This window comes from Alcanivorax sp. NBRC 102024, from assembly GCF_001602235.1.
In the GTDB taxonomy this organism is placed as follows: domain Bacteria; phylum Pseudomonadota; class Gammaproteobacteria; order Pseudomonadales; family Alcanivoracaceae; genus Alcanivorax.
The window spans coordinates 111,468-154,959 of sequence record NZ_BDAS01000009.1 but is presented as its reverse complement, the minus strand read 5'-3'; the positions used below and the strand labels follow the sequence as shown (position 1 = coordinate 154,959).

At 60.2% G+C, this 43,492-nt stretch carries 42 protein-coding genes (1 of these 42 running past the window's edge); 16 read left to right on the top strand and 26 right to left on the bottom strand.

All coding sequences use genetic code 11. The features are described 5' to 3' along the window. Positions 1-436: 436 nt before the first annotated feature. From holA to leuS, 3 genes are read right to left on the bottom strand one after another with little or no spacing between them, the layout of a single operon-like run. Complete coding sequence (gene holA / locus A0251_RS14085) at positions 437-1,438, bottom strand: DNA polymerase III subunit delta (protein WP_062817476.1); 1,002 nt, start codon at positions 1,436-1,438, stop codon at positions 437-439. After that, on the bottom strand, positions 1,438-1,947 hold the full coding sequence (gene lptE, locus A0251_RS14080) for an LPS assembly lipoprotein LptE (RefSeq protein ID WP_062817475.1): 510 nt from the start codon (positions 1,945-1,947) through the stop codon (positions 1,438-1,440). Before lptE ends, holA begins: the two co-directional genes overlap by 1 nt. 9 nt (positions 1,948-1,956) lie before the next feature. Further along, entirely contained in the window at positions 1,957-4,392 is a 2,436-nt protein-coding gene (leuS, locus tag A0251_RS14075) for a leucine--tRNA ligase (RefSeq protein ID WP_062817474.1), read from the bottom strand. A 138-nt stretch (positions 4,393-4,530) separates the two neighbouring features. On the opposite strand from leuS, the gene A0251_RS14070 reads away from it, so the two are divergent. Further along, positions 4,531-5,145, top strand: coding sequence for a YdcF family protein (locus tag A0251_RS14070; protein ID WP_062817473.1), 615 nt, complete (start codon positions 4,531-4,533; stop codon positions 5,143-5,145). Between the two features lie 126 nt (positions 5,146-5,271). Here the strand turns inward: A0251_RS14070 and A0251_RS14065 are convergent, their stop codons facing one another. From A0251_RS14065 to lnt, 6 genes are all read right to left on the bottom strand, one after another. Next, the gene (locus A0251_RS14065; protein ID WP_062817472.1) at positions 5,272-7,023 is read right to left on the bottom strand and encodes a SulP family inorganic anion transporter; all 1,752 of its coding nucleotides are present in this window, start codon (positions 7,021-7,023) and stop codon (positions 5,272-5,274) included. A gap of 2 nt (positions 7,024-7,025) precedes the next feature. Beyond that, positions 7,026-7,454, bottom strand: coding sequence for a TIGR01244 family sulfur transferase (locus A0251_RS14060; RefSeq protein WP_062817471.1), 429 nt, complete (start codon positions 7,452-7,454; stop codon positions 7,026-7,028). A 37-nt stretch (positions 7,455-7,491) separates the two neighbouring features. Beyond that, positions 7,492-9,240 (bottom strand): SulP family inorganic anion transporter, encoded by a 1,749-nt coding sequence (locus A0251_RS14055; protein ID WP_062817470.1) that lies wholly within the window; start codon positions 9,238-9,240, stop codon positions 7,492-7,494. Between the two features lie 26 nt (positions 9,241-9,266). Then, complete coding sequence (locus A0251_RS14050; RefSeq protein WP_231874244.1) at positions 9,267-10,490, bottom strand: FAD/NAD(P)-binding oxidoreductase; 1,224 nt, start codon at positions 10,488-10,490, stop codon at positions 9,267-9,269. A gap of 12 nt (positions 10,491-10,502) precedes the next feature. Further along, positions 10,503-11,369 (bottom strand): MBL fold metallo-hydrolase, encoded by an 867-nt coding sequence (locus A0251_RS14045; protein ID WP_062817468.1) that lies wholly within the window; start codon positions 11,367-11,369, stop codon positions 10,503-10,505. A 93-nt stretch (positions 11,370-11,462) separates the two neighbouring features. Beyond that, positions 11,463-12,950: an apolipoprotein N-acyltransferase gene (gene lnt / locus A0251_RS14040; protein ID WP_062817467.1), complete on the bottom strand. Its 1,488-nt coding sequence runs from the start codon at positions 12,948-12,950 to the stop codon at positions 11,463-11,465. A gap of 256 nt (positions 12,951-13,206) precedes the next feature. On the opposite strand from lnt, the gene A0251_RS14035 reads away from it, so the two are divergent. Further along, positions 13,207-14,514 (top strand): hypothetical protein, encoded by a 1,308-nt coding sequence (locus tag A0251_RS14035; protein ID WP_231874243.1) that lies wholly within the window; start codon positions 13,207-13,209, stop codon positions 14,512-14,514. Positions 14,515-14,931: 417 nt separating this feature from the next. Here A0251_RS14035 and A0251_RS14030 read toward each other — a convergent pair whose 3' ends face one another. The 4 genes from A0251_RS14030 to A0251_RS14015 are packed head-to-tail and all read right to left on the bottom strand — an operon-like array spanning position 14,932 to position 18,643. Further along, the gene (locus tag A0251_RS14030; RefSeq protein ID WP_062817466.1) at positions 14,932-16,311 is read right to left on the bottom strand and encodes a rhomboid family intramembrane serine protease; all 1,380 of its coding nucleotides are present in this window, start codon (positions 16,309-16,311) and stop codon (positions 14,932-14,934) included. Continuing rightward, positions 16,283-17,164, bottom strand: coding sequence for an HlyC/CorC family transporter (locus A0251_RS14025; RefSeq protein WP_062817465.1), 882 nt, complete (start codon positions 17,162-17,164; stop codon positions 16,283-16,285). The genes A0251_RS14030 and A0251_RS14025 overlap by 29 nt, the downstream gene beginning before the upstream one ends. Beyond that, complete coding sequence (gene ybeY, locus A0251_RS14020; protein ID WP_062817464.1) at positions 17,164-17,667, bottom strand: rRNA maturation RNase YbeY; 504 nt, start codon at positions 17,665-17,667, stop codon at positions 17,164-17,166. The genes A0251_RS14025 and ybeY overlap by 1 nt, the downstream gene beginning before the upstream one ends. Then, positions 17,639-18,643, bottom strand: coding sequence for a PhoH family protein (locus A0251_RS14015; protein WP_062817463.1), 1,005 nt, complete (start codon positions 18,641-18,643; stop codon positions 17,639-17,641). Before A0251_RS14015 ends, ybeY begins: the two co-directional genes overlap by 29 nt. Before the next feature lie 295 nt (positions 18,644-18,938). Here A0251_RS14015 and A0251_RS14010 point away from each other — a divergent pair, with 295 nt between their 5' ends. The 3 genes from A0251_RS14010 (at position 18,939) to A0251_RS14000 (ending at position 22,307) form a co-directional block, all read left to right on the top strand. Continuing rightward, entirely contained in the window at positions 18,939-20,939 is a 2,001-nt protein-coding gene (locus A0251_RS14010) for a hypothetical protein (RefSeq protein WP_062817462.1), read from the top strand. 127 nt (positions 20,940-21,066) lie between these two features. Then, on the top strand, positions 21,067-21,621 hold the full coding sequence (locus tag A0251_RS14005; protein WP_062817461.1) for an RNA polymerase sigma factor: 555 nt from the start codon (positions 21,067-21,069) through the stop codon (positions 21,619-21,621). Continuing rightward, the gene (locus tag A0251_RS14000) at positions 21,606-22,307 is read left to right on the top strand and encodes an anti-sigma factor domain-containing protein (RefSeq protein ID WP_197461941.1); all 702 of its coding nucleotides are present in this window, start codon (positions 21,606-21,608) and stop codon (positions 22,305-22,307) included. The genes A0251_RS14005 and A0251_RS14000 overlap by 16 nt, the downstream gene beginning before the upstream one ends. A gap of 24 nt (positions 22,308-22,331) precedes the next feature. Here A0251_RS14000 and miaB read toward each other — a convergent pair whose 3' ends face one another. After that, entirely contained in the window at positions 22,332-23,669 is a 1,338-nt protein-coding gene (gene miaB, locus A0251_RS13995; protein ID WP_062817459.1) for a tRNA (N6-isopentenyl adenosine(37)-C2)-methylthiotransferase MiaB, read from the bottom strand. 94 nt (positions 23,670-23,763) lie between these two features. On the opposite strand from miaB, the gene A0251_RS13990 reads away from it, so the two are divergent. The 5 genes from A0251_RS13990 (at position 23,764) to A0251_RS13970 (ending at position 27,708) form a co-directional block, all read left to right on the top strand. Beyond that, entirely contained in the window at positions 23,764-24,342 is a 579-nt protein-coding gene (locus tag A0251_RS13990) for an SCO family protein (protein ID WP_062817458.1), read from the top strand. After that, entirely contained in the window at positions 24,323-24,769 is a 447-nt protein-coding gene (locus A0251_RS13985) for a copper chaperone PCu(A)C (protein ID WP_062817457.1), read from the top strand. Before A0251_RS13990 ends, A0251_RS13985 begins: the two co-directional genes overlap by 20 nt. A gap of 83 nt (positions 24,770-24,852) precedes the next feature. Next, positions 24,853-26,085: a hypothetical protein gene (locus tag A0251_RS13980; RefSeq protein ID WP_062817456.1), complete on the top strand. Its 1,233-nt coding sequence runs from the start codon at positions 24,853-24,855 to the stop codon at positions 26,083-26,085. 12 nt (positions 26,086-26,097) lie between these two features. Further along, the gene (locus A0251_RS13975; RefSeq protein ID WP_231874242.1) at positions 26,098-26,505 is read left to right on the top strand and encodes a hypothetical protein; all 408 of its coding nucleotides are present in this window, start codon (positions 26,098-26,100) and stop codon (positions 26,503-26,505) included. A gap of 264 nt (positions 26,506-26,769) precedes the next feature. Beyond that, the gene (locus A0251_RS13970; RefSeq protein WP_062817454.1) at positions 26,770-27,708 is read left to right on the top strand and encodes an endonuclease/exonuclease/phosphatase family protein; all 939 of its coding nucleotides are present in this window, start codon (positions 26,770-26,772) and stop codon (positions 27,706-27,708) included. A gap of 150 nt (positions 27,709-27,858) precedes the next feature. On the opposite strand, the gene A0251_RS13965 is transcribed toward A0251_RS13970, so the two are convergent. The 3 genes from A0251_RS13965 to A0251_RS13955 all read right to left on the bottom strand — a co-directional run bounded on the left by A0251_RS13965 (position 27,859) and on the right by A0251_RS13955 (position 30,398). Continuing rightward, positions 27,859-28,533 carry a TorF family putative porin gene (locus A0251_RS13965; protein WP_062817453.1) on the bottom strand — a complete coding sequence of 225 codons (675 nt, stop codon included), beginning with the start codon at positions 28,531-28,533 and terminating at the stop codon, positions 27,859-27,861. Positions 28,534-28,750: 217 nt separating this feature from the next. Beyond that, positions 28,751-29,221 (bottom strand): hypothetical protein, encoded by a 471-nt coding sequence (locus A0251_RS13960; protein ID WP_062817452.1) that lies wholly within the window; start codon positions 29,219-29,221, stop codon positions 28,751-28,753. Between the two features lie 130 nt (positions 29,222-29,351). Then, positions 29,352-30,398, bottom strand: a complete 1,047-nt coding sequence (locus A0251_RS13955) for a M14 family zinc carboxypeptidase (RefSeq protein ID WP_082810903.1) — start codon at positions 30,396-30,398, stop codon at positions 29,352-29,354. A gap of 468 nt (positions 30,399-30,866) precedes the next feature. On the opposite strand from A0251_RS13955, the gene A0251_RS17260 reads away from it, so the two are divergent. Continuing rightward, complete coding sequence (locus A0251_RS17260) at positions 30,867-31,583, top strand: YiiX/YebB-like N1pC/P60 family cysteine hydrolase (protein WP_082810902.1); 717 nt, start codon at positions 30,867-30,869, stop codon at positions 31,581-31,583. Here A0251_RS17260 and A0251_RS13950 read toward each other — a convergent pair. Then, positions 31,483-31,944 (bottom strand): isoprenylcysteine carboxylmethyltransferase family protein, encoded by a 462-nt coding sequence (locus A0251_RS13950; RefSeq protein ID WP_062817451.1) that lies wholly within the window; start codon positions 31,942-31,944, stop codon positions 31,483-31,485. The genes A0251_RS17260 and A0251_RS13950 overlap by 101 nt on opposite strands. Before the next feature lie 320 nt (positions 31,945-32,264). On the opposite strand from A0251_RS13950, the gene A0251_RS13945 reads away from it, so the two are divergent. Beyond that, a complete protein-coding gene (locus A0251_RS13945) occupies positions 32,265-33,728 on the top strand; it encodes a PhoH family protein (protein WP_082810901.1) in 1,464 nt (487 codons plus the stop codon). A 133-nt stretch (positions 33,729-33,861) separates the two neighbouring features. Here A0251_RS13945 and A0251_RS13940 read toward each other — a convergent pair whose 3' ends face one another. After that, positions 33,862-34,872 carry a hypothetical protein gene (locus A0251_RS13940; protein ID WP_062817450.1) on the bottom strand — a complete coding sequence of 337 codons (1,011 nt, stop codon included), beginning with the start codon at positions 34,870-34,872 and terminating at the stop codon, positions 33,862-33,864. 142 nt (positions 34,873-35,014) lie between these two features. Between A0251_RS13940 and A0251_RS13935 the strand changes: the two genes are divergently transcribed. Then, positions 35,015-35,698 carry an OmpW family protein gene (locus A0251_RS13935; RefSeq protein ID WP_062817449.1) on the top strand — a complete coding sequence of 228 codons (684 nt, stop codon included), beginning with the start codon at positions 35,015-35,017 and terminating at the stop codon, positions 35,696-35,698. 118 nt (positions 35,699-35,816) lie between these two features. Here A0251_RS13935 and glpE read toward each other — a convergent pair whose 3' ends face one another. Beyond that, positions 35,817-36,137 carry a thiosulfate sulfurtransferase GlpE gene (glpE, locus tag A0251_RS13930; RefSeq protein WP_062817448.1) on the bottom strand — a complete coding sequence of 107 codons (321 nt, stop codon included), beginning with the start codon at positions 36,135-36,137 and terminating at the stop codon, positions 35,817-35,819. Continuing rightward, positions 36,112-37,368 carry an ATP-dependent RNA helicase RhlB gene (gene rhlB, locus A0251_RS13925; protein WP_062817447.1) on the bottom strand — a complete coding sequence of 419 codons (1,257 nt, stop codon included), beginning with the start codon at positions 37,366-37,368 and terminating at the stop codon, positions 36,112-36,114. The genes glpE and rhlB overlap by 26 nt, the downstream gene beginning before the upstream one ends. Before the next feature lie 144 nt (positions 37,369-37,512). Here rhlB and A0251_RS17535 point away from each other — a divergent pair, with 144 nt between their 5' ends. Then, the gene (locus A0251_RS17535; RefSeq protein WP_062817446.1) at positions 37,513-37,773 is read left to right on the top strand and encodes a DUF1145 domain-containing protein; all 261 of its coding nucleotides are present in this window, start codon (positions 37,513-37,515) and stop codon (positions 37,771-37,773) included. On the opposite strand, the gene A0251_RS13915 is transcribed toward A0251_RS17535, so the two are convergent. From A0251_RS13915 to A0251_RS13900, 4 genes are all read right to left on the bottom strand, one after another. Then, positions 37,770-38,354, bottom strand: coding sequence for a DUF938 domain-containing protein (locus tag A0251_RS13915; protein ID WP_062817445.1), 585 nt, complete (start codon positions 38,352-38,354; stop codon positions 37,770-37,772). The two genes, A0251_RS17535 and A0251_RS13915, sit on opposite strands and share 4 nt — an antisense overlap. Beyond that, positions 38,354-39,193, bottom strand: coding sequence for an SDR family oxidoreductase (locus A0251_RS13910; RefSeq protein ID WP_062817444.1), 840 nt, complete (start codon positions 39,191-39,193; stop codon positions 38,354-38,356). Before A0251_RS13910 ends, A0251_RS13915 begins: the two co-directional genes overlap by 1 nt. 318 nt (positions 39,194-39,511) lie before the next feature. Then, positions 39,512-40,252 (bottom strand): lysophospholipid acyltransferase family protein, encoded by a 741-nt coding sequence (locus A0251_RS13905; protein WP_062817443.1) that lies wholly within the window; start codon positions 40,250-40,252, stop codon positions 39,512-39,514. Positions 40,253-40,327: 75 nt separating this feature from the next. Then, the gene (locus tag A0251_RS13900; protein ID WP_062817442.1) at positions 40,328-41,053 is read right to left on the bottom strand and encodes an START domain-containing protein; all 726 of its coding nucleotides are present in this window, start codon (positions 41,051-41,053) and stop codon (positions 40,328-40,330) included. Positions 41,054-41,416: 363 nt separating this feature from the next. Here A0251_RS13900 and A0251_RS13895 point away from each other — a divergent pair, with 363 nt between their 5' ends. Together A0251_RS13895 and A0251_RS13890 are read left to right on the top strand one after the other, a co-directional pair. After that, positions 41,417-42,601, top strand: a complete 1,185-nt coding sequence (locus A0251_RS13895) for an exo-alpha-sialidase (RefSeq protein WP_231874241.1) — start codon at positions 41,417-41,419, stop codon at positions 42,599-42,601. A gap of 4 nt (positions 42,602-42,605) precedes the next feature. Beyond that, positions 42,606-43,253, top strand: a complete 648-nt coding sequence (locus tag A0251_RS13890; RefSeq protein WP_062817440.1) for a hypothetical protein — start codon at positions 42,606-42,608, stop codon at positions 43,251-43,253. Here A0251_RS13890 and A0251_RS13885 read toward each other — a convergent pair. Next, positions 43,205-43,492 carry the end of a sodium:solute symporter gene (locus A0251_RS13885; protein WP_062817439.1) on the bottom strand. Its footprint extends 1,257 nt past the window's final position, so 288 of the gene's 1,545 nt are visible here — the last part of the coding sequence; its start codon lies off the right edge, out of view; the stop codon is at positions 43,205-43,207. The two genes, A0251_RS13890 and A0251_RS13885, sit on opposite strands and share 49 nt — an antisense overlap.

Below are 43,492 nucleotides of genomic sequence, written 5' to 3'. Positions count from 1 at the left end.
AAGCTACAAGCTACAAGCTACAAGCTACAAGCTACAAGCTACAAGCTACAAGCTACAAGCTACAAGCTACAAGCTACAAGCTACAAGCTACAAGCTACAAGCTACAAGCTACAAGCTACAAGCTACAAGCTACACTGGTGGGATAAGGAAAGACTGGAAAGTTCCTCGTAGTCCGCAATTTCTACGAAGCCGCTGTAGGAGTACCTCTTGAGGTGCGAACCGCGCTTGCGCGGAAATCGCCCGCAGGGCGATCAGGAATCTCAGAGCTCGACAGGTTTCAGAAAGAACGGCGGACGACAATCCTTTCTTGCCTCGCTGCGCTCGGTTCGTCCCTCAAGAGGAACTCCTACCGACAGGCCCATAGCCTGGCTGCGCGAGAGACTATGGAAATTCATGAGGCACAGGGCCTTCTTCGCGTTGCAGCTTGCAGCGGCTGTTACCGTTCCATGCTACGCGGGAGAGGATGCCCTGCAAGTCGCAGCGCCAGGGAGGTGATGTACTGCCAGGGATCGCCTTTGGCCATGCCTTTCACGCACTGGTCGGCGCGAATGGCGCTGGACTGGGCGGCCTTCAGGTGTTGCGGGTTGAGGCGCTGGGCCTGGGCCTGCATGGCACGTACCCGCTGGGGGGGCAGGCGCGGTGGCGGGCCGCCGCTGAGCATGCCGTCGAGGATGCGGATGTCACGGCTCAGTGCCCATAGCAACACCGGCGGCTCCACGCCTTCGGCGCGAAGGGTCTGGATGATGTGCAACACGCGCTGGGCGTTGCCCTGGGCGGTGGCTTCGGTGAGATCGAAGGGCGAGTAACGGCTGGAATCGCCTACCGCCTGTTGTACGTCTTCCGGGCCTACCTGGCCGTCTTCCACCAGCAGAGTCAGTTTGTCCACTTCCTGGGCGGCGGCCAGCAGGTTGCCTTCGCTGCGTTCGATCAACAGGGCCAGGGCATCCTCCGTTGCGCTGAGTCCGCGGCTGGCCAAGCGGTCCTGCAGCCAGTTGCGCAGGCCGGCACCTTCCACCGGCCAGACTTCAATCACTGCGCCCACTTCGTCCAGGGCTTTCACCCAGGCGCTGTTCCAGTCCTTGCGGCGATCCAGTTTTGAGCAGCGGATCAGCAGCAGGGTGTCATCGCCGGGGCTGGCCAGAACATCGCGGAGAATCTGGCTGCCGGCCTTGTCCGGTCGCTTGTCGTTGAGCACCAGTTCCAGAATCCGGCGGCCACCGAACAGGCTCATGCTCTGGGATTCGTTGAGCAGGGCATTCCAGTCGATGCCGGTGTCGGAAGAGAAACGGTGACGCTCGTCAAAACCCTGATCCCGGGCGGCGCGGCGCAGGTCGTCAAGCAGCTCGCCCTGTTGCAGCGGCTCATCGCCGGCCACCAGGTAGGCGGGCAGTAACCGGTCGGCCAGATGTTTGCCAAGCTGCTCCGGGCGCAGGCGCATCAGTAGGTCTCCCAGCCCTCGGAGGCGGCGGCAATCTGGTTGATCAGCCGATAAGCCATATCCAGAAACAGGTCGTCACGGACCAGTTGCTCCTCGTCGGAGGAGGCGGTGGCGTTTTCCGGATACCAGGGGAGGTTACGCAGGGTCATCATGCGCGTTGGCGTGGTTAGCAGGGCACCACTCTTGCGGTCCTTGATATGCCAGCGCAGGGTGTAGCGAAGTTCGATTTCCGCCTGACGGCCCTGGGCATCCACCGCGGAAGTACGACGCATCCAGTCCTCATCATCAATGACCAGGATGTAAGGGGCTTCGCTATGTACCAGCACGCCCTGGTCTTCCAGTTCATCTTCCAGGGTGTAGCGCAGTTCCGTGGAGGCACCGCTTACCGTCAGGGTTTCCATGGAGGGTGTGCTGGTGGTGCCGCGCAGTTGCCAGCCGCAGGCACTGAGGGCAAGCCCCAGCACCATCAGCAGGATCACACGCGTTGTGGCGCGCAGGGTGGATGTCATAACCGCCTCTCAGTTGGCAACGATGTTGACCAGTTTACCCGGTACCACGATCACCTTGCGGATGGTTTTGCCGTCGGTGAATTTCTGCACATTGGGCTCGGCCTTGGCCAGGTTTTCCACGGTGTCCTTGTCGGCGCTGGCGGGCACCTCGAGCTTGGCGCGGACCTTGCCGTTCACCTGTACCACCAGTTCGATGCTGTCTTTCACCAGCGCGCTTTCGTCCACGTCCGGCCAGGCGGCATTGAGTACCGCTTCATCATGGCCCAGGGCCTGCCACAATGCATGACTGGCGTGGGGGGTGATGGGCGCCAGCACCAGTACGGCGGCTTCCAGGGCTTCGTGCTTCACGGCGGCGTCGCCATCGAATTTGCTGACGTCGTTGATCAGCTCCATCACTGCCGCAATGGCGGTGTTGAAGGTGTGACGCCGGCCAAAGTCGTCGCTGACTTTCTGAATGGTTTCGTGGGTCTTGCGACGTAGTGCCTTGGCATTGTCGTCCAGGCTGTCCACGTTCAGTGCACCCGGCAGGCCGGCTTCCACGTGTTCTGCCACCAGACGCCACAGGCGTTTGAGAAAGCGGAAAGCGCCTTCCACGCCAGAGTCGTTCCACTCCAGAGACTGCTCCGGGGGTGCCGCGAACATCATGAACAGGCGCACGGTGTCGGCACCGTATTCCTCGATCATTTCCTGCGGGTCCACGGTGTTGCCCTTGGACTTGGACATCTTGGCGCCGTCTTTGAGCACCATGCCCTGACAGAGCAGTTGCTTGAAGGGCTCGTCGGATTCCACCAGGCCGGTGTCGCGCAGCAGTTTGTGGAAGAAGCGCGAATAGAGCAGGTGCAGGATGGCGTGTTCAATGCCGCCCACGTATTGATCCACGGGCAGCCAGTAGTTGGCGGCCGCCGGGTCCAGCATGGCCTGGTCGTTCTGCGGGCAACAGTAACGGGCGTAGTACCAGCTGGACTCCATGAAGGTGTCGAAGGTGTCGGTTTCGCGCAGGGCGGGTTGACCGCCAAACGTGGTCTTGGCCCACTCCGGGTCAGCCTTGATGGGGCTCTTCACGCCGTCCATCTCCACCTCGGTGGGCAGCACCACCGGCAACTGGTCTTCCGGGGTGGGGTGCAGTTCGCCGTCTTCGGTTTCCACCATGGGGATGGGGGCACCCCAGTAGCGCTGACGGGAGACACCCCAGTCGCGCAGGCGATAATTCACTTTTTTCTCGCCCAGGTTGCGCTCGCTCAGCCAGGTGGCGATGGCGTCGAAGGCCTCGGCGGAGGTCTTGCCGGTGAATTCCCCGGAGTTCACCAGTTTGCCTTTTTCGGTGAAGGCTTCGCTGTCCAGATCGATGGACTCACCCTTGGCCGGTTCAATCACCTGCTTGATGGGCAGGCCGTATTTTTTGGCAAATTCGTAATCCCGCTGGTCGTGGGCGGGCACGGCCATGACCGCACCGGTGCCGTAGCTCATCAGCACGAAGTTGGCTACCCAGACCGGGACCTGTTCGCCGCTGATCGGGTGAGTCGCGGTGAGGCCGGTGTAGATGCCTTTCTTTTCCATGGTGGCCATATCGGCTTCGGCCACCTTGTTGTGCAGGCACTCTTCCACAAAGTCTGCCACTTCATGGTTGGCGGCAGCCGCTTTCTTCGCCAGCGGGTGCGCCGCCGCCACGGCCACGTAGCTCACCCCCATCAGGGTGTCCGGGCGGGTGGTGTAGACGCGCAGCGGCGCTTCGCCCTGAATGGCGAATTCCATTTCCACGCCTTCCGAGCGGCCGATCCAGTTGCGCTGCATGGTCTTGACCTGTTCCGGCCAGCCATCCAGCTGGTCCAGGTCTTTCAGCAATTCATCGGCGTAGTCGGTGATCTTGATGAACCACTGGGGAATCTCTTTCTGTTCCACCAGGGCGCCGGAGCGCCAGCCGCGGCCGTCGATCACCTGCTCGTTGGCCAGTACGGTCTGATCGATCGGGTCCCAGTTCACGGTGGACATCTTGCGATACACCAGCCCCTTCTCGTAGAGCCTGGTGAAGAACCACTGTTCCCAGCGATAGTATTCCGGCGTGCAGGTGGCCAGCTCACGATCCCAGTCGTAACCGAAGCCCAGGCGCTGCAGTTGGCCGCGCATGTAGTCGATGTTCTCGAAGGTCCACTTGGCCGGCGCCACCTTGTTCTTGATGGCGGCGTTCTCGGCGGGCAGGCCGAAGGCGTCCCAGCCCATGGGCTGCAGTACATTCTTGCCCAGCATGCGCTGGTAACGGCTGATCACATCGCCGATGCTGTAATTGCGCACGTGGCCCATGTGCAGTCGCCCGGACGGGTAGGGGAACATGCTCAGGCAATAGAACTTTTCCTTGCCGGCCTCTTCGGTGACCTTGAAGCTTTGGTTATCCTCCCAGTACTGCTGGGCTTGGGCTTCGACTTGATCGGGGCGATACTGTGCGTCCATCGGCTCTCTACTGATCAAAAAAATACGGGAACATCGCGGTTGCGAAGGGGACATAGGATACATGAGCTTAGCCCGGATTTCTCACCGGTCTGCACCCGAAACGTGTCGGCTGGGTAATCATCGCGAGCGGGAGTGCCCATGGCGCTGACCTACCTGGTACTGCTGGTGCTGGTGGGGGGTACCTTGCCGGCCGTGGTCCGCAGTCTGCTGCCCCCGCTGCCACGACGCATTACGGGTATTACTCCCCAGGCGGTGGTGGTGCTGGGTGCCGGGCGGCGCCAGCGCAATGGCCAGTTTTCCCTGACCACCCGTGGTCTGAGACGGTTACAGTTGGCGGCGGAACTGGCCCACGAGCATGGCTTGCCGCTGCTGGTCAGCGGTGGCATCAGCGGCACGCCCCATGCGGATGATGAACCCACTGAGGCCCAGCTGATGGCCGAGCTGGTGCGCCGGCGCTGGCCAACCATGACAGTGCTGGAGGAAGGGGAAAGCCGTAATACCTGGGAAAATGCCGTGCACTGCGGCGAGTTACTGGGGCAGCGCGGCATCGACGAGATCATCCTGGTCAGTGACCGGTCCCATCTGCCCAGGGCATTGCTGTGTTTCCAGAGCCAGGGGGTGATGGCTCAGGCCGCCTGGCGCAAGCGGCTGCCAAAACAGGAATGGGTGCCTTCCGCCGGGGCCTTATCCATGGTGCCGGAGATCTGGTACGAGTGGCTGGCGCTGGTGTGGTATCACCTGCGGTATCTTTAGGGGGACGCAGGCGATTGGCGGCAAGCTGCGGAGGTAGTTGCGAGGTACGAGTTGCGAGGAGCGAAAGGCGATACGGGTTTGCATTTCGCAACTCGCAACTCGCTGAATGTCTGTTGTCAGTGTGTCCTAGGGTGAGGTGTCGGGCTCCTCCTCCCGCAAACTCTCCGGCGCCAGCACTTCCATGGCCTGATAGTGACTCAGATATACCCTGCCGGTAAGCACCTTCTGAAAGTCAGTTTTTATCAGCATGTCCATCACAGGACCCTTTACGTTGGAGAGGTTCAGGGTCACGCCGGCGTCCTTCAATCGTTCGTTCAGTCTTTCCAGACTTTCCACGGCGCTGGCATCCAGATGGTTGATGCCGGAGCAATGCAGCACCACATGCTGAATCTGCGGGTGGGCCTGGGCCTCGTCGTAGATACGGTCTTCCAGGGTGCGGGCATTGCCAAAATAGAGGGATTCATCCACCCGGATGGAGAGCACGGCCTCGGTGAGCTGGACGCTGTGCCGATCCATGTTGCGAAAATGATGGGTGCCGGGAATCCGGCCCAGTTCGGCCACGTGGGGCTGACTGGTACGCCACATGAACAGCGCCACGGACAGCACCACTCCCAGCAATAATCCGCTTTGCACATTGATCAGCAGCACCCCGACCAGGGTGGCGGCCATGGCCAGGGCATCCGGTCGGCTGAAGGCCCACAGGTGTCTCAGCTCCGACAGATTGATCAGTGGCAGAATGCCAACCACGATGATGGCCGCCAGGGAGGCCAGTGGCAGCAGCTGGAACCATCCGGTAAAGAACAGCGCCACCAGGGCAATGCCGATACCGGTGAGCAGGCCGGCCATGGGTGTGCGGGCGCCGGCCTGGTAATTCACCGTGGTGCGAGAAAAACTGCCGGTCACAGCAAAGGCACCGGAGAGGCCGCTGCCGATGTTGGCCAGTCCCAGCCCCATCAATTCCCGGTTGGCATCGACCCGTTCGCGACGTTTGGCGGCCAGGGCCTGGGCCAGGGAAATGGATTCCACAAAGCCGATCAACGCCAGCAATGCGGCCGGGGTTATCAGGTCCTGCCAGTGCATGGGGTCCAGCCCGGGCAGGGAAAAATGGGGGAGCCCTGCAGGGATGGAGCCGACCACGGCAAGACCATGGCTATCCAGCGACAGGGATGCGGTGAGCAGCATGGTGACCAGCACGGCCACAATCGGTCCGCACTTGCTGATAAAGGCCACCAGCCAGCCGGGCAGCCGGGTGCCCTCGAGGGGGGCGGCCAGGTATTTCGGGATCAGCAGGCAGGCAATGGCGATCAGGCTGATGCCCAGTGTCAGCCAGTGGGTCTGCGGCAGCTGTTGCCCCAGTGTCTGCGCCAGGGTCAACAGCTCCTCCCCGGAGGCATCGATGCGCAACAGGTGCTTGAGCTGACTGGCGGCGATGAGAATGGCGCAGCCGCTGATGAAACCGGTGATCACCGGGTGGCTGAGCAGGTTGGTGAGCCAGCCCAGCCGCAATATGGCCATGGCCACCAGAAACAGCCCGGACAGCAGCCCCATGCCGATGGCCGCCTGGATAAACAGTTGCGGGTCGCCCTGGGCCAGGGTGCCGGCGGCGGACGCGGTGATCAGCGAGGTAAGGGCGGCGGGGCCCACGGACAGGGTGCGGCTGGTGCCGAACAGGGCGTAGAGAATCAGCGGCAGGATGCTGGCATAGAGGCCGGTTTGCGGCGGCATGCCGGCGAGCATGGCGTAGGCCAGGCCCTGGGGAACCAGCAGGATGGTGACAATGATGGCGGCCAGTACATCCCCGGCCGCCAGCTCGCGGTTGTAGGTGGCGAGCCAGTCACTGGCCGGCAGCCAGCGGAACCGGCGGCCGGCATCGTCCACAGCTACTGGCCCCGGCGCTGGTCGAGCCGGCCGGCAAGCTGGCTCAGGTCATAGCCGGCCTGTTCGGCGGTGGCCAGGATGCTGGCGTTGTCCTGCTCGTCCGCCTGGGTCAGGGCCCACAGGGTGGTGCAGCGGGTGCCGGTGCGGCAGAAGGCCAGTACCGGTTGCTCTGCCAGGGACACGATGGCGTCAAAGCCGTCGATGTCCACGTCGGTGATGTTATTGCCCACCACCGGCTGATGGGCGTACTCGAGGCCGGCGGCTTCTGCGGCGGCGGCCAGCTCGGCGCTGCTGGGCTGGTCCTCACTTTCGCCATCCGGTCGGTTGTTGAGGATGGTCTTGAAGCCGGCGCTGGCCAGCTCGGCCATGTCTTCAGGCTGCAGTTGCGGGGCCACAGACAGGCTCTCGGTAAGGCGATTGATGGTAGCCATGAAAACTCCTTGCGAATGAACGCTCAGCTTAACCTTGTCAGACAGGGCTGCAAGGGGGAGCGGGATTTTCCTCGATGCTTTCCGGGGCCAGAGTACGCATGGCCTGATATTGGGTGAGAAAGATCTGACCGGTCAGTAATGCCGGCAGGGTGGTGTGCTGCAACTGGTCCATGACCGGCCCCTTGATTTCGGAAAGGTGCAGACGGATACCGGCATCATCCAGCCGCTGATTGAGGCTCAACAGGCTATCCACGGCACTGGCGTCCAGGTGATTGATGGCGGTGCCTATCAGTACCACGTGTTCCGTTTGCGGACGCAGCAGGGCGGCATCGTAGATCCGGTCTTCCAGGCCGCGGGCGTTGGCAAAATACAGGGACTCGTCGATACGTATGCTCAACACCCGGGGAGAAACGCGCACCTGGTGGCGCTGCACATTACGGAAATGCTCGGTGCCGGGCACCTGGCCTACTTCGGCCACATGGGGTTGATTGGTTCGCCACAGATAAAGTGCCAGGGAGGTGATCACCCCGGCCAGCACCCCGGCTTCCACACCCCAACCCAGTACCCCCACCATGGTGATGGCCATGGCGGTGAAATCCAGCCGGGAGAAATGCCAGGTGTGTTTCAGTGCCGGCAGGTCCACCAGTGATAGCACCGCCACCACGATAGTGGCGGCCAGGGTGGCCTTGGGTAGATAAGTGAAGGCGCCGGTCAGGAACAGGGCGGTCAGGGCAATGCCCATGGCGGTGAATACGCCGGCCATGGGCGTGCGGGCGCCAGCATCGAAATTTACCACGGAACGGGAGAAGCCCCCGGTCACCGGGAAGCCCCCGCTGAAGGCGCTGGCCAGGTTGGCGCCGCCCAGTCCCATCAATTCCTGATTGGCGTTGATGCGCTGGCGACGCTTGGCTGCCAGGGTCTGTGCCACGGAGATGGATTCCACAAAGCCGATCAGGCTGATCAGCAGAGCGGGCAGCAATAACGCCTGCCAGAGGCCGGCATCAAATACAGGTAATGACAATGCGGGCAGGCCTTCGGGAATGTGACCGACAATAGCCATGCCGCCGCTATCCAGTTCCAGCATGGCCACGGCCAGTGTGGAGCCGAGTACGGCGATGACAGGTCCTGCTTTGCTCACCAGGTCGGACCAGAAGGCATTGAAACCGAGTTTTTGCAGCAAGGGCTTGAGCGCCTTGCGCACCCAGAACAGGAAGGCTGTCACCAGCGCACCGAGTACCACGGTAGGCCAATGGGTTTGGGGAAAATACTGTGTTAGCGATCGGCCAAGCTCCACCAGGTTATGGCCCGACAAGGGAATGCCCAGCAGATGCTTGAGCTGACTGGCGGCAATCAGCAGGCCGGAGGCACTGATAAAGCCGCTCACCACTGGGTGCGATAACAGATTGGCAATCCAGCCCAGTCGAAGCAAGGCCATCACCATAAGAATGGTGCCGGACAGAAAAGCCAGAATGACAGTGGCTGCCAGGTATTGTTGACTGCCGGCCGTGGCTACCTGACTGGCTGCAGCAACGGTCATCAGCGAGGCTACCGCCACCGGGCCCACCGCCAGGGTACGGCTGGAACCGAGCAGGGCATAGACAACCAGTGGCAGGATGCTGGCGTAGAGACCGACTTCCGGCGGCAGCCCGGCGAGCATGGCATAGGCCAGGCTCTGGGGAATGAGCATGATGGTGACGATCACCGCTGCCACGCTATCCCGGGCAGCGGTCTCGCGGTTGTAGTGGGGCAGCCACTGGGCGGCGCCCAACCAGGTGGGCAGTTTCATCTTGCCATCCCTTGTTGTGTCACGCCTCAGAGCTTCCCTGGCCTGGCCAGCCACTCATGGCCCTTTAGCATCAGCTCGAAGTAGATTTTTGGCATGGCATGACGTTTCAGCCACCACATACTGCTGCGCGGTACTGTGGGGTCGAGCGGGAAGCTGGGTTGCAGTTTGCCCTGATAGCCAAATTCGGCCAGCACGACCTTGCCTTTTTCCACGGTCAGCGGGCAGGCGCCATAGCCTTCATAGCGGGCGGTCGGCGCTCGATTCTCCAACGCAGCGCAAAGATTTTCCGCGACAACCGGCGCCTGCTTGCGCACGGCAGCAGCGGTTTTGGCATTGCTGGCGCCGCAGGCATCGCCCAGGCTGAATACATTGGCAAAACGGGGGTGCTGCAGGGTGGCTTCGTCCACGGCGACCCAGCCGGTCTCGTTGGCCAGCTCACTGTCGCGCACAAACCGTGGGGCCCGTTGTGGTGGGACCACATGCAGCATGTCGAAGGCCTCGGTGTGCTCGGTGCTGATGCCATCGCCATTGGTGCGCCGGAAGGTGGCTTCGCGGGCAGGGCCATCCACCGCGATCAAGGTGCTGCTGAAATTCAGGTTGGCCTTGTAGCGCTTCACATATTCCATCAGCGGCGGCACAAAATCCGCCACGCCGAACAGTACGGCGCCGGCATTGTGGAACTGCACATCAATGTTGCCCAGGGTGCCGGTGTTTTCCCAGTGATGACAGGACAGGTACATGGCCTTCTGTGGCGCCCCGGCGCACTTTATGGGCATGGGCGGCTGGGTGAAAAGCGCCCGGCCACGTTTCAGTTGTTGCACGCATTCCCAGGTGTAGGGCGCCAGTTCAAACAGATAGTTGCTGGTCACACCATGCTTGCCAAGGCTGTTTTCCAGACCCGCTATGGCGCCAAGATTCAGCTCCAGACCCGGTGCCACTACCAGAAACTGGTAGCTCAGGGACTGGCCATCTTCCAGGGTTACCTGATTGTGTTCCGGCTGCAGGCTGGTAACACGGGTGCGCAACCACTTGGCTCCGTTGGGAATCAATTTGCCGGTGGCTTTGCAGGTATTGGCCGGGTTGAAACAACCGCCACCCACCAGGGTCCAGGCGGGCTGGTAAAAGTGCCGGTCATTGGGCTCCACGATGGCCACGGACAGGTGCGGCTTGCGCTTGAGGAGGCTGGCCGCCGCCGCAATGCCGGCAGCACCGCCGCCGATCACAACTACGTCCCACAGAGTCGGTGTCATGGTCATTGCCTCTTACAGTGCGTTCAGCGGAATTTTCAGGTAGCTAACGCCATTGTCTTCCTCGGGAGGCAGGTGGCCGGCGCGCATATTGATCTGCACCGAAGGCAGAATCAGCCGCGGCATATCCAGGGTGGCATCGCGTTTTTCGCGCATGCTGACGAACTCCTCCTCGGAAACGCCTTCGTGCACGTGGATATTGTCGCGACGCTGGTCGCCCACGGTGGTTTCCCACTGATATTCGCTACGGTTTTCCGGCAGATAGTCGTGGCAGAGATACATGCGGGTGTCGTCCGGCAGGGCCAGCAGCTTCTGCACGGACTGGTACAGGGTGCGGGCATCACCGCCGGGGAAGTCACAGCGGGCGGTGCCATAGTCCGGCATGAACAGGGTGTCGCCCACAAACACTGCATCGCCGATCACATGGCTCATGCAGGCCGGAGTATGCCCAGGGGTGTGAATGGCCCGCGCCTCAATGTTGCCGACCTGGTAGGTGTCCCCATCGGCAAACAGGTGATCGAACTGGCGGCCGTCTCGGGCGAACTCGGTGCCGGCGTTGAAGACCTTGCCGAAGGTGTCCTGCACGGTACGGATATGTTCACCGATCGCCAGCTTGCCGCCGACCTGTTCCTGAATCCAGGGTGCCGCGGAAAGATGATCCGCATGGACATGGGTTTCCAGCAGCCATTCCACGGTGAGCGCTTCCTGTTTGACGTAGGCCACGATCTGGCTGGCACTGTCATGGCGGGTGCGCCCGGCTTTGGGGTCGTAGTCCAGCACGGAATCCACAATGGCGCAGCGCCGGGTCTGCGGGTCCGTGACAACGTAGCTGACGGTGTTGGTGTCGTTATCGAAAAAGGCTTTGACGGTTGGGCGAGACATGCCAGTTCCCTCCTGTGGCTGGGTAGCATTCAGGCACAGTTATAGGAGGGAAGCAGGCAAAAGTCAAATTTGGAATAAGCTTATATTAAAAGGTTATATAGTGGTCTTTTTTTCCTTCCTTTCCAGAATGGCAGGCAATAACAACAGCACCGAGAGCACCAGCCAGGGCCAGACACCCAGCGCCATAAAGGGGGTAATGCCGGTGCGTGGCTGGTAGTGGCTGTACAGCACGTCACGCTCGAATTGGGGCAGGGCATCCACAATCCGGCCCTGATGGTCGATGACGGCAGTGACGCCATTGTTGGTGCCACGAAGCAGCCAGCGGCCGGTTTCCAGGGCCCGCAGACGGGCCATCTGGAAATGCTGGAGCGGCCCGGCGGAGGTGCCGAACCAGGCGTCGTTGCTGATGGTCACCAGCACATCCGCATCGTGGCTGCGGCTGGCCACCAGTTGCGGATAGAGAATTTCGTAGCAGATAAACGGCGCCACGGTATGGCCCAGCACCTGCAGGTTGGGCTGGGCCGGATCGCCCGGCGTAAAGCCGGACATGGGCAGATCGAAGAAGGGGATCAGGCCGCGTATCAGCGATTGCAGGGGAACGTATTCGCCAAAGGGCACCAGCTTCTGTTTGTGGTAGACCCGTTCACTGCCGGTGTTGCCATCATGCAAGGGGATGGCGGCAATACTATTGCGGTAGGTAATGCCGGTATCGCTGACGGTGCGCCAGGGAATGCCGGTAATCAGGGCGCCATTGCGGTCTGCCAGTTGTGCGCCCTCGTCTTCAATAAAGTCGGTGATGCTCTGGTAGAACTCGGTCATGGCCGATTCCGGCCATAACACCAGGGTGTCCCCGGGAATCTCCCGGGTCAGTTCATGGTAGATACGTCGCGTCTCGCCGCGCATGGAAATCTGCCACTTCAGATCCTGGGGGATATTGCCCTGCACCAGCGCCACTTTCTGGTCCGGGCCGTCGGCATGGGTAAAGGTCAGAAAATGCGCGGCCGTGGCGGTGATCAGAACCAGCGCGGACAGGCCGGCGGCAACCCAGCGGAGCGCGCCCGGCTGGCGGAGCTGGATCAGGGTGGCACTGATCAGCACCGTGGCCAGGGTCAGCAGCCAGACCCCGCCCAGCGGCGCCAGGCTGGCCAGGGGAGTATCGATAAGTGCATAGCCGGCATACAGCCAGGGGAAGCCCGTCAGCAGCCAGCCACGCAGCCAGTCCAGCAGTAGCCAGACGCCGCTGAATACCAGTGCCGAGCGCCCCAGACGCCAGCTCAGGGAAAATGTCAGGCCGTAGAAGAGGGCCAGAAAGGCGGCGAAAATTGCCGTAAAGGGAATCGCCATCCATAGCGGCATGTAGCCATAGTCGTTCATGGACACATGCACCCAGGAGACACCGAAGCCGAACATGCCCAGGCCGTAGAGCCAGCCGCGCAGGAAGGCTTCCTTGCCGGAGCCGGCCTGCTGCTGACACCAGAAGCCGGCGGCCACACTGACAAACAGCAGTGGCCACAGGTCATAGGGGGCGAAGGCAAGCGGGAATAGCAGGCCGGCAATCAGGGCCAGCAGACGGTGACGCATGGAATTCCTCGTTTCAGGGTGGCGAGCAGGCCGTCTGGCCAATACGGCTAGAGTCCCTACAAAAATACGAATAAAGTATCAATCACAACCTATAATCAATCTTGCCCTGCCTGCGGATCAAGGCGGGGCGCCAGTGGTGGGCAACCATGGTTGCTGTGCCACCTTGTGAATGCTTGGGGGCATCATAGTGAAACACTATTGCAAGTACCATCCGGGGACGGAGGCGCTATGGTATTGCAGCCATGATGGACTGCACTTGTGTCAGCAATGTGTGGAGAGCCGGGAAGGTAGCCTGACAGAGGCCCGTTGTCTGCTCTGCAACCAGGAGCTGCACAGCACCGCGCAGGGTCAGGCTGGGCCGTTGTGGCGACAACTGGACCGGTACCTGCGTTACCCGTTCGCCCCATTGCTGTTGCCGGTGCTGCTGGTATGGGCGTTGCTGGCCGCGTTGGTGCCACCCTTGCCGGTGCTGGTCCCGGTGGCTCTGTTGGGGGGCTTGCCGGCCTGGGGATTTGGCCGGGCGGTGATGGCATTGCGCAGTCACCCCGGCAAAGCACGCAAAATCGCTGTGCCGGGGTGGGACTGCCTGTCTGATATGGCAGGCTGGAGGGCGGCAATGCTGCAGGCATTGCCGGCGTTGATGGTGATGGTGCCCGCCGGCTTCATGCTGGTGTGGGTATCGGTGTCTGCAGGCTTGCTGATCGGTGCGCTGGGCTTGTTTCTGGTGCCGGCCTTCTGGCTGGCGATCCAGGTCCAGGGGGCGCAGCCCGGATCCTTTGCGGCAGCGTTGACCTACATCTTCTCGGCGCCCCGGGATTATCTGGTCGCCGGGTTGTTGGCCTCTGTGGGTTGGTTGCTGGGGGTGGCGTTGGTGGCAGTGGCCGTGGATGTGATGCCGCTGTCGTTGGCCCAGGGGGTAGCGGGTGCGCTGGCTGCCCTCTGGTGGCTGGCGCTGGCTTGCCTGTGCGGCGATATCCTGGCCCGTCATGGTCGCCTCTGGGGGCTGGATCAAGGTGTAAGGAAAGCCAGTGCACCGCTGGAAGAGCGGCGTCAATGGGTGCAGCTTTGTGCCGGCCGCTTCGACAAAGTGCTATTGAGTACGGGCAAAAGCCTGACGCATAAAGGCGCCACGGTGGCAGACTGGCAACGCTATGATCGCCTGCTGGAAATCACCGGCCGGGAGGATGAACGCCGCAGCCAGGCACCGGCCTATCTGGAAAAAATGGTGCTTGCTTCTGCCTGGTCCGAGGCGCTGGTGTTACTGTCTCGTGAGCGGGAAATTACCCCCGGCTGGCTGCCCGCATCACCGTCCCTGCGTCTGGCTCTGGCCCGGGGTATTCACGAGCAGGCGCCGAAAATGGCGGTGGCGTTACTCAAGGATCTTCACGACCGACACCCTGACTTCAGCGAGTTGGGCGACGCCTATCTGTTACTGGCGAAGATCCTGGCCGAGCAATTCGGGCTTGCCGGCAAGGCGGAACAGTATCTGCGTTTTGTGGAAAGCCAGTGCCGGGATGCAAAGCTGCGCAAGCAGGTGGCGGACTACCGCGCGGCGTGGGCGTAGGGCTACGAGCGACGCGCGTTGGATAGAAAAAGGGCCGAGAGTTGATCAAGCTCCGAGCCTTCTTCGAAGCCGCTGTAGGAACGGAGCGCAGCGGAGTAACGCACGTTGTGCAGTGCGGCCCGAAGGGTGAGCGAAGCGAATAATACCTCTTGAGGTGCGAACCGCGCGTGCGCGGAAATCGACCGCAGGGCGATCAGGAATCTCAGGGTTCGACAGGTTTCAGAAGGAATGGAGGATCGATTTCAATCTTTGCCGACTCGCTACGCGCGGTTCGCATGTCGCAGATCCCCCTTGGGGGCAAGCATAGCTCCTACATAAAGGAGAAAACCTCGCCAAGGCTCGAATCGCGCCGCAAGCGACGCTGCTACAGCCTTTGGTCGCGGGTATGGCGCTGTTGCGGTGCTTCCCGCGTTCCCGCTATGGCTCAAGCGCCTTGGCCCGGTGCCCCAATCCTTCCCGAAGTAACGCCTCGCGCAATGCCTGCAGGGCCGGTTTGCGAGTGTCGTGGTGATCCAGGCTGGCGGCCAGGGCTTCTGCCTGGGCAAATTCTCCGGCCCGGGTCAGGGTGGTTACCAGGGGCCAGCCGATGGCGGCGGGCAACGTCGGTCCCTGTTGCTGGCGGAACTGTTGCCAGTGGCCGGCGACCTGTTGAGGTTGGCCCTTTTCGGTGGCCGGGTGGGCAAACAGGCGATGGGCCGTGTGGAGCCAGTCGTTGCTGTGCTGGCCCATGCGGTGGGCAGTGAACAGGCCGGTGAGGGCGTCAAAGTGATCCGGGTGTCGCTCAATCACCTGCTGAAAGGCGTCAATGGCCGCCGCCGGCTGGAGGCTGCCCAGGGCCTCCCAGCCGCGTTGCAGGGTTTGCTGATCCTGCGGGTCCGGCATGACGATCTCGATGTCTTGAGCCGGTTCTGCCGGGCGCATGATCTGCACCAACAGAATGCCGCCGCCAAGAGCCAGCATGCCGGCGGCCAGGTAGGCCGTGGCGGGCTCGCTTTGCCAGGCCTGCAGGACGAGCAAGGCCAGTGGAATGATCGCCAGTGCGGCGGTGGGCAGGGCGATCGCGGGCCATGCCCTGCCGGGCACCGGAAAGGATAATCGGGTGCGCCAGCCCTGCAGTCCGAGGAAGGCTCCATACCAGACCATCAGGGCAGGGGTGGCGCCATGAAACGGCGTTTGCCCGGCCCGGGCCAGCATCAGGTAGCCGGCTCCAGCCAGCAGGCAGCCCAGCAACCACAGTGTCAGCACCCGGCCATGACCCAGGGTCCGTTCCAGAGAGGATGCCAGTGGCATCAGCGCGAGGAGGGTCAGAGCGGTCAGCCACAGGGGGCCGCCGGTGAAGGGGGCGGTGAAGAAGCGGGCCGGACGGGGGCTGCTGTCTGCCAGTCCCCAGCGATACAGGTTGCTGGCGGCGAGCTGACCGGGTACCTGCTGGCGCAGGGCGGACCAGGTGTCTCTCTGGGCCGGCGACCAGAAATCCCGGGCACGCTGTTCACTGTCGGTGACGAAGGCGGGGGAGAGCATCGCGGCGCTGAATGCATGGACATCACCGGCGGCCAGCTGCTGTTCCAGTTGACCGGCGAGTTTGCCCTGGCCATTGAAGCGCAGCCAGGACAGGTAGTTATTCCATTCCAGGGTCTGCAGGCCACTGTGTTGATACCAGCCGAGGGCAGGCTGGGGCGTTTTCGCCGGGTTCAGCAGCGCGCCCAGCAGAAGGGCAACCACAATGGCAGCCACCACCCAGGGCGCGTTTGCCAGCATGGCGATGGAGTCAGCTTTCGACCTCGGTGGTAGTGGCATCGTGGTTTTCCCCCGGCGGTGTCACCCGCAGCAATCTTATTGTTCTGCCGTCGGCGCTGAGCACGGTGAAGAGGTAACCATCCAGTTCGACGCTTTCATCGCGGCCCGGTAGTCGACCGAATTTCTGCATCACCAACCCGCCGATGGTATCGAATTCCTCATCGCTGAACTGACAGCGGAAGTGCTCGTTGAAATCATCGATGGGGGTCAGTGCCTTGACGGTGTATTCGTGGTTGTCGAGATCCTTGATCAGGTAATCTTCTTCTTCCACGTCGTGCTCGTCTTCAATCTCTCCGACGATCTGTTCCAGGACATCTTCAATGGTCACCAGCCCGGCCACGCCGCCATATTCATTGACCACTATCGCCATGTGATTGCGGCTGATACGGAATTCACGAAGCAGCGAATCGAGCCGTTTGGATTCCGGTACTACCATAGCAGAGCGGATGTGGTCCTTGATGGAGAAACGGTCCATACGGGCCGGTTCCAGGATCAGCGGTAGCAAATCCTTGGCCAGCAGGATGCCGATCACTTCGTCCGGGTCGTCGCCCAGGACCGGGAAACGGGAGTGGGCACAGTCGATAATGGTGGGCAGGAAATCCCGTGGGTCGGAGCTGGCCTTGATGCTGACCATCTGGGAGCGGGGAATCATGATTTCGCGCACCTGCATGTCCGCCACACAGACTGCGCCTTCGATAATCCCCAGGGTGTCCCCGTCAATAATGTGGGAATCGCGCATGGAGCGCATCAGGTCCAGCAGTTCGTTCCGGTCTCCGGGTGTGGAGGAGAAAAACTGGCCGACACGCTCCAACCAACTTCGGCTGGTACCGTTATCCGAATAGTCGTCCGACATCAGGGGTGAAGCTCCGTATTGTTCTCAAGGTGGTAAGGGTCGGCAAAACCCTGTTCATTCAGGGCGCGGATTTCCATGGCTTCCATGATCTGCGCGTCGTCGTCGTCAATATGATCGTAGCCCAGCAGGTGCAGTACACCGTGGGTCACCATGTGGGCCCAGTGGGCTTCCAGTGTCTTGTTCTGTTCCATGGCCTCCCGCCGCACTACCGGGGCACAGAGAATGATGTCGCCGAGCAGGGGCTCCATGGCATCTTCCGGCAGCCCTTCGGGCATTTCAAACGGGAAGGACAGCACATTGGTGGGTTTGTCCTTGTCGCGGTATTCCCGGTTGAGGGTGCGAATTTCGTCCTCATCGACGATGCGCAGGGTGATGTCGCCCACCACGCCGCCGGCTGTCTGGGCAGCGTGGCGCACCCAGTCGCATAACCGGGATTCGTCGGGGGCGTCCGGGGCGTCGCTGGCCCACTGGATATCAACGCTGGGTGTCGGTATCCCGTTCATGGCGGTCGTAGGCCTCTACAATACGTTGTACCAGCGGGTGGCGAACCACATCGCGGCTGTCGAAACGGGTCACGCCGATCCCTTTCACCCCGTCCAGGACTTCCAGGGTATTCACCAGGCCGGAGCGCTGGTGGCGGGGCAGGTCCACCTGGGTCACATCCCCGGTGATGACGGCGCGGGTGCCAAAGCCGATTCGGGTGAGGAACATCTTCATTTGTTCCGGGGTGGTGTTCTGTGCTTCGTCAAGAATCACGAAACTGTTGTTCAGGGTGCGCCCGCGCATGTAGGCCAGCGGAGCCACCTCGATCACCATCCGGTCCATCAACTTGGCCACGGTTTCAAAGCCAAGCATTTCATAAAGGGCGTCATACAGTGGACGCAGATAGGGGTCGATCTTTTCCGCCAGGTCACCGGGCAGAAAACCCAGTTTCTCACCGGCTTCCACCGCCGGGCGTACCAGGAGAATGCGCTGGACTTCCGCTTTTTCCAGCGCGTCCACCGCGCAGGCCACCGCCAGCCAGGTCTTGCCGGTACCGGCCGGGCCGATGCCGAAATTGATGTCGTATTTGCGGACCTGTTTGACGTATTCGCGCTGGTGGGCACCGCGGGGCTTGATGCGCACTCGCTTGGTGCGGATCACCACCTCGTCACTGGGAAACGCCACGGTGTTGCCGGTGTGTTTTCCGGAAGCATGGTCGGCCACATTGGACTGCTGCAGATGCAGGTGCACCATCTCCGGAGTCAGCTCGGTGCCATCCCCGGTCTGCGCATACAGCTCACTGAGAATCGCCCCGGCAGCTTCCACGGAGGTGGCCGGTCCGGCCAGATGAAACTGGTTACCACGATTGTGGATATCCACATGCAGGCGTTGGGCAATCTGCTTGATGTGCTCGTCCAGGTGGCCGCAGAGACTGGCCAGGCGACGGGAATCGTTGGGTTCGAGGCTGATATGCTGGGAAGCGAGTGGTGTGTCCAAGATGGAAAACGTGGCCCCTTGGGCTGTTGCAGAGAGTTTCAGAATACCCCGAAGCGCGTTGTCGGGGAAGAAAAATCACCCGCGCAGCCTAGCCTTGTAGGGTGGCGGGTCGCAAGGGTTGATGGCGGCATGTCGGACAACCGGTCGCGCCGTGTTTTCTGAACGGGATACACTTTAATCGAGAATCATTACCTGCTGTTACATCCATCTCTCTGCGTTGGCGGTATCCGAAACAGGACCTGATTGTCCTGACTGGCCGGCGGCACGCCGGTATCGCTATCCAAGGAGAGATGACATGAATGTGAAAGGCAAAGGTTTGCTGTGGCTGTCGCCACTGGCCGTTGCAGTGACGCTGGCAGCCTGTGGGGGCAATGGCAGTGATCGCTCCCTGATCAATTCCCCCGATGTGGCCCAGGGGCCTGCATTGCTGGTGATGCACAATGGTGCTGCCAACGCCGGTCAAATCGACCGCCTGAATGCGGATCTGGAAGTGCAGGCCACCTTCAATGCGGACGCCAATGAAGGTATCGCGCTGGATCTGTTGGGCAATCTCTATGCCGCCAACGACAGTAGTGGGGCGCCCAGTACCCTGCAGGTCCTTCATCAACTGGCAGAACGGACCGACGGCTCGGCCCCGGTTGCCACTCTGGATCGCAGTGTCCCGGCACCGGGTTCCATGACACTGAAAGGGATCGCCATTGCCCATCAGGCCGGCCTGGTCATGGCTGCCAATATCGGCGGTAACAGCGTTGAAGTCTACGGCACCGCTGCCGGTGGCAATGCCGCGCCGCTTGCCTCCACGGCCCTGTCGGGCAATACCTGGGATCTCGCCTATGATGAGGCGGCGGATCGTCTCTTCCTGGCCATGACCAATGGCACTGTCATCGTGGTGGATGATTATGTGGCAGGGGGCTTTATGGCGACGCCGGCCCGTGTGATCACGCCGGATTCGGCCGGTATGGTTTCCAATCTGCACGGGATCGCCTACCAGGCTGACTCGGACACCCTGGTGGTCAGCGATGTGGGTGATGCGGCGGTAGCGGATGATGGCCGCCTGTACGTGATTGAAGAGGCCTCCACGGCCGAGGGCACGGTGACGCCTGCACGGACCCTGGCCGGCCCGGCAACCAAGCTGGGCAATCCGGTGGATCTGGTGCTGGATGACAGCACGGTGTACATCGCGGAAAAATCCAACGACGCCATTCTGGTTTACCGGAATGTGTTTTCCGGTGACTCCGGCGATATCGCGCCGACCAGGGTGGTCGACAGCATCAAGCCCGAATCCCTGGCCATTATTGTTGAACCGGCCTTGCAACCGGACCTGTCCGATATCGATAGCACCGGCACGACCTTCACCGGGGTTGCGGTGACCAGCAATCCCCCGGCCGCCCCGGGTGACCCGGATGTGGTGGTACTGGATCTGGACCTTGGCGCCATGCAGCGAGGCTTTTCCACCACGCAGGATCGTGAAAGCCTGGCATTCAACCAGATGGGCGACGCCTACATTACCTATGATTCCGGACTTGCCGTGATCAATCGTCTGGCCACGGGTCGCGATGGCGAGACCTTCACGCTCAGCCGTGACCGGCTGATTGAGGGGGCCGGCACCGGGCTGATGGCGCCGAAAGGATTTGATGTGGCCGATGCCCTTGGCTGGGTGCTGGTGACTGACAATGGCAACCCGTCTGTCAGAGTGTTCGGTGCCCAGGCCGACGGCGATGTGGCGCCCCTGTTTACCACCACGCTCAGCGTGGCGCCCTGGGATCTGGATTATGACCCGGAGGCTGACCGGCTGTACGTGGCGCTCACCGACGGTACGGTGGCGGTATTCGACAGTTACAGCACGGCCCGTGGCAGTGCCGGCCCGGATCGGCTGATTACGCCTGCAGAAGGGGGCGTGGCATTTGCTGCTCCGACCAACCTGCATGGCATCATCCATGTGGCAGAGACCGACCAGCTGATCCTGTCGGATGTGGGCAGCGGTGCCAATCCCACCGATGGCAAGTTGTATGTGCTGGATAACGGTTCAACCGCTGACGGTATCACCGATGTCACCGTGAATATCGATAACGGCGACAACAATTCCGTGGGTAGTACCCTGCTGGGTAACCCGGTGGATATCGCCTTTGATGGCCAGCACCTGTACGTGGCGGAGAAATCCCAGAGTGTGGTGCTGCGCTTCGATAATATCCTCAGTGCTGCCAGTGGCGACGTGGCACCGTCGCAAACCTGGAATCAGTCGTCACCGGAATCGGTGTCCCTGATTACGGATTCTCTTGGTCGCGCTCCGGAGTAACGTCTGGGGACCGTATTCCGGTCCCCTTGTCCCGGGCCGCTTCGGCGGCCCGGTCTTCTTCTTGACACATTTTTCTCGCACTCTGGTGAATGATCTTCACCTAGTCTTTCATCAGGGATGTTGCTTCATGGACGATTCGCGCGCTGAGTTGGAGCAGGGAGATGCCCTGGTGCAGGCCTGTGCCCGGGGCGATCGTCGAGCTTTCCATCAGCTTTACGTCAACGAGGCACCGCGCATGCTGGCGCTGGCCCGTCGATTTACCGGGGATGCGTCCCTGGCAGAAGATGCGCTTCAGGATACCTTTGTCCAGGTCTGGAAAAATGCCGGACGTTTCCGTAGTCAACGTGGCAGCGCGCGGACCTGGCTGTTCGGGCTGTTGCGTTATCGTTTGATCAATCAGCATCACCGGTCCCGCCGGGAAGCCTTCGAGCCCCTGCCGGGTGACCAGTGGCCGGACCCGGGCCCGTCTCCGGAGCAATGCTCCCTGGAGAATGACCAACGCCGTGCCATCATCGATTGTTTGCAGACCCTGCAAATGGATCGCCGGCGTCCCATTCTGATGGCGTTTTATCAGGGGTTCACCTACGAGCAAATTGCCGACACCCTGGCCGTCCCCCTGGGCACGATCAAGAGCCGTGTTCGCTCCGGGCTGAAAGGATTGCAGGAGTGCCTGCGATTATGATTCCCCGCGATTCCCAGGAGCGGCAATTGTTGATTGCCGAGCATGTTCTCGGGCTGCTTTCCCCCGAGCAGGCCGCCGAGGTGGAGCGCTGGCTGGAGCAGGATGACGACGCCGCCCAGCTGGCCAGCCACTGGCAGGCCCACTGGCTGGGCGCAGCCGAGTTGCTGGAGCCGGAACCGCTGCCCCCTGGATTATGGCAGCGTATCGAACGACAAACCGCTGAAGTGGCCACACGCCGTCGTCCGGTCTGGCAGGCGCTCTGGCAAAGCCCGTCGCTGTGGCGAACGGTCAGTGCCGGCCTGTTGGTGGCAGTGGTTCTGTTGCTGGGGCCGCTACGGGTTCCGGCACCGGTGTATACCGTGGTGTTACAGGCTCCGGGGGAGGCGGCGAGTCCGGGTTGGCGAATCACCGTTTCTGACCGGGGTGACTTGCAGCTGACGCCGCTGGCAGACAGCGAGTACCCGGTGGATCGCAGTGTTCAGTTCTGGACCCTGGCGGATCCCGCTCAAGGGCCTCGCTCTCTGGGTCTGGTGAATCCTGGCCAGCCTCTGGTCCTGCCTGCCAGCCGGGTGGGGGACGTGGAAAGCGGTCAGCTGTTCGAACTGACGCTGGAACCGCCGGGTGGTTCCCCTGCTGATCGACCCACCGGCCCGGTTCTGTTTATCGGCCGAGCGGTGGCGCTTTAGCGCGGCGTGAGGGGCAACCCGGCCTCAGCCCGGGTTGCGCGGGTCGCTGCCCAGCAGGGAGTTGCTGTAGGCCTGGGCGATGGTGATGTCCACGAATTTGCCGATCAGATCGGTGTCATCGCTGCGGAAGTTCACCACTCGATTGTTTTCGGTACGCCCTTTCAACTGGCCCGGGTCTTTCTTGGAAAAACCGTCAACCAGAATGCGCTGGGTACTGCCCACCATCTTGCGGGAAATGTCCTGCACGTTCTGGTTGATGCGCTGCTGCAGGATGGCCAGGCGCTGTTTTTTCACGTCCAGGGGCACGTCATCAGGCAGGTCTGCCGCCGGGGTACCCGGACGGGCGCTGTAGATGAAGCTGAAAGACATATCGAAGCCGATGTCGTGGATCAGATTCATGGTGTCCTCGAAGTCCCGGTCGGTTTCTCCCGGGAAGCCGATGATGAAATCGGAGCTGAACGAGATGTCCGGGCGGATACGCTTGAGCTTGCGCAGCTTGCTCTTGTATTCCAGCACCATGTGGTTGCGTTTCATCATGGCCAGGATACGGTCGGAGCCGGACTGCACCGGCAGGTGCAGGTGGCTGACCAGTTCCGGCACGTCCTCATAGACCTGGATCAGCGAATCGGAAAACTCCACCGGGTGGCTGGTGGTGTAGCGGATGCGATCGATGCCGTCGATGTCGCGGATCAGCCGGATCAGGTCAGCCAGGTCCAGGGTGTCACCATCAGCGCCGACCCCCCGGTAGGCATTCACATTCTGGCCCAGCAGGTTGACCTCGCGGACCCCCATTTCCGCCAGATGCTCGATCTCCTGGAGCACCGGCTGCACCGGGCGGCTCACTTCCTCGCCACGGGTATAGGGCACCACGCAGAAGGTACAGTACTTGGAGCAGCCTTCCATGATGGATACAAAGGCGCTGGGGCCATCCACGCTGGGTTCTGGCAGGTTGTCGAACTTTTCCACTTCCGGAAAGGTCACATCGATGGCCAGTTTTCGGGTGGTGGCGGCCTGGGTAATGAGGCCGGGCAGACGATGCAGGGTCTGTGGACCGAATACCACGTCCACGTAGGGGGCCCGGTCACGGATGGCATCGCCTTCCTGACTGGCGACGCAGCCACCGACCGCGATCACCATGTCCGGCTTGGCATCCTTGAGCTTTTTCCAGCGACCCAGCTGGTGAAACACCTTTTCCTGGGCTTTTTCCCGGATCGAACAGGTGTTGAGCAGCAATACGTCCGCTTCTTCCGGATTGTCGGTGGGCTCCAGGCCATGGCTGGATTCGAGCAGGTCCACCATGCGGGTGGAGTCGTACTCGTTCATCTGGCAGCCGTGGGTCTGAATAAAAAGCTTGCGTGCCAAGGGGCACCTCCATCATTGGGTTGTCAGCCGCTTTGGCTTGCCTAACCCTCGAATAGCGTCAAAATGGGCGCGGATTATACCAACCGGAGAGATCATGCGAAAACTGCCGTACCTTCTACCGTATCTCCTGCCTCTGCTACTGGCCTTTCTGCTGGCCGGCTGTGGCAAGCAGGAAAGTGACTTGCCTGTGAATACCCGGCTGGGGGGTGAGTTTACACTGACTGACCAGAACGGCGAGCCTTTCAGTCAGGCAGCGCTCAACGGTAAGGTAACGATCCTGTTTTTTGGCTACACCCACTGTCCGGATATCTGCCCGGCGGTATTGGCCCGGGTCGCCCAGGTGTACCGGCAGCTGCAAGAAGCCGGGGAGGCGGATCAGGTCCAGCCGGTCTTCATCACTTTTGATCCAGAGCGTGATACGGCAGCGCATCTTAAGGAATACCTGCCCTGGTTCAAGGCGAACATCATCGGCCTCACCGGCAGTCTGGAGGAGATCCGCCAGGTGGCCAAACAGTACGGCGTGGTGTTCATCAAGGATCAGCAAGAACAGGATTATCTGTTCACCCACAGTGACTATATTTACCTGCTGGACGACCAGGGTCGGGTGCGCAAACTGTACCCGGCGGATTTCACGATTGATGAGGTGGTAAAAGATGCCAAGAGCCTGCTTTAAATTCGCCCTGGTGGCAGCGGTGCTTGCCCTTGCGGTGCCTGCCCACGCGGAGCTGACCTTCAGCGACCCCTGGCTGCGTGCAGTGCCCCCGGTTTCGCCGGCCATGGCGGGGTATGTGACCCTGAACAATGACGGGGAGGAGCCCGTGACCATCACCGGCGTGAGTACCCCGGCCGCCGGTCACACCATGCTGCATGACATGGAAAGTACCGGTGATGGCAGTCGCCGGATGGTGCATCTACACCACCTGGAAATCCCGGCGAGAGAGAGTGTCAGCCTGGCGCCGGGAGGCAAGCACCTGATGCTGATGAAGCTCACCGAGGTGCCGGCCCCCGGAGAAACGGTGGAGATCTGTTTTCACCTGAAAGGCGGGAAAGATGCCTGCACTGGCTTCCCGGTTATACGCCAGTCCCAAACTGACGGTTGAACCGGGTTCCGTTTTGCGGATAATCCCATGCTTTATTCGTAGTTTTTGCATAACCGGAACGACTATAAAAGCATGGGGAACCTATGAAAAAGGCATTATCCGCGATGCTGGGTGCCACCCTGAGTGCAAGCCCACTCTGGGCCCAGACTCCGGAAAGTGATCTCCAGCAGCGGCTGCTGGATTATGAGCAGCGCCTGGAACAGCTCGAAAAACAACAATTCGACAATACCCTGGACGATGCCGCAGACCGGATCCGCATCAACGGCTTCCTGTCCGCCGGCGTGTCCCGGGCGGAGCTGGAGACGACCTCGGGCTCTGCCAGCTATATCGATGGCGCCGATGACACCTGGAGCCATGATTCCCTGACCCGTGCCGGGGTCCAGTTCAACGCCAGGCTCAGCGACCGGGCAGAGGCCGTGGTTCAGCTGTTTGCGTCCGGCGCTGACGAATTCAATGCGGAATTGCAGTGGGCCTATCTGGATTACCAGTTCAGTGACGCTGTCAGCGTGAAAGCCGGGCGCATCGTGGCGCCGTTCTACATGCACTCCCAATACATCGATGTGGGCTATGCCTACCCGTGGGTCAGCCTGCCCGCGGAGGTGTATCAGCTGGCACCGGTAAAAACCATGGAGGCGGTGGAGGCTTCCTGGCGTTTTACCACCGGGCCGGTTTCGCATCGCCTTTCCGGGTTCTGGGGATCCAGTACCGTGGACGGGGGAGACCGTGTGGCCAACGCCCAGTTTCAGGCCGACGATCTGAGCGGCCTGAACTTCACCAGCTACTGGCGTAACTGGACGCTGAGAGCGGCCTACAGTGCCGCGGATGTGTCAGTCAGCCAGGATGATCTGGCAGCCGCCGGTGTCCCCCCGGTCCTGGGCCTGTCCTTTGATGAGGTGTACACCTATTTTGCCGGCCTGGGCCTGCAATACGATGATGGCAGCTGGTTCTTTTCCGCAGAAAAAGCGCGACTGGATTTTGGCAACTGGTATCCCAGCAGCGAGAGCGGCTACGTCACCGTCGGCAAATATCTCGGCAAATGGATGCCCATGGTGACCTGGGCCGAAGTGAATCCCCGTGATCTGGATCGCAGCCTTCCCGCTGCCCTGAATAACGGTCTGGCAGAGCAGCAGAAAAGCTGGACTGGCGGTTTGCGCTACTCCCTCAGTGAGGCCATCGCCCTGAAAGGGGAAGTCAGCTACTACTACGATTTTTCCGATAGTGAGGTAAGCACTTCCGGTTTCTTTGTTACCGAGGGTGCACCGCTTGAGGATGACCACGCCACAGTGATTCGTCTCAGTGCCGATCTGGTTTTTTAAGGAGGAATGATCATGAAAAGAATAATGTTCTCATTGCTCCTGATGCTGGCAACCACCGTTCAGGCGGACCCGGTGGTGGTGGTGTCTGCCAACAGCAGTCTTGGGGCGCTGACACAGGATGAAGTCCGGCAGATCTTCAATGGCCAGGCCCGTCGGGTTTCCGGTGTCTCGGTGAAGCCGCTGGATTTGCCATCGCGAGGCGACGCCCGGGAGGCGTTTTACCAGCAGGTGCTCGGCAAGAGTGCGGAGCAGATGAAAAGCTACTGGGCACGAATGATTTTTACCGGCCGGGGCATGCCGCCCAGGGAAGTCTCCAGTGAACAGGAGATGGTTATGCTGGTAGGCAGTAACCGGAATTTTGTTGGCTACCTGGATGCCTCACAGGTAACCCCGGACCTGAAGGTGGTGTTCCGGCCCTGACGTTTTCTGTTGTTGTTCACAGACCCCTTGCCCGCCTCATCGGCGGGCTTTTTTTATGGTCGTATCCGCCCCGGGCTCAGTGGCACCCTACGCTATTGGCGGCGGTCAGGGGTTTACAGTCGGGGCCCTGTTATCCGGAAGAAACTCCGGGGCAAGCCAGCGCCAAAATGACAGAGATCCCCCTGCAGCGGTCGGTCCTCTTTCCTACCCATGTTTGAGACTTCGCCTCTGCTGTGCTTTGTCGACACCTCATAAACTGCGTCAATGCGCTATTTACTGATCGTCTACCTGCTTCTTGTTCCTGTGAGCCTGTGGGCGGATTGTCGAGGCCTGGCTCCCGCCCGTGGTGTACCCGCTCCGGCAGAAAATGAATGGAATCTGGCGACGCTGAACCTGTGGCGGCTTCGTGATATCCGCAAAGACAGCCATCTGGATAAACCGCTTTCTTCTGCTGTGCTGGAGAGGCGATTAGAGGCGCTGGCAGATTTCATCGCCGGCCCCTTGCGGGCGCCCCATATGCTGGCTGTTCAGGAAGTGGAAAACCGTCAATTACTGGCGGCGCTGGTAGAGCGACTTGCCCGGTACGGTTGGCGATACCGCGTCGTTCTGAAAGAGGGCAATGATCCCTCCGGCATGGATGTGGGCCTGCTCTATCGTCAGCCGGTGCAGATTGCCTCGGCGAAAAGCCTGTTTGCGGAGCAGGACTTTCACAACCACGCACTGTTTTCCCGTCCGCCCTTGCACGTGACGGTGCATGCGCCTCGGCAGTTGCAGCTGGTTGTGGTGCACCTGCGCAGTGCGCGAGGTCTGCAAAAAGCGCAGGTCCAGGAAAAAAGGCAGAGCCAGGCGGCGTTGCTGGCCAACTGGGTCACTAAGCAGGATGGACCGCTCATTGTCGCCGGTGACTTCAACAGCACCTGGGATGCCGGGCGGCTCTCTGCCAGCTATGCGCGTTTTGCGGAATCCGGTCTGTTCAATCTGTGGCAGCTTATGCCGGAACCGGAGCGCTACAGCTTTCGTTATCGTTGCCAGCCACAGGCGCTGGACCATATCTGGGTGTCACGGGAGGCGAAAAAGGCAGTCTCCAGAACGGCGGTAACCCGGGGTAATGCGGGTCGCTATCACAGCTTGTACGGCAGTCAGGGCGTGACGCCAGTGTCTGATCATGATGCGGTGGTCGTGTACTTTACTGGGGGGAGATAAAACGGCAGGTCTGGCGTGTTGCCTGGAGCGTAACGGATGTTCCGTGGAAACGAAAAAGACGCCGCGGGGTTGCTTGCGTGTTTGCGAGGACCAGGGAGAGCCCCGCGGCGTTAAACAGTGGGCGGCATGCGCCGCCCGTGTTCTTGGTGCTTACAGTGCGAACTCGTAGGAAACGCTCATCACCAGATCGTCGTCGTAGGTGTCGTCTTCTTCCTGATCAACGATCTTGGACAGGGTGAAGGTGAACTGATCGGTAACGGCGTAGCTCAGATCCAAGTGAGTGTAGTCACTGTCGTCAGCTTCAAAGTCATAGAAGCCCACGGTGGCGGAGTACTTGTCGTAGCCGTAACCCACAGCGAAGTAGTCGCTTTCGTAGTCTTCATCGCCACCCTTGCCGGAATTACCCACACCGATGTAAGCATCAGCGCTCAGGCCGGCAAAGCCAACGCCCAGGTGAACTTCCTGGAAGTCAGCACCGGATGCAGGGTTGTCACCTGCGGTGCCGCCAGCGGTGTAGTTGTAGTCGATGTAGCTGATGTCGTAGCTCAGACCTTCGAACTCACCACCGAAACCGGCGTACAGGTCGTACTCGGTGTCGTCGGTTTCAGAAGAGGCCCAGGCACCAGCGTACAGACCGGACGTGTGGGAGTAGTCAACGCTACCGTATACCGCAGCACCGTCAGTCAGCTGCTGACCACGCCACAAGTACTGGCTGGACGCACCCAGGGTACCACTGACTTCAGCAGCAGCGATGGCCGGAGCCAGGCTGGCAGCGACGATGGAAGCGGCCAAAACGGTTTTCTTCAGACCAAATACGTTTTTCATGTGCAACCCTCTTAACAAGTCTAATTCGTTCAATGTGCGCTGGTGACGCACCGCCTTTTCGGCTCGCATTAGATATTGCAGAGAGCGTGCCAACTATTTTTTGTTGATAAAAAACAGTGGCTTGATGATTGTTGGGGGGAAAAAAGCGGGTTTCACAAAGGGGAAACAGAGAATGCGGTGCGCGAAATTGGTGCCGCGCACCGCATTGGTGCGCCCGTTATGGGCACTGCCAGTCAGTTTGCACCGCATCGACGCTGTTGCCAGCGGCATCCTTTAATGACAGACCGCACTGACCCTTGTCGTAGACAAAGTGCGCCTGGTACTCGCCACCGGCCTGGGGAGAAAACTGCAGGGCGACACGACAGCGGTCCCGGCTGTTGTCCGCCTGGCGTCGATTGTAGATCACGCCAATGCGGGTGGCGGGGGCCGCCTCGACCGTTGTTGTGACCTCCGGGCTTTTCTTCATGGTTTCCAGCAGTTCGTCCAGTGCACCACCGCTGATCGGGCTTTGCGACAGGGCATAGTCGGTGGATTGGAAGCCCTTGCCGGGCACACAGACGACGGGCTGGGCGGCGGTATCGTTGCTGGTGAAGGTAACCTGGGCGGTCTCGCCAGCGGTGGGTTCCTGGTAATTGAGATGCTGACAACCGGCCAGCAGGGCCAGAGGGGCGAAAATCAGGGCTTTCATGATGTGTCCTTATCAGGGCGTTTGGCAAAGTGTATGTCAGCCGGACGGCAGACCCAATGGGGTTTCTGTTGCAAGGTCGGGGCCATGAATTGCCAGCGAGCCCAGCGAGGGGGCAACAGTAACGATGGGATCAGTGTGTGTCACCGAACCAGTGGCTGATCGCCTCCCGGGTCAGTGCAGGTTTTTCCCGGTTGGAGGGTAACCAGTTGCCGGCGTTGGCGGTCATGGCGGTGAGAAACTCGAACAGGGGCAGGTGCTGGCGCAATACCCGGTGGTGCCGGTGGCCGATGACCGGGTTGAAATAGCCAAAGAAATCCAGCATCTGCCGGGGATTCTTGCGCACCCAGAGCCAGGAGCCCATTTCCAGGGTAAAGGGCAGGAAGGTGTGTTGCGGTGCCCGATCCTGGGCATCGTCGTAGAGATAATCCCAGAGATCGCCATGGGTGGTGTAGTTCACCGACTGGGGCTCGATCAGGTAGGGGTGATGATGGGGATAGGTGTCTTCGAAGTGTTGTTTGAGCCGGTACACCTCACCGATGTGGGGAATAGGGCGATGACTGCGGGCGTAGCAGCACCAGATACGGTCCCGACGACCAAAGCCGCTGTGGCAATCCACGCTCATGGCAAAGGGAGCTGGCATCAGTTTTTCCCGAACCACGCGCACCAACGCCTGGGCTTCCGCTTCCATGGGGGCACCACTTTTTCCCCGATACCAGGGCAGGTGTCGACTGATGCGGTGGCCGCCCACCAGAAAAGGCACCCGGCCCATGGCATCGATGGGCGCGTTGCGCATCAGGTCCACGCCATTGGGGTTGCTGCGGGTGCGCTTCCAGATGCCACCCGGGTTGATCATGGGCATGAATACCAGACGCACCTGCTCCAGCCGGCGATGGAGCTGGTCGTCCCACTGCAAACGATGAATCAGGCTGTGCAGCCAGGACATCAGCACCTGGCTGCCGATCCGCTCCACCCCATGCACGCCGCCAAAAAAACCGATCACCGGCACGCCGGGAGAGGTGCTGCCCATTTCGATCACCCGCACCGGCAAGGACAGCTCACCCATGGGCACCTCATGAACCGTGGACACCCGCAGATGGCGTTCACCATGACGAATCAGGGCATCCAGATGCAGAAGCTCGGGCAGATGGCGTTGCAGCAGGTAGAGGGTGTCTTCCATAGGCGGGGGTGGGGACAGGCAAAGAGAATTACACAGGGTAACGACGGCAGATAACAGGAATGTGACGATGCCTTGCCTGCATGTTATCACCTGGGTATCTACGCTACGGAGCCGCTGTAGGAGCGGATCTTGAGCCGCGAACCTCGCGAAGCGAGGAAATCGACCGAAGGGCGATCAGGGATTTCCGGGCTCGACAGGTGTCTTTAGAAGGAGCCGGTGGTTACCTGGTACATTTCCTTCGCTGTCGCTCGGATTCGCACCTCAAGAGGTGTTATTCGCTGCGCTCACCCCTACGGGGCCGCCCTGCGGGCGTTACTCCCCTGCGCTCCGTTCCTACCGCGGCGCTGTAGCGAGATGGGCAGTTTTTCTTCACCAAACCGTGATGCCACTGTCAGCGAACTGTCACGCCGAATTTCTAGTGTGGCCACAGGATAGTCCTGCAACGGATAAGAGCCTGTGGCCGTGCCCATGACAATGCCTCTTGATTCTGCTTGCTCACTGCGAACCGGGGATCTGCTGTTGTTTTCCGGCCGCGGTTTTACCAGTGAGGTGATCCGGGTCTTTACCCGTAGTCCCTGGAGTCATATCGGCATGGTCGTGCACCTGCCCGGTAATCCCGATCCGCTGGTTCTGGAATCTACCACCTTGAGTGAATCATCGGATGTGACCCTGGGCTGTCCGGTGGCCGGTGTGGCGCTGGTTCCACTGGCAGACAAGCTACGTGATTACCCGGGCACGGTGGCGTTGCGTCGACGGCATGGGCCGCCATTGAGTGATCGCCAACAGCAACTGCTGACGCGCCTGGTCAAACGGTTGCTCCATCGTCCCTACAAGAATTACGTGCTGTGCAATGCCCTGGATGTGCTGACAGGTTTTACCCGCAAGCCGGACCAGCGCGGCTGGTTCTGTTCGGAACTGGTGGCGGAAGTGTACCGGCGGTTGGGCTGGTTACCCCGCCAGACCCGCGCCAGTACGCTGGTGCCGGGGCATTTCGGTTCCCGTCACATGCGTTTGCAACACGGCAAGCTGGGGGCCGTGGAGTTTCTCAAGAGTGGCCCGCAAGCCACCGCCATCCGGGCCCGGGTTACAGCCAGCGCCGAACACGTTGCTGATAGGCCTGCCATTGCTTCCCGAACTGTTGGGCATGAAACGCTTCTTCCGCAACAATCACATGCTGCTGGATAACCCAGACCACCGGGACCAGCATGATCAGCATGCCCGGGCTGTGCTGACTCAGGGCCATGGCCAGGTAGAGCGCGGTAAAGCCCAGGTAGATGGGATTGCGGCTCAGCCGGAATACGCCTGTGGTAAGCAGCTGACTGGCGGGGCGATGGGGAACCAGGGTCGTGCGTGCCAGGCGCAACTGGATCGCTGCAGCCAGCACCAGGGTGGTGCCAATCACGGCCAGCGCCAGAATCACCCAGTGATCACCCGGGAATGCCGGGGCGGGGAGCGGCAGGGCCTGATCGATGCCATAACCCATCAGCAGCCCCCCCAGATACAGGGCCGGTGGCGGCATCATAACTTGCGGGTGCTCGAGGGACATGGCAATCACCTGGTGACAGAAAACGAAGAGGAAAAATACGCGGCTATTCTAAACACTATGACAGCCAGCTGCCTGTCCGCTGGCAAACTTTGCGAGGTTTTCTATTGATCATTTCGAAAAAGCTGGGTTATGGTAATTCCAATCCCGCCCTTGCGGGAGTGATCGCGATCATAAGCTGTTACAGCTGCTGCAACTGAACCGCCAAAAGGCTTAAACCAACGGCGGCAGGCGCAGGCGTCACTCTCGCTTTGTCACAGTATGAGCCAGATCTGACGCCCGAGCCGTAGCCGCCCACGACGCAACCGTCACAGGGGATACGCATGGAAGAGCGCGCGGCCAGACTTCACACCCTCTCCGTCAACCACGCAAGCGCCAACCAGAACGATTCAACCCTCGAACAAGAACAGCAAAAAACCTACGTCATCGATACCAACGTACTGATCCACGACCCGAATTCGTTACTCAATTTTGAGGAACACCGGGTGGTGATTCCCATGACGGTGCTGGAGGAGCTGGACAAGCTGAAGAGCGGCAAATCCCATACGGCGGCAGACTGCCGTGCGGCCATTCGCCAGATCGACCGGGTGCTGGGCAGTGCCACCCCGGCAGAGGTGGAAGCGGGTATCCCTATCCCCCGGGGGCCGGAGACGGTCACCCAGGGCACGCTGACGGTGCTGATGTCCAAGCCGGACAACGATAGGGCGCCACTGCCTGATAACCTGAACGATAACCGCATCATCAACGATGTGGTGGCCATGCAGGCCAGTCAGCCGGAGCGACGTTTTATTCTGGTGACCAAGGACATCAACATGCGCCTCAAGGCGCGGGCCTGTGGCATCGAGTCGGAGGATTACCACAACGATCAGCTGGTATCGGACATCAAGCAATTGACCCGGGGCTATTTCGAAGTGCCCGGTTCCTTCTGGGATCAGGTCACCCAGGTGGAAACCGAGCAGGTGGGCGCCGATACCCTGCATCATCTGTCCCACGGTCTGCTGGTGAGTGAGATCCTTGGCGAAGAGGTCTATCCCAATCAGTACGTGATTGATGAACAGGGATTTGTCGGGCGGGTCATGGATGTGAACAACGGCGTCGTGACCCTGCGGCATTACAAGGCCGACAGTCTGCTGGATCAGGAGGTTTGGGGGTTACGCCCGAAAAACCTGCAGCAGGCCATGGCGCTGCAACTGTTAATGGATCCGGATGTGCACCTGGTCACCCTCACCGGGGCCGCGGGGTCCGGGAAAACCATTCTGGCGCTGGCGGCCGCCATCGAAATGACGGTGGAACAGAAGCGTTTCAACAAGATCATCGCCACCCGGTCTACGCCGCCATTGGCGGAAGAGCATGGTTTCCTTCCCGGTACCGAAGAGGAAAAAATGGACCCCTGGCTGGGGGCTATCAACGACAATATCGAGGCGTTGCACCTGAACGATGAAAATCCTTCCGGGAGCATTCAGTACGTGAAGGAAAAGGCCAACATCCAGTTCAAGGCCATGAACTATATCCGCGGCCGCAGCTTCCAGAAATCCCTGATCCTGATTGACGAAAGCCAGAACCTGACTCCCCATCAGATGAAGGCGATCATCACGCGGGCCGGGGAAGGCTCCAAGGTGGTGTGCCTGGGCAACCTGGCCCAGATCGACACCCCCTATCTGTCACCCACCAGCTCCGGCCTGACCTACATGACCGAACGCTTCAAGCGGTTTGTTCATGGTGGTTCGGTGCAGCTGAACGGGGTGCCGAGGTCGTTGCTGGCGGAATATGCGGAGCAGTTTCTTTAACGCGTAGCGGTTAACCTGTAGGAGCGCCTCTCGAGGCGCGATCCGCGCGTCAGCGCGGAAATTCCTCGCAGAGGAATCAGGATCCTGAAAATCCTCTTCGCGCCTCGAGAGGCGCTCCTACAGCAGTTTCCTATCAGCCGTTAATCTTCTCTATGGCTGCCTTGCACGCTTCCGACTGATAAAAATCATCCAGCACCCACTGAATAAACGGTTCCAGTACGCCCTGCTCAATCAGGACTGTGGCACCGCGTGCCAGGGCGGGAGCGGTGATCTGGCGGACCTGATCTTCGCTGATCTTCATGCCGTCCAGCAGGGTTTGCAGGGGTATGTCGCTGAGGGACTGAACGGCGGCGTGGATGCCCACGCTGACCAGACGGCGGGTGTAGTCCAGGCGGGCAGTTTCATCGCCGATGGCACAGCCCTGGCTGACCACTTCATCGATAGTGCCGGCGGGTACCAGCTTCAGATAGTTGGCGGGTTTGAGCGGCGCCACACGCTGGTAACCGTCTCTGGCCAGTTGCTCGATGCGCTCATTGGTGAGCTGCTTGTTCAACCATTGCTCGCCGGTTCTCAGGGTGACACGGATATTCTTTCTCAGATAATCACGGATGGACTCTTCCATGCCACCCATGGCCTTGCCCACCATGCTCTTGCGACCCATTTTCATCACGCTGCTGACGCCGGGAAGTTTGGCCAGGGCATTTTCTTCCAGCAGAAAATTCTTGATCCCGGTATAGAGCATCTCACTGACCATTTCGCTGACCAGCGGATGGCTCATGGCCGCGTGGATGGCTTTCTCGCGGAGGGTTTGCAGCTTCAGCACCTGCTCCAGGATCGCCTCGAAATGGTCTTCACTGAGCAGCTCGCCCACGGTAGCCGGATCCTTTTCAGCGGCTTCCCACACCGCCTTGCTCACATCGCTGACCACCGTCTGCAGTCCCTGGGCGCTGAGCGCCTGTTGCAGCCATTGATCCACTACCGTGGTCAGGGAATCGCTGTCTACCAGTTTGCCCAGGGGAACGGCGCCCAGGCTGACACTGGCCTGAGCCATCAGGGCCTGCCAGTGGTCCTCGTTCTGCAGTTGTGCACAAAGGTGTGCCTGGTGCGCATCGCGCAGGGCGGAAATCAATTCGGCGGATGACATGGTCGTAAAACCTCTTTTTATTGATTCAGAACAATACCCCCGTTCTCCAACGGCCTTTCAATAGTACCGGTGGGGTGGCCATTACAGCCTGTGCCGGGTATCGGGTCACTGTCTCTATCTTGCTGGAACAAAGGGGAACTGTATGCAACTGCGAGGACAAGGAAAAGCGGCGCTGCTGCTAACCGGAGTGCTGATGGCCGGGCCGGCCCTGGCCCACAAGGCGGGGGATGTGATTGTGCGCCTGGGGGGGATCAAGGTGGATCCGGACGCCAGCAGCGAGGTCTTCAATCCGGCGCTGCCTGCGGTGGGTGGCCTGGGCGTCGATGTGGATGACGATACCCAGTTGGGGTTGACCCTGGCGTATATGGTCACTGACTCGATCGGTGTTGAGCTGGTCGGTGCGACCCCTTTTACCCATGACATCCTTCTGGATACCGGTGGCGGCGGGGTGGTTATCGGCGAAACCGGGCACCTGCCGCCCACGCTGCTGGCACAATACTATGCCCCTCAGGTCGGGCCCATGCGGGCTTATCTGGGCGCAGGGTTGAACTACACCCTGTTTTTCGAGGACAGCATCGACGATGCAGTGGTCAGTCCGCTGCTGGGGGGGGCTGATGCGGATGTGAAGCTCAGTAATTCCATGGGCTTTGCCTGGGAAGTGGGTGCTGACTTTTCCCTGAACGAGAACTGGTTGTTCAACGTCAGCGTCTGGAACATCGATATCGATACCGAGGCGCGCCTGTATGTCAATGACGCCCGCGTGGACAAGATCGATGTGGAAATCGATCCCTGGGTGTACATGGTAGGGCTGGGTTACCGGTTCTGAGGCACTATGCGTCAGGGGCACGCCTGCTCCCGGTAGCGGGTTGCAGGCATGGCCTATGACGTTGGGGGAAAGCCCGATGACCATGAGCAGGCTCCGCTGTGCGGCTCATGGTCACGGGTCAGGCCATTTCTTCCAGCAGTTCCGGGAAGCGCTGGCGGAGAACTTCATAGCCACCATCCAAGCTGACCACATCACTGAATCCCTGCTCGCTCAGCCAGTCGGCGGCGCCCTGGCTGCTGTTGCCGTGGTAGCAGTAGATCACCAGGGGTTTTTCCGGGGCGGTATCAGCCAGAAACGGCTCCACATTGGCCTGGGTCAGGTGGACGGCGCCGCGTAAATGGCCAGCGGCAAAACTGGCCGGGTCACGGATATCCACGAACAGGGCGTCGCCCTGGTCGAAACGGGTTTTGCCCTCATCCGGGCTGATGCGTTTTGCCATTTTCTGAGTCCTTCTCGGCGAGCAGATCCGACGGCGGATACTCGCATTCCAGTTTCATGCCGATGGCATTTTCCAGTTCCGGCAGCAGGAAGGCATCGTCTTCACAGGCAAAGCTGATGGACATGCCGCTGGCGCCAGCCCGACCGGTGCGGCCGATACGGTGAACGTAGTCCTCCGGGTCTTCCGGCAGGTTGTAATTCACCACATGGGAGACGCCGTCGATATGGATGCCCCGGCCGGCCACGTCGGTGGCGATCAGCACTTGCAGATCGCCGGCGCGGAAGCGTTCCAGGGTCTTCATGCGTTGGGTCTGGGGCACGTCACCGGAGATCAGCGACACTTTCAGACCTTTCTTCTGCAGGCGGTCGCTGACCCGGCGGGTAATATCCCGGCGGTTGGCAAAGACGATCACCTTGTCCATGTTCATGCCGGTGATCAGGTTATAGAGCAGGGTGAATTTGTCATCGGCATTGGTGATGTAGACCTTCTGCTCCACGGTGTCGGTGGTGACCTGGGCGGGCTCGATTTCCACCACCTCGGCATCCTCGGTCCAGCGGCGGGCCAGATTCATCACATCATCGCTGAACGTGGCAGAGAACAGCTGGGTCTGCCGGTATCGGGTTTTCGGGGTCATGCCGACGATACGTTTCACATCGGGAATAAAGCCCATATCCAGCATGCGGTCCGCTTCATCCAGCACCAGGAATTCCACCCGGTCCAGCCACAGATCACGGCGTTTGGCGAAATCCAGCAGGCGACCGGGGGTTGCCACAAGAATGTCGATCAACTCGTTCTGCAGGCGCTCCTGCTGGCGGTTGAAATTCATTCCGCCAACCACGCTCATCACCTGCAAGTCGGTGTACTTGGCCAGCGCCCTGGCGTCCTTTTCGATCTGCATGGCCAGTTCCCGGGTCGGGGCAACGATCAGGGCCCGGGGCTCGCCGGCGTAGCGCTTTACCTGAATGGGGTGGCGCAGCAGGTCGTTGATCACCGTGATCAGGAAGGCGGCGGTCTTGCCGGTGCCGGTCTGGGCCCGGCCAATGGCGTCGGCGCCGGCCAGGGTATGACCCAGGACTTCCGCCTGGATGGGCGTGCAATACTGGAAGCCCTGGTCGGCGATGCCGCGCATCAGGTTCAGGTCCAGATCAAAGTCATGGAAGCGGGTTTCACCGTCTTTTTCCGGCACCGGGAACTGATCCAGGGTCCAGGTGCTTGTCTTGTCTTTTTGCATGTATTCGCTCAGTCTGAATGCAAGAGTCTGTGCCGATATTGGCACTGGCGGCACACAGCCGCGGGGCGGAAATCAGTCCACCCGTTCCTGCTGAAAACGGGGTATTGTAGAAAAAATAGCCAGCGCTGTCAGAGGATGTTTCTTATGGGGTTGCTTCGCGGGGTTATTGTAGTGTTTTGGGTGGCAGTAGGGTTAGCCATTTTCCTGGATCTGCCGTCGCCCTTCGACCGTTTGCTGTTGGGGGCCGGGCTGGTTGTTGCGGTCCTGCATGCCCTGGAATGCATCGGCTTTATGGTATGGATTCGGCGGCGTGGGCTGTTTCACTGGCGCGACGCCTTGATGATCATGATCTTCGGGGTGGCCTATCTCAAGCCGAGAATGCGGACCCTGCGGCACACGGTTTAGCCAAATACCAGTAGCCGGTTGTTGGCGGGCATTTCATGGTCGGCCAGCAGGTGGCGTTGCTGGCGGGCGAACTGTTCTACCACCCACTCCTGATCGCGAATGCCGCGGTCACCGTCACCCTCTCGCAGCCTCTGGTCGAACTGGCGGTTGGAATCGCTGGTGAATTGGCCCTGGTAGTTGAACGGGCCGTAGACCAGGAATTTGCCGCCCTCGGTTAAATGCTCACAGCCCTTGCGGATACAGGATTCCACCAGTGGCTCGGCCATGATGTGGAAGGTGTTGGCAGTAAACAGGTAATCGAAGTGGCCGGTAGGCCATTCGCCGGCAACGTCCAGCGCCAGCGGTGGCAGGGCCCGGTTGCACGGATCACTCTGCCACTGCTGGATATAGGGCAGGTTGGCGGTCACATCGGAAGGCTGCCATTGCAGATGAGGCAGTTGCCCGGACAACCAGGCCGCATGCTGGCCGGTACCGGCACCAATTTCCAACAAGGTACCCGGCGCCTGGCAGTGCTGCTTCAGCACGGCCAGGATCGGAGTCTTGTTGTTTTCGCAAGCCTGGGAGTAGGGGCGTTCTGTCATTACTTCTTGTTCATGAACTTCTGGCCCATCACCATCAGACGCTGGTAGCTGGTAGGCAACAGCCGCTGCATGGTGTCGATCGCCAGGGCGTCAGAACCAATCAGAACCCGACGCTTGTTCTGGCGAACCCCCTTGAGGATGGTGCTGGCGGCTTCTTCCGGTGTGGTGCGGAACATCTTCTCGAAATCCGCTTTGGATTGCGCGGGATCGGATCCGGTGATGGCGGCCACATCATCGCTAATGCGAGCGGCCTTGGCGATGTTGGTCTTGATGCCGCCGGGATGAATGGACGTGGCGGAGACACCGCATTGTTCCATTTCCAGCTCCAGGCGCAGGGATTCGGTAAAACCGCGCACGGCGAATTTTGCCGCATTGTAGGCAGACTGAGTGGGAATGCCGATCAGTCCAAACACGGAAGACACGTTGATGATATGGCCTTCGCCTGCTTCCTTCAGGTAAGGCAGGAAGGCTTTGGTGCCGTAAACCACGCCCCAGAAGTTGATGTTCATCAACCACTCGAAGTCATCGTAGTTCATCTTCTCAACGGTGGCACCCAGGGCAACACCGGCATTGTTGAAGATCATGTTGGCATAGCCGAAATGGTTGACCACGTCATCGGCAAAATCATAAAACGCCTGACGGTCTGCCACGTCCAGTTTGCGGGTCATCAGGCGGTCTTCAGCCAGACCCAGCAGATCGGCGGTTTCTTTCAGGCCGGCTTCATTGATGTCAGACAGGGCCAGCTTGGCACCAGCGGACGCCAGTTCCTGAGCCAGAGCACGGCCAATGCCGGAACCGGCACCGGTGATAACGGCAACTTTGTCTTTGAAATTCTTCATGATGACTCCTGTATCCGCTTAATTCAGTCGCAAGTTGCAAGTTCAAAGTTGAAACACGCAGGCGCTGACAGTGCCAACGGAAAATCCCTGATCTGCGCCGTTACAAGGTTGCTGCGCGGGCAGGGCATGTCAGTTTCAAACAAGCTGGCTCGCGCCTTGAAACTTTCAACTTTGAACTCTCAACTCAATTCGGCGATCGAGTGTAGACACTTTGTCACTGCAGAATGGGCCAATCTTGTCTAACAAGGAAGTATTACCGTGACGATGGCGCCGCTGGCCAGCGGCGCTGAGGATAATCTGTGGCCAGGGAAGACGGGGCTAGCCCGGTTGGGGGCAGGCTTCGCCAAGGGGGGCGGCAATGGCGGTATGGCTCTGGTGCATGAGCCGCACCAGCTCCGCCTCGCTGTGGCCCAATGGGGAAATGGCAGGGTGCAGCGTGATCTGGGCATGCTGACCGGGGCGCAACCGTGCGGTGCCCGGTGGCAGTATCTCGAAGGTTCCGGTGAGAGTGACCGGCAGCACCGGCAGTTGCAGGTCCTGGGCCATCTTGAAGGCGCCTTTCTTGAAGGGCTTGAGCTGGCCACTGCGGCTGCGGGTGCCTTCCGGAAAGAACAGCACGCTGGCACCGTTGGCCAGTCGGGTGCGGGCCTGGTTGAGGCTGGCAATGGCGGCCTGGGTATCGGCCCGGTTGATAAAAATATGGCCGAGTTTGTCGCAGCAGATGCCAATCACTGGCATCTGCCGCAACTCATGTTTCATGACCCAGCGAAAATCCACTCCCAGATAACCGTACAGCACGAAAATGTCGAACTGACTGAGATGGTTGGCAACGATCACATAGCTCTGCCCCGGGCGCAGATTCTCGCGACCATGCACATCCACGCGGACACCGCTATAGAGCAGGCAGAGTTTTGCCCATGGCACAGCGGTAAGACGGGCTACCCGATCCGCGGGCAGGAAGGGCACCAGTAACAGGCACAGTGCCCCCAGTACCAGAGTCGTGGCTGCCATTAGCGGAACAAAGACAAGCCAGCTATAGAGGAAGAAAAACAGCCGCATGGATCGAGCTCTCCGTACCTGTTCAGGTTTTTCCTTATGGTAATGGAGAGCTGGCCGAATATGACAGATGGATAATTACTTTGTTACGTTTTCATTATTTGCGCTGCCCATTGCTGCCGAGGGGCGGCCAGGGCCACGAAGATCCAGATAATCATAATAATGATTCTGGTATTCCGGCTTGCTAACGATGCGGCGCAATCGTTCCAGGGTGAAGTAAGGTGCGTCACGGAGCAGGATATTGGCGATCCAGGCGGGAATGTAGCCGCCGGGATCCAGAATCAGCTCGTAGGTCATTTCCACTCTTTGATTGCCCAGGCGCACAAAGCCCAGCTTGCCGGTCATTTCCGGGAAGCGGATATATTCATTATTGGGCGGCAGGGCGTCCGGTCGGTTGATCAGGTCCACCATCACCGATTCTTCGTCTTCGGTCAGGGTCTGCGTGACCTTGGCACGCAAAACGGCTTCCCGGTCGGCCAGTGGCCAGGGAAGCTGGGTGGTAAAACGCAGCGAGCGATCAAGCGGGCTGACCCGGTTGAATTCTTCCGCACTGTCCACAAAGTGCAGCCACTTGGGGTAGGACGGGTAATCATTGAGCAAGGCGACCAGTGAGTATTCGTCGGACAGCGTAAAACGGGTGACGCCGCGGAATGTCTTGAGACGGGATTCGTCCCGGTGCTTCATGTAGACCTGGATATCATTCCGGTCGCTAACCAGCTTCCAGTCCTCCAGATCATTACTGAGGGCAGCCTGGCTGAAAGAGGCAACAATGAGTGCCACAAAGAGAGCGATGAGTCTGTCCATGGAAAAACCGGATCCTTGCGTGCCTGTTATTGGAATTTAGGAGCCTCTGGATAACTCCTTGAACGCGGCGGCATTATGCCATTATTGCGATCCCGCTGAACATATTTTGACCGTTGGCGGATTGCTCTGCTGTCCGCTTCGGATGATCGGTTGTCATTCGATGCTTCGATGGCAGGCAATTTTATGCGGTTTTGCTAGACTTGCCTGCCGCAGGTCGGCGGTCTCTGGCCGACGACACGATAATTCGGTTTTTCTGGCCAACTACCTATGCGTAAACGTGCATTTCACCTTTTTGTTGGGGCCATGTTGGTGGCGGGATACTTTGCCGCTTCCCCCTCCCACCTTTGGGAACCGGTTCCCGCCATGATTGAAGAGCCACAGGCCAAGGTGCCGGATAACGGTGAATGGCGAAGTGCGTTCGTCTCCGATGGCGACACTCCGTTGGTGCATGCCGCATCCATGGTGGAGTTGCCGAATGGCTCGGTGAGGACATTCTGGTTTGCTGGCAGCCGTGAGGGCGCGGCGGATGTGGCTATTCATTCTTCGGTGTTCGATCCGCAGTCCGGTACCTGGTCCAATGAAGAGCCGGTGATTACCCGGCAACAGATTGCAGAAGGCTGGGGCCGCCATGTGCGCAAGCTCGGTAATGTGGTGCCTGTGCTGGATGATGATGGTCGGATGCGCCTGTTTGTGGTGGCGGTCAGTTTTGGTGGCTGGGCAGGCAGTCGTGTGGTGGTGATGGAGTCTTTTGACCAGGGTAAAAACTGGCGCTTCGACGGTGTCCTGGTCACCACGCCCTTCCTGAATATCAGTACTCTGGTTAAAACCGCCCCTATTCGTTACAGCGATGGCACCATCGGCCTGCCGGTCTATCATGAAATGGCCGGTAAATTCGGTGAAATACTGCGGCTGGACAAGGACAACCAGATTCTCGGCAAGGCCCGTATTGGCCATGGACGCAAGGCGATCCAGCCCTTGGTGCTGGTAGACAGCCCCTCCCATGCGGTGGCTTTCCTGCGTAATGAAAACGAGCCCAACAACGGCTTTCTCTATCAATCAGAAAGCCATGACGGGGGCTGGCAGTGGGACGAGCTGGCGTACTCTTCCCTGGAAAACCCCAGTGCGGCCTTGAGCGGTCTGGCCATGGCAGAAGGTCACTGGCTGATCGCTGCCAACTGTAACCGCATTGAACGGGATGATCTGTGCATCCGCGAAACCCGTGATGGGGGGCGTAGCTGGCAGGAACGCTGGACCTTTCACGATCGGGAGCGCTGGCGCGGGGAGGAAATGACCGAGCAGCAATTCTCTACCCTGATCCATCCGGAGTTGAACAGTGATGTGCCGCCGGAAGATCCCTCCCGGCTTCTGGATCGGGCTCGCCACAACAAGTGTGATGGTCGTCTCGGCTGCGAATTCCAGTACGACTACCCCTACATGATTCGGACCCGCAGCGGCGATCTGCACATGGTGTACACCTGGAACAAAACCGCCATCCGCCACCTTTGGCTGAAAGCGGATTCCGCGGCCCCAAACAGCAACGAGGAGTAGAATAATGACGCTTGATATTCTGGTCTGCGCCCTGGTGCTGGTGGCAGTACAGTTGCGCATCAGTGCCTCGCTGCTCTCCGTGCGCGGGCGAATAATGCTGTCTGTGCTGGTGTTCGTTTGGGCGGTGTTGCCATTTCCCTGGGGCCTGGCCCCCTGGGTGAACAGTTATCTTGCCGGCTTCAGCATTTCCTCAGGCCTGCTGGCGGTGCTGGCCATTCAGCATCGCATTGTCGGCCACTACTGGCTGCCCCTGAAACAGTTGCGCGGAGCCTGCATGATGCTGGTGTTGATGGCGCTGTGGTTCTACCCGATGAGCATGGGGTCCAGTTATACGGACCCGTACGCCCTGGGCTTCGGCAATTTCCAGTTCAGTACCGCGCTGTTGTTACTGGGGTTGCTGGCCTGGGTGTTGCGCGCCTATGCCACCTGTCTGATTCTGGTGTCCGCGCAATTGGCATTCGGTGCGGATCTACTGGTCAGTGACAATCTCTGGGACTATCTGATTGATCCCTGGCTGGTACTTTGGGCAGCGGGCTGGTTGATCCGTGATCGCCTGTTGCAGGCGCGGGCCATGCCCGCGCCCGAAACTCCGGCAGCAAGCAGTCAGTCTTCGTCCGCCGCCAAGGCTGAGGACCTGTCCGCTGGCCAGTAACTGGCGGACAGATATCCCACCGCAAACATCAGCAGATTACCAATCAGGCCGGTGTAGTAGAGATCGAAAGGGGCGCTCAGTGCTTCCGGCAGCAGCCCCTTGTTGGTCAGGATCGTCCAGCCAGTGAATAGCAGGGTGCAGATGATCCCGCACCAGGCTGCCCGGGCATCCCCCCGGCGGCTGAAGAACCCCAGCAAGTACAATCCCAGCATGCCCCCGCCCAGTAACGACACCAGAAT

Bases quoted from the DNA above. Each gene is read 5' to 3' on its own strand.
- lnt (WP_062817467.1), bottom strand. From the start codon at position 12,950: ATGCGTCACCGTCTGCTGGCCCTGATTGCCGGCCTGCTATTCCCGCTT.
- A0251_RS14030 (WP_062817466.1), bottom strand. From the start codon at position 16,311: ATGCCACTACCACCGAGGTCGAAAGCTGACTCCATCGCCATGCTGGCA.
- A0251_RS13980 (WP_062817456.1), top strand. From the start codon at position 24,853: ATGAAAAAGGCATTATCCGCGATGCTGGGTGCCACCCTGAGTGCAAGC.
- A0251_RS14010 (WP_062817462.1), top strand. From the start codon at position 18,939: ATGAATGTGAAAGGCAAAGGTTTGCTGTGGCTGTCGCCACTGGCCGTT.
- A0251_RS13905 (WP_062817443.1), bottom strand. From the start codon at position 40,252: ATGCGGCTGTTTTTCTTCCTCTATAGCTGGCTTGTCTTTGTTCCGCTA.
- A0251_RS13940 (WP_062817450.1), bottom strand. From the start codon at position 34,872: ATGTCATCCGCCGAATTGATTTCCGCCCTGCGCGATGCGCACCAGGCA.
- A0251_RS13945 (WP_082810901.1), top strand. From the start codon at position 32,265: ATGGAAGAGCGCGCGGCCAGACTTCACACCCTCTCCGTCAACCACGCA.
- glpE (WP_062817448.1), bottom strand. From the start codon at position 36,137: ATGGCAAAACGCATCAGCCCGGATGAGGGCAAAACCCGTTTCGACCAG.
- A0251_RS17535 (WP_062817446.1), top strand. From the start codon at position 37,513: ATGGGGTTGCTTCGCGGGGTTATTGTAGTGTTTTGGGTGGCAGTAGGG.
- A0251_RS13915 (WP_062817445.1), bottom strand. From the start codon at position 38,354: ATGACAGAACGCCCCTACTCCCAGGCTTGCGAAAACAACAAGACTCCG.
- A0251_RS13935 (WP_062817449.1), top strand. From the start codon at position 35,015: ATGCAACTGCGAGGACAAGGAAAAGCGGCGCTGCTGCTAACCGGAGTG.
- A0251_RS14050 (WP_231874244.1), bottom strand. From the start codon at position 10,490: ATGACACCGACTCTGTGGGACGTAGTTGTGATCGGCGGCGGTGCTGCC.
- A0251_RS13960 (WP_062817452.1), bottom strand. From the start codon at position 29,221: ATGAAAGCCCTGATTTTCGCCCCTCTGGCCCTGCTGGCCGGTTGTCAG.
- lptE (WP_062817475.1), bottom strand. From the start codon at position 1,947: ATGACATCCACCCTGCGCGCCACAACGCGTGTGATCCTGCTGATGGTG.
- ybeY (WP_062817464.1), bottom strand. From the start codon at position 17,667: ATGAACGGGATACCGACACCCAGCGTTGATATCCAGTGGGCCAGCGAC.
- A0251_RS14055 (WP_062817470.1), bottom strand. From the start codon at position 9,240: ATGAAACTGCCCACCTGGTTGGGCGCCGCCCAGTGGCTGCCCCACTAC.
- A0251_RS13895 (WP_231874241.1), top strand. From the start codon at position 41,417: ATGATTGAAGAGCCACAGGCCAAGGTGCCGGATAACGGTGAATGGCGA.
- A0251_RS13955 (WP_082810903.1), bottom strand. From the start codon at position 30,398: ATGGAAGACACCCTCTACCTGCTGCAACGCCATCTGCCCGAGCTTCTG.
- A0251_RS13975 (WP_231874242.1), top strand. From the start codon at position 26,098: ATGAAAAGAATAATGTTCTCATTGCTCCTGATGCTGGCAACCACCGTT.
- A0251_RS13910 (WP_062817444.1), bottom strand. From the start codon at position 39,193: ATGAAGAATTTCAAAGACAAAGTTGCCGTTATCACCGGTGCCGGTTCC.
- A0251_RS14045 (WP_062817468.1), bottom strand. From the start codon at position 11,369: ATGTCTCGCCCAACCGTCAAAGCCTTTTTCGATAACGACACCAACACC.
- A0251_RS13890 (WP_062817440.1), top strand. From the start codon at position 42,606: ATGACGCTTGATATTCTGGTCTGCGCCCTGGTGCTGGTGGCAGTACAG.
- holA (WP_062817476.1), bottom strand. From the start codon at position 1,438: ATGCGCCTGCGCCCGGAGCAGCTTGGCAAACATCTGGCCGACCGGTTA.
- A0251_RS13985 (WP_062817457.1), top strand. From the start codon at position 24,323: ATGCCAAGAGCCTGCTTTAAATTCGCCCTGGTGGCAGCGGTGCTTGCC.
- leuS (WP_062817474.1), bottom strand. From the start codon at position 4,392: ATGGACGCACAGTATCGCCCCGATCAAGTCGAAGCCCAAGCCCAGCAG.
- A0251_RS14025 (WP_062817465.1), bottom strand. From the start codon at position 17,164: ATGTCGGACGACTATTCGGATAACGGTACCAGCCGAAGTTGGTTGGAG.
- A0251_RS13950 (WP_062817451.1), bottom strand. From the start codon at position 31,944: ATGTCCCTCGAGCACCCGCAAGTTATGATGCCGCCACCGGCCCTGTAT.
- A0251_RS14070 (WP_062817473.1), top strand. From the start codon at position 4,531: ATGGCGCTGACCTACCTGGTACTGCTGGTGCTGGTGGGGGGTACCTTG.
- A0251_RS17260 (WP_082810902.1), top strand. From the start codon at position 30,867: ATGACAATGCCTCTTGATTCTGCTTGCTCACTGCGAACCGGGGATCTG.
- A0251_RS14060 (WP_062817471.1), bottom strand. From the start codon at position 7,454: ATGGCTACCATCAATCGCCTTACCGAGAGCCTGTCTGTGGCCCCGCAA.
- A0251_RS13970 (WP_062817454.1), top strand. From the start codon at position 26,770: ATGCGCTATTTACTGATCGTCTACCTGCTTCTTGTTCCTGTGAGCCTG.
- A0251_RS13965 (WP_062817453.1), bottom strand. From the start codon at position 28,533: ATGAAAAACGTATTTGGTCTGAAGAAAACCGTTTTGGCCGCTTCCATC.
- rhlB (WP_062817447.1), bottom strand. From the start codon at position 37,368: ATGCAAAAAGACAAGACAAGCACCTGGACCCTGGATCAGTTCCCGGTG.
- A0251_RS14005 (WP_062817461.1), top strand. From the start codon at position 21,067: ATGGACGATTCGCGCGCTGAGTTGGAGCAGGGAGATGCCCTGGTGCAG.
- A0251_RS13900 (WP_062817442.1), bottom strand. From the start codon at position 41,053: ATGGACAGACTCATCGCTCTCTTTGTGGCACTCATTGTTGCCTCTTTC.
- A0251_RS13990 (WP_062817458.1), top strand. From the start codon at position 23,764: ATGCGAAAACTGCCGTACCTTCTACCGTATCTCCTGCCTCTGCTACTG.